This is a genomic window from Nocardia sp. NPDC057272 (genome assembly GCF_042668615.1).
Classification (GTDB): Bacteria; Actinomycetota; Actinomycetes; order Mycobacteriales; family Mycobacteriaceae; genus Nocardia.
This window is the reverse complement of sequence record NZ_JBHUYK010000008.1, coordinates 115,344-173,014: the sequence shown is the minus strand read 5'-3', so window position 1 is coordinate 173,014 and position 57,671 is coordinate 115,344. Positions and strand designations below refer to the sequence as shown.

Annotated in this window: 47 protein-coding genes and 1 pseudogene (2 of these 48 cut by a window edge); 20 read left to right on the top strand and 28 right to left on the bottom strand. The window is 67.8% G+C overall.

The window, feature by feature from the left end:
• Together ACFULV_RS14600 and ACFULV_RS14595 are read right to left on the bottom strand one after the other, a co-directional pair.
• Positions 1 to 312, bottom strand: partial view of a hypothetical protein gene (locus ACFULV_RS14600; RefSeq protein WP_378656639.1) — the 5' portion only. It extends 144 nt beyond the left edge of the window; only the first 312 of its 456 coding nucleotides appear in the window; the start codon lies at positions 310 to 312; its stop codon lies beyond the left edge, outside the window.
• Positions 313 to 523: 211 nt separating this feature from the next.
• A complete protein-coding gene (locus ACFULV_RS14595) occupies positions 524 to 949 on the bottom strand; it encodes a hypothetical protein (RefSeq protein ID WP_378656730.1) in 426 nt (141 codons plus the stop codon).
• Here ACFULV_RS14595 and ACFULV_RS14590 point away from each other — a divergent pair.
• The 5 genes and pseudogenes from ACFULV_RS14590 to ACFULV_RS14570 all read left to right on the top strand — a co-directional run.
• Positions 836 to 1,387, top strand: a pseudogene (locus ACFULV_RS14590) (toxin glutamine deamidase domain-containing protein); the annotation flags it as partial. The gene ACFULV_RS14595 and the pseudogene ACFULV_RS14590 overlap by 114 nt on opposite strands.
• Positions 1,388 to 1,487: 100 nt before the next feature.
• The gene (locus ACFULV_RS14585; RefSeq protein WP_378656727.1) at positions 1,488 to 2,015 is read left to right on the top strand and encodes a hypothetical protein; all 528 of its coding nucleotides are present in this window, start codon (positions 1,488 to 1,490) and stop codon (positions 2,013 to 2,015) included.
• Positions 2,016 to 2,383: 368 nt separating this feature from the next.
• Positions 2,384 to 4,651: a toxin glutamine deamidase domain-containing protein gene (locus ACFULV_RS14580; protein WP_378656721.1), complete on the top strand. Its 2,268-nt coding sequence runs from the start codon at positions 2,384 to 2,386 to the stop codon at positions 4,649 to 4,651.
• Positions 4,652 to 4,671: 20 nt separating this feature from the next.
• Entirely contained in the window at positions 4,672 to 5,160 is a 489-nt protein-coding gene (locus tag ACFULV_RS14575) for an SMI1/KNR4 family protein (protein WP_378656637.1), read from the top strand.
• A gap of 152 nt (positions 5,161 to 5,312) precedes the next feature.
• Positions 5,313 to 5,693, top strand: coding sequence for a VOC family protein (locus ACFULV_RS14570; protein WP_378656634.1), 381 nt, complete (start codon positions 5,313 to 5,315; stop codon positions 5,691 to 5,693).
• 49 nt (positions 5,694 to 5,742) lie between these two features.
• Here ACFULV_RS14570 and ACFULV_RS14565 read toward each other — a convergent pair whose 3' ends face one another.
• Positions 5,743 to 6,144, bottom strand: coding sequence for a MerR family transcriptional regulator (locus tag ACFULV_RS14565; RefSeq protein ID WP_378656631.1), 402 nt, complete (start codon positions 6,142 to 6,144; stop codon positions 5,743 to 5,745).
• Positions 6,145 to 6,217: 73 nt separating this feature from the next.
• Here ACFULV_RS14565 and ACFULV_RS14560 point away from each other — a divergent pair, with 73 nt between their 5' ends.
• The gene (locus tag ACFULV_RS14560; RefSeq protein WP_378656628.1) at positions 6,218 to 7,072 is read left to right on the top strand and encodes an NAD(P)-dependent oxidoreductase; all 855 of its coding nucleotides are present in this window, start codon (positions 6,218 to 6,220) and stop codon (positions 7,070 to 7,072) included.
• 95 nt (positions 7,073 to 7,167) lie between these two features.
• Here ACFULV_RS14560 and ACFULV_RS14555 read toward each other — a convergent pair whose 3' ends face one another.
• From ACFULV_RS14555 to ACFULV_RS14535, 5 genes are read right to left on the bottom strand one after another with little or no spacing between them, the layout of a single operon-like run.
• Positions 7,168 to 11,784: an amino acid adenylation domain-containing protein gene (locus ACFULV_RS14555; protein WP_378656625.1), complete on the bottom strand. Its 4,617-nt coding sequence runs from the start codon at positions 11,782 to 11,784 to the stop codon at positions 7,168 to 7,170.
• A 43-nt stretch (positions 11,785 to 11,827) separates the two neighbouring features.
• On the bottom strand, positions 11,828 to 16,966 hold the full coding sequence (locus ACFULV_RS14550; protein WP_378656623.1) for an amino acid adenylation domain-containing protein: 5,139 nt from the start codon (positions 16,964 to 16,966) through the stop codon (positions 11,828 to 11,830).
• 13 nt (positions 16,967 to 16,979) lie between these two features.
• On the bottom strand, positions 16,980 to 20,120 hold the full coding sequence (gene nbtC / locus ACFULV_RS14545) for a nocobactin polyketide synthase NbtC (protein ID WP_378656620.1): 3,141 nt from the start codon (positions 20,118 to 20,120) through the stop codon (positions 16,980 to 16,982).
• A complete protein-coding gene (locus ACFULV_RS14540; RefSeq protein ID WP_378656617.1) occupies positions 20,113 to 21,426 on the bottom strand; it encodes a polyketide synthase in 1,314 nt (437 codons plus the stop codon). The genes nbtC and ACFULV_RS14540 overlap by 8 nt, the downstream gene beginning before the upstream one ends.
• On the bottom strand, positions 21,423 to 22,175 hold the full coding sequence (locus ACFULV_RS14535; RefSeq protein WP_378656614.1) for a thioesterase II family protein: 753 nt from the start codon (positions 22,173 to 22,175) through the stop codon (positions 21,423 to 21,425). The genes ACFULV_RS14540 and ACFULV_RS14535 overlap by 4 nt, the downstream gene beginning before the upstream one ends.
• 256 nt (positions 22,176 to 22,431) lie before the next feature.
• On the opposite strand from ACFULV_RS14535, the gene ACFULV_RS14530 reads away from it, so the two are divergent.
• Positions 22,432 to 23,094, top strand: a complete 663-nt coding sequence (locus tag ACFULV_RS14530) for a GNAT family N-acetyltransferase (RefSeq protein WP_378656612.1) — start codon at positions 22,432 to 22,434, stop codon at positions 23,092 to 23,094.
• Between the two features lie 75 nt (positions 23,095 to 23,169).
• Here ACFULV_RS14530 and ACFULV_RS14525 read toward each other — a convergent pair whose 3' ends face one another.
• Complete coding sequence (locus ACFULV_RS14525; RefSeq protein ID WP_378632462.1) at positions 23,170 to 24,441, bottom strand: SidA/IucD/PvdA family monooxygenase; 1,272 nt, start codon at positions 24,439 to 24,441, stop codon at positions 23,170 to 23,172.
• Positions 24,442 to 24,546: 105 nt separating this feature from the next.
• Here ACFULV_RS14525 and ACFULV_RS14520 point away from each other — a divergent pair, with 105 nt between their 5' ends.
• The 3 genes from ACFULV_RS14520 to ACFULV_RS14510 all read left to right on the top strand — a co-directional run bounded on the left by ACFULV_RS14520 (position 24,547) and on the right by ACFULV_RS14510 (position 27,051).
• A complete protein-coding gene (locus ACFULV_RS14520) occupies positions 24,547 to 25,254 on the top strand; it encodes a siderophore-interacting protein (protein ID WP_378656609.1) in 708 nt (235 codons plus the stop codon).
• A gap of 91 nt (positions 25,255 to 25,345) precedes the next feature.
• Positions 25,346 to 25,765 (top strand): TIGR03667 family PPOX class F420-dependent oxidoreductase, encoded by a 420-nt coding sequence (locus ACFULV_RS14515; RefSeq protein WP_378656606.1) that lies wholly within the window; start codon positions 25,346 to 25,348, stop codon positions 25,763 to 25,765.
• Between the two features lie 74 nt (positions 25,766 to 25,839).
• A complete protein-coding gene (locus tag ACFULV_RS14510) occupies positions 25,840 to 27,051 on the top strand; it encodes a pyridoxal phosphate-dependent aminotransferase (RefSeq protein WP_378656604.1) in 1,212 nt (403 codons plus the stop codon).
• Between the two features lie 43 nt (positions 27,052 to 27,094).
• Here the strand turns inward: ACFULV_RS14510 and ACFULV_RS14505 are convergent, their stop codons facing one another.
• Both ACFULV_RS14505 and ACFULV_RS14500 read right to left on the bottom strand, forming a co-directional pair.
• Complete coding sequence (locus ACFULV_RS14505) at positions 27,095 to 28,831, bottom strand: ABC transporter ATP-binding protein (RefSeq protein ID WP_378656601.1); 1,737 nt, start codon at positions 28,829 to 28,831, stop codon at positions 27,095 to 27,097.
• On the bottom strand, positions 28,828 to 30,660 hold the full coding sequence (locus tag ACFULV_RS14500; protein WP_378632182.1) for an ABC transporter ATP-binding protein: 1,833 nt from the start codon (positions 30,658 to 30,660) through the stop codon (positions 28,828 to 28,830). Before ACFULV_RS14500 ends, ACFULV_RS14505 begins: the two co-directional genes overlap by 4 nt.
• A gap of 407 nt (positions 30,661 to 31,067) precedes the next feature.
• Here ACFULV_RS14500 and ACFULV_RS14495 point away from each other — a divergent pair, with 407 nt between their 5' ends.
• The 5 genes from ACFULV_RS14495 (at position 31,068) to ACFULV_RS14475 (ending at position 36,672) form a co-directional block, all read left to right on the top strand.
• A complete protein-coding gene (locus ACFULV_RS14495) occupies positions 31,068 to 31,643 on the top strand; it encodes a putative glycolipid-binding domain-containing protein (protein WP_378656598.1) in 576 nt (191 codons plus the stop codon).
• Positions 31,644 to 31,713: 70 nt separating this feature from the next.
• Positions 31,714 to 32,655: an RluA family pseudouridine synthase gene (locus ACFULV_RS14490; protein ID WP_378656596.1), complete on the top strand. Its 942-nt coding sequence runs from the start codon at positions 31,714 to 31,716 to the stop codon at positions 32,653 to 32,655.
• Between the two features lie 126 nt (positions 32,656 to 32,781).
• Positions 32,782 to 33,516, top strand: a complete 735-nt coding sequence (locus ACFULV_RS14485; RefSeq protein WP_378656593.1) for a CPBP family intramembrane glutamic endopeptidase — start codon at positions 32,782 to 32,784, stop codon at positions 33,514 to 33,516.
• A 192-nt stretch (positions 33,517 to 33,708) separates the two neighbouring features.
• A complete protein-coding gene (locus ACFULV_RS14480) occupies positions 33,709 to 34,545 on the top strand; it encodes an SDR family oxidoreductase (RefSeq protein ID WP_378656590.1) in 837 nt (278 codons plus the stop codon).
• Between the two features lie 135 nt (positions 34,546 to 34,680).
• Entirely contained in the window at positions 34,681 to 36,672 is a 1,992-nt protein-coding gene (locus tag ACFULV_RS14475; RefSeq protein ID WP_378656587.1) for a hypothetical protein, read from the top strand.
• A gap of 146 nt (positions 36,673 to 36,818) precedes the next feature.
• Here the strand turns inward: ACFULV_RS14475 and rpsQ are convergent, their stop codons facing one another.
• From rpsQ to rpsJ, 11 genes are read right to left on the bottom strand one after another with little or no spacing between them, the layout of a single operon-like run.
• Positions 36,819 to 37,088, bottom strand: a complete 270-nt coding sequence (gene rpsQ, locus ACFULV_RS14470) for a 30S ribosomal protein S17 (protein WP_101464453.1) — start codon at positions 37,086 to 37,088, stop codon at positions 36,819 to 36,821.
• Complete coding sequence (gene rpmC, locus ACFULV_RS14465; RefSeq protein WP_056818473.1) at positions 37,085 to 37,324, bottom strand: 50S ribosomal protein L29; 240 nt, start codon at positions 37,322 to 37,324, stop codon at positions 37,085 to 37,087. Before rpmC ends, rpsQ begins: the two co-directional genes overlap by 4 nt.
• On the bottom strand, positions 37,324 to 37,740 hold the full coding sequence (gene rplP, locus ACFULV_RS14460; protein WP_056818475.1) for a 50S ribosomal protein L16: 417 nt from the start codon (positions 37,738 to 37,740) through the stop codon (positions 37,324 to 37,326). The genes rpmC and rplP overlap by 1 nt, the downstream gene beginning before the upstream one ends.
• A 3-nt stretch (positions 37,741 to 37,743) precedes the next feature.
• Positions 37,744 to 38,538, bottom strand: a complete 795-nt coding sequence (rpsC, locus tag ACFULV_RS14455; RefSeq protein ID WP_378656583.1) for a 30S ribosomal protein S3 — start codon at positions 38,536 to 38,538, stop codon at positions 37,744 to 37,746.
• A complete protein-coding gene (gene rplV, locus ACFULV_RS14450; protein ID WP_067448312.1) occupies positions 38,539 to 38,940 on the bottom strand; it encodes a 50S ribosomal protein L22 in 402 nt (133 codons plus the stop codon).
• On the bottom strand, positions 38,937 to 39,218 hold the full coding sequence (gene rpsS, locus ACFULV_RS14445) for a 30S ribosomal protein S19 (RefSeq protein ID WP_056818481.1): 282 nt from the start codon (positions 39,216 to 39,218) through the stop codon (positions 38,937 to 38,939). Before rpsS ends, rplV begins: the two co-directional genes overlap by 4 nt.
• Before the next feature lie 14 nt (positions 39,219 to 39,232).
• Positions 39,233 to 40,069, bottom strand: coding sequence for a 50S ribosomal protein L2 (rplB, locus tag ACFULV_RS14440; RefSeq protein WP_056818484.1), 837 nt, complete (start codon positions 40,067 to 40,069; stop codon positions 39,233 to 39,235).
• A 32-nt stretch (positions 40,070 to 40,101) separates the two neighbouring features.
• Positions 40,102 to 40,407: a 50S ribosomal protein L23 gene (gene rplW, locus ACFULV_RS14435; protein ID WP_056818486.1), complete on the bottom strand. Its 306-nt coding sequence runs from the start codon at positions 40,405 to 40,407 to the stop codon at positions 40,102 to 40,104.
• Positions 40,404 to 41,078 (bottom strand): 50S ribosomal protein L4, encoded by a 675-nt coding sequence (gene rplD, locus ACFULV_RS14430; RefSeq protein ID WP_101464455.1) that lies wholly within the window; start codon positions 41,076 to 41,078, stop codon positions 40,404 to 40,406. Before rplD ends, rplW begins: the two co-directional genes overlap by 4 nt.
• Positions 41,075 to 41,740, bottom strand: a complete 666-nt coding sequence (rplC, locus tag ACFULV_RS14425; RefSeq protein WP_071926407.1) for a 50S ribosomal protein L3 — start codon at positions 41,738 to 41,740, stop codon at positions 41,075 to 41,077. Before rplC ends, rplD begins: the two co-directional genes overlap by 4 nt.
• 14 nt (positions 41,741 to 41,754) lie before the next feature.
• Positions 41,755 to 42,060, bottom strand: coding sequence for a 30S ribosomal protein S10 (gene rpsJ, locus ACFULV_RS14420; RefSeq protein ID WP_040804197.1), 306 nt, complete (start codon positions 42,058 to 42,060; stop codon positions 41,755 to 41,757).
• A gap of 558 nt (positions 42,061 to 42,618) precedes the next feature.
• Between rpsJ and ACFULV_RS14415 the strand changes: the two genes are divergently transcribed.
• From ACFULV_RS14415 to ACFULV_RS14400, 4 genes are all read left to right on the top strand, one after another.
• A complete protein-coding gene (locus tag ACFULV_RS14415; protein WP_378656580.1) occupies positions 42,619 to 43,095 on the top strand; it encodes a hotdog fold domain-containing protein in 477 nt (158 codons plus the stop codon).
• Between the two features lie 65 nt (positions 43,096 to 43,160).
• Positions 43,161 to 44,042, top strand: a complete 882-nt coding sequence (locus tag ACFULV_RS14410) for an ABC transporter ATP-binding protein (RefSeq protein WP_378656577.1) — start codon at positions 43,161 to 43,163, stop codon at positions 44,040 to 44,042.
• 70 nt (positions 44,043 to 44,112) lie between these two features.
• Positions 44,113 to 45,282 (top strand): ABC transporter permease, encoded by a 1,170-nt coding sequence (locus ACFULV_RS14405; protein ID WP_378656574.1) that lies wholly within the window; start codon positions 44,113 to 44,115, stop codon positions 45,280 to 45,282.
• 79 nt (positions 45,283 to 45,361) lie between these two features.
• On the top strand, positions 45,362 to 46,546 hold the full coding sequence (locus ACFULV_RS14400; protein ID WP_378656572.1) for a lycopene cyclase family protein: 1,185 nt from the start codon (positions 45,362 to 45,364) through the stop codon (positions 46,544 to 46,546).
• A 58-nt stretch (positions 46,547 to 46,604) separates the two neighbouring features.
• On the opposite strand, the gene ACFULV_RS14395 is transcribed toward ACFULV_RS14400, so the two are convergent.
• From ACFULV_RS14395 to ACFULV_RS14385, 3 genes are read right to left on the bottom strand one after another with little or no spacing between them, the layout of a single operon-like run.
• Positions 46,605 to 47,450, bottom strand: coding sequence for an ABC transporter permease (locus ACFULV_RS14395; protein ID WP_378632149.1), 846 nt, complete (start codon positions 47,448 to 47,450; stop codon positions 46,605 to 46,607).
• Complete coding sequence (locus ACFULV_RS14390; RefSeq protein WP_378656569.1) at positions 47,447 to 48,250, bottom strand: ABC transporter permease; 804 nt, start codon at positions 48,248 to 48,250, stop codon at positions 47,447 to 47,449. Before ACFULV_RS14390 ends, ACFULV_RS14395 begins: the two co-directional genes overlap by 4 nt.
• A gap of 5 nt (positions 48,251 to 48,255) precedes the next feature.
• Positions 48,256 to 49,257, bottom strand: a complete 1,002-nt coding sequence (locus ACFULV_RS14385) for an ATP-binding cassette domain-containing protein (RefSeq protein ID WP_378656566.1) — start codon at positions 49,255 to 49,257, stop codon at positions 48,256 to 48,258.
• 311 nt (positions 49,258 to 49,568) lie between these two features.
• Here ACFULV_RS14385 and ACFULV_RS14380 point away from each other — a divergent pair, with 311 nt between their 5' ends.
• A complete protein-coding gene (locus ACFULV_RS14380) occupies positions 49,569 to 51,080 on the top strand; it encodes an aldehyde dehydrogenase family protein (protein WP_378656563.1) in 1,512 nt (503 codons plus the stop codon).
• 4 nt (positions 51,081 to 51,084) lie between these two features.
• On the opposite strand, the gene ACFULV_RS14375 is transcribed toward ACFULV_RS14380, so the two are convergent.
• From ACFULV_RS14375 to ACFULV_RS14365, 3 genes are all read right to left on the bottom strand, one after another.
• Positions 51,085 to 52,323, bottom strand: a complete 1,239-nt coding sequence (locus ACFULV_RS14375; protein ID WP_378632139.1) for a TetR/AcrR family transcriptional regulator — start codon at positions 52,321 to 52,323, stop codon at positions 51,085 to 51,087.
• Between the two features lie 145 nt (positions 52,324 to 52,468).
• The gene (locus ACFULV_RS14370; protein WP_378632461.1) at positions 52,469 to 53,491 is read right to left on the bottom strand and encodes an alpha/beta hydrolase; all 1,023 of its coding nucleotides are present in this window, start codon (positions 53,489 to 53,491) and stop codon (positions 52,469 to 52,471) included.
• Positions 53,492 to 53,759: 268 nt separating this feature from the next.
• Positions 53,760 to 57,671, bottom strand: partial view of an amino acid adenylation domain-containing protein gene (locus ACFULV_RS14365; RefSeq protein WP_378656560.1) — the end only. Its footprint extends 13,080 nt past the window's final position; 3,912 of the gene's 16,992 nt are visible here — the last part of the coding sequence; its start codon lies off the right edge, out of view; the stop codon is at positions 53,760 to 53,762.

Here is a 57,671-nt window from a genome sequence, read left to right as displayed (position 1 = left end):
CCCGCCACCCACTGCCACACCGACGTCCACGTCGACGCCCCCGATCAGCCAAATCCCACCGTCAGCACCGTCATCGCCCCAATCGACCACAACACCCCCGGCAACCACCGGAACCCCGCGACCCACGCCCCCACCGACTACAACGCCGTCGAACACCCCGAACGCCGCCAGCGCGCCGCTCCCACACCAGCCGTCTTCGCCGACCCAGCAGCAACTCGGCACCAACCCCACCCCGCCGACCGCACCGAACACCCACCACCCGTTCGGGCACAACTCGACACCGACGAGCAACCCGAGCACACCGAACAACACGAGCCGGCCACCTACGAGTCAGGCTCGCGAACTCCGTGAGTCGCTGCGCGGCGTGCCATCTCAGGATGGACGTACCACCGCGGTCGACGCGAATCGGAGCCCGTTCGTCCAGCATCCACCGGCCTACCGAATCCGCCGCTTCCACCTGGGCGGCAACCGGTGGGTAGCCGTCGCCACAATCCGCGCCCACATCCCCAACGCCCACTTGATGTCACCCAACGACCTGAGCCTGGCGATGGAGGCAATCCAGGCGACCGTTGACGCGACCTTCAACAACGGCAGTCCCTTGCTCAGCGGTGACCGATTCCTGGTCGATGTGGAGTTCACGACCGACGCCGCGGCCGCCGATACGGCCCTGGATCCCAGTCGGCCTGCCGGCATCGCCAACACGCTCCGTGACCACATGGGGCTGTTCCCAGCGCCGACCGGACAGCCCCTCAGCCCGAACGATCTTCGCGAAATCAGCAACGACATCGCCCGCGCGAATACACCGTCGCGAATCGCTGATCCCGCCGATTCCCGGGTGATCGATCATCGCGAACTCGCCGACGTCGAGGATCCCCTGCACCAGACTCGGATCGAAGACTCGCTTCGCGCGGGCAACGGCTTCATCCAAGGCGCGGACCCACGCACCCATCCGTACGGACAGTTGACCAACGATGGCGGGCGTACTGTCCCGGGCCGCGGCAACAACTGCCTCGACTGCTCGCTCTCCGCCTTGTCGTCGTTCTTCGGCCTCCCTCGCGTGTCCGCGCCCCGGTGGCCCGACCAATTGCCGAATGGGCAGCTGGACAACGTGTCAGGAGAATGGAACGGTCGCAGTCGTGCCGCAGCCTGCCTGGGCGCGAACTGGGCGTCATATTCTGGAATGCCGATTCCGGACCAGTACCAGGCGTTGCACAACTACATCGCCGGACTCGGTCCTGGTTCCGCGGCCATGGTCGGGACCAGGTGGCATGCGCGCGATCAGAACGGCAACAAGCTCTACAACAACGACGGCTCACCGGTGTTCCGCGGCGGTCATGCGACAGTGATCGTCTTCCCGCCGGGAGCGACAGGACCGGTGTGGTGGGATCCGCAGTCCGGGCAAACGTTCGATGCTCCACCGGCATACCTGACCAACGACTCAGCGGCGTTGGAGTGCATACCCATCGACGCAAACGGAGGATCGCCCCATGGCGGAACCAGTACCCACCCGGGAACAGGCCAGACATTTGCTGGCCCAAGTGTTCGGTCCGAGCCAGGAGTACAGCATCCTGGAGAGCAAGCACGGCTGGGTATGCCAGCCGATGCTGTCGCCGGAGGAGGACGCCCAGAGGGGAACGGGCTTGGGGAACTACGTGATCAACAAACATACGGGGGTGATCACGGCGCACTCGAGCATGGCGATGCCGGTGATCGCGGAGGAATTCGACGCGACGACGGAAGCGGGCCTGCCACCCCAGGGCTACCAGATCCATCCGAAACAGCGCCGAATTCACCTGACTCGTCGGTTCGAGGACCAGAACACGATCGTGTACCGAGTACACCTGACCTTCTTGGAGAGCCCGGACGATCCAGGGATGACTCAGGAAGTCGAGATCACCAAGAATCCGATACGCCATCGGCCCACGGACCGAGTCTCGGCAGTAGCGACGTCATGGGCGTACGAGCAGAGCCGGAACACGGGGACGTGGCCCGCGGAGGGAACGATCGAGCAGTAGGCGATCCACCGAGCGATTCCACCCCTGCGGCGACCGAACCCCCGGCCTCACCCAGCGATGGAGCGCCAACTACTCGAGGAACCGCACCCCAAGCGACAGACGGCACCACGGCGCCGACGTCACAGTCATCGGTCAATCAGACTCCGGGACCCCAGCCCGCCGGCCAGACCCCGACTTCGCTGCCTCCGTCGACCACCACACCACCCACGACTCCGGGTACCTCACCAGCACCTGTCAACAGCACAACGCCCGCTGCTCACCAGTCGTCTACGCCGGCGCAATCAACCCCGACACCACAGCAAGTAGACAACGCCAATCAGTCACGCGCAGCGCGCGAGAACCTGCGTTCCCAGCATCCTGACGGAGGAGTGCGCCAGGTCGCCAACCCACAGGGTGGACGCAGCTTCACCTGGGGCAGATTCACCACCGCTTTCGCGGCGCCGGTGTCGGTGCTCCGAGTCGGCGTCCGTGTAACCGGCAACCTCGATCCGGCGGTCGTCCAAGCGCTCCTGGAGCAGGCCCAACTCGCCGTCGACCTGCACTTCAACCGAGGCGAGCAACTCCTGTCCGGCGACTGGATGATGGTCGACCTGGTCCCGGTCAGCGACCCTGCAGCGGCTGACATGACCATCGATCTCGATCCGTCCAACCCCCACAGCACGCCTGTCGACGCCGACCTCGACACCCTCACCGAGCTGCTGCGAGAACAGCTCGGACTGCCTCCCGGCGGCACCGACCTGGATGTGGACGACATCCGCGAATTGAGCAACAGCATCGCTCGCGCCAATACACCGGCAGCTCTCGACGGTCTCCCGGATACCCGTGTCGAGGGACCCGAGCGGCTCGACAGCCTCGAACACGCCGAGTACCAGCACGACGTGGAAGATGCTCTGCGAGATGGCAACCGGTTCTTGGTCGGCGCCGACCCGCGGACCAACGACTACGGGCGCCTGATCAACGATGGCGGGCCGAGCGTTCAGGGCAGGAGCAACAACTGCCTCGACGGATCTCTGGCCGCATTGTCATCGTTCAACGGCAGGCCCGAAGTCGGTTCACCGCGCTGGCCCGACCTCGACGCCAACGGGAACCTCGACACCCGGTCAGGCGAGCAAAGCGGGATCGATCGAGCAACCGCCTGGTTGGGCGGTTCGTGGCAGCTCGGTGACAGCAACCTTGCGGTCTCGGCTCAGTTCCAGGCGCTGCACGACCAGATTCGCAGCATGGGTCCAGGAGCGTCAGCGCTGGTCGTCAACACCTGGCACGCGCGAGACGAAAAGACTGGTGAACTGCTGTACGAGTCGGACGGTTCGCCCACGATCGACGGTTCCCACGCGACCGTCATCGTCTATCCGCACGGCGCTGCGGGTCCGGTGTGGTGGGATCCGCAGACATCCGAATACTCGGACACGCCACCGCACAACCTGACCAGCGGGTCGGTCGAACTCTGGTCGATGCCCGTCGATACCCAAGGAGTAGCCAATGCCGGTTCCACCGCTGGTCACCAAGGAACAAGTGCGGGAATTCCTAGCGGAAGCGTTTCCAACCCAGACCTTCTCGGTGATCGAGTTCAACCACGGGTGGGTGTGCCGACCGGAGCTGAGCCCGGAACAGAAAGCAGCGGGCCAGGGACTCGGCCAGACGAGCTACGTCCTGGACAAACAGACCGGGGTAGTGACAGTGCACCCCAGCCTGCACCCGTGGACGATCGGCGAGACGTACGACCAGGCGATCGAGACCGGTCAGCCGGTGAACGGGCGTCAGATCTATCCCAAACGCCGACGGGCGGCGTTCCATCGACTGACGGAGAACAGCGAAACGATCACCTACCAAGTGACCGTGACGTCGTTGATCAATCCGCCGGAACAAACCGAGACGTACCAGCTGACGTTCAACAAACAAACCCTGAAAAGGGATCGACGCGGACCCATGGACTCACTGGTGATCTCGAAAGCCCAGTGGCTCAACCGCAGGCAACAGAGTTGGCCGACGGACGGGACGATCGAGGACTAGTCAGTCCGACCGCATCGGATCAGCGAGGGCTCGACGATACCCCTACCGGTGTTCTTCGACCGGATGCGGGAGACCCCGACACGGGTCGTTCAGACGATGACCTCGAACGCGAGCCCAGGTTCAGCATGGTGGATGCCGCGGCAGCCGAGGTGTCCGATCTGGTCGAGCTCCAAAGGCTGGCCAGGCGCGCCGCGAACGTCGGATGGAAGACGATGGGCGGTGCGCTGGATTTCACGGTCGGAGAGCAGACCGGAACATTCGCCGGATTCAGCGGCACTGCCGACGTGTCCAGGAACGCAGCGGCCGGCACGCAACTTCCACCGATAGCTCCCCCCTCGCAGAACAATTCGATCGTTCCCGATATCAGCGAGGACGAGATTCGAAGGAATGATGCGGAAAACAACCTGCTCGAGCATCTCCATTCACAGCTCAGCGAGCAGTACCCGCTGGATGAGAACAATCAAAATCAGGTATCGGGCCGCGTCCGACTTTTCTCCGAACAAGAGCCCTGCCAATCATGCAATCCGACAATTCGCGCATTTCAGAGGATGTATCCGAACATCGAAGTAGAAGTGTACTATGTCCTCCCGTACCCCCCGCTGCGTCGCGATAGACCGACACTGTAACTCGCGCGAAGGAATACACTATGACGTACATACAAGATATTGCCCGACCGCTGACGGAATCCGGTCTCGTCGCCCCCGAAGCCATCAAAGGATGCACCCCGCAAGAGGTTGATTCCCTGATGGAGGCTCAACACGTATCGCACATACCCGAATCCTATAGGGAATTCTTGTTATTCGGCGGCCGCGATCCGTACTGGCTCAACCGTGGTGGCGAGTGGGACTTCGACTGGCTGCTCGAAGGAAAGGAAATTGCCCGCGAAATTGTCGAGGACGACTACCACGAAGATTTCACACCGTTTGCCGAGTCGTTCATTTTCCAAACCCACCAGGGCTACATGTTCAACTTTTTTCGCCAGGAGGACCTGGAAGATCCTGACCCATATTTCTGGATCTATACCGGCGACAGACCTCTCCGAAAAAGCACTGCCCGTTTCACCGCTTGGATCAACATTCTCGCCGAGGAGCTCCCCCGGGCAATCGAGCTGAGAAATCGGATGCATGGTAACTGAGATGAACCGGATCGATGCCGAACTCCAGGCGTCGATTTCCGCGGGTGCGGGTGGCTGGGATGGCGATACGGGGGCATCGGGCCGATGGGGTCTGGCCCAAGGCTGGTGTTCACCAGGCGTGAGGGGTCGGGTGCGGGCGTAGGGTCGCGTTCATGGCTTGCAAGATCACCGAACTCGTCATCGATTGCGCCGACCCGGAACTGCTGGCGGGCTTCTGGTGCGAAGTGCTCGGCTATGTCGTGCTCGACCGGGACGAGGGTGACGTCCAGATCGGCGCGCCGGGAACCGAATTCGGCGGACCGCAGCCCACTCTGCTGTTCAGCCTGAGCACCGACCCCAGGCGGGGGAAATTGCCGATGCACCTCGATGTGAACGCGACCGACCGCGATCAGGACGAAGAACTTCAACGTCTGCTCGCCGCGGGCGCCCGCAAGGTCGACATCGGACAGACCGGCGCCGAAACCTGGCATGTGCTGGCCGACCCCGAGGGTAACGAATTCTGCCTGTTGCGGCGGCGAGTGGGGACAGCCTGAGCCACCCGGCGTTCGGGTCTACCGACCGGCTCCGGCCGACGGCCATCGCTCAGGCGGGGATCGGGTCGGATCCGTCGAAGGGTGGGTAGGTGTCGCCGGTGGTGCGTTCGGCGGCGGCGATGTAGACGGCCAGGGCTTCGCGGGATTGTGTGAGGCGGTCGATTTGGTCGTCGAGGCGGTGGAGGCGGGTTCGCATGGCGGACAGCAGGTCTGGGCAGGCGGGGAGAGTGGGGGTTTCGCCTTCCGCGCAGGGTAGGAGGTAGGCGATGTCTTCGGAGGACAGGCCGGCGCCGAGCAGGTGGCGGATCTGTTTCACGCGTAGCGGGGCGGTGTCGTCGTATTCGCGGTAGCCGTTCGGACTGCGTTCGGCGACCATCAGGCCCTGGGCTTCGTAGTAGCGCAGTTGGTGGGCATTGACGCCCGTGCGGGTACTCAGTTCGCCGATTCGCATCGCAACCTCACTTGACCTTCATACCGGTATCAACGTTGATGATGCTGCCATGCACAACGCAACCGAAACACCTGTGACTGTCATCGGACTCGGCCTCATGGGTCGATCGCTCGCCGGCGCGCTCCTCGCGGCCGGGCATCCCACCACCGTCTGGAATCGGACGCCCGCCAAGGCCGACCGGCTGGTGGCCGAGGGTGCGCGACTCGCGCCGACCATCGGTGCCGCCCTGCGGGCGAGCACGATCACGATCGTCTGCGTCACCGACTACCCGGCCGTGCGCGATCTGTTCGCCGCGAGCGATGTCGACGGCACGACCCTGCTCAACCTCACCTCGGGCGACTCCGCCCAGGCCCGCGAAACGGCCCGCTGGTTCGAACAGCGCGGCGCCCGCTACCTCGACGGCGCGATCATGGCCATCCCGCAGGCGATCGGAACTCCCGACGCGGTAGTTCTGCACAGCGGTCCACAGGCCGACTTCGACGCACACCGGAAAACCCTCGAGGCACTCGGCACCGTCACCTATCTGGGCGCCGACCACGGCCTGGCCGCCCTGTACGACGTGGCGGGTCTGACCATGATGTGGAGCGTCCTCAACGCGTGGCTCCAGGGCACCGCCCTGCTCCGAACCGCCGGTGTCGACGCCGCGACGTTCGCCCCGTTCGCGCAGATGATGGCGGCCGGGGTGGCCACCTGGCTGCCCGGCTACGCCGAGCAGATCGACAGCGGTTCCTATCCCGCCACGGTGGCGGCCCTGGAGACCGACGCGCGAACGATGGCGCACCTGATCGAGGAGTGCGAGGCGCTCGGCGTCAACGCCGAGCTCCCGAAGCTGTTCAAGACCATGGCAGACCGCTCTATCGCCGCAGGTCACGGCGGTGAACAGTATCCCGTGCTGATCGAAGAGTTCGCCAAGCCGCGCACCGACTGACGCGCACCGCGTGCGCGAGAGGTAGCCCGGCTGACTCCGCGTGCCGGAAACGACGATGCGGCCACGCAGCACCGGCATCGCCCAGCCTCGGTGTCCTACCCGTTCACCACGTCGGCGAGCGTGATGATGGCCTGCTCCCAGAGTTCAGCGAAGCGCGCGGCCTGGTCTTCGGTGAACAGGGACGCGCTCCAGCGGAAGTTGGTTGTCAGGGCCGGACCTTCGGGGGTGGTGCCGATGCCCGCGATGACGTCGACCGCGTAGCGCAGGGGTAGGTCTGGTTCCGGGTCCAGCGGAAGCGCTGTGTCGTGTTCGCCGACGAGCAGCGACCAGGGGTCGGATTCGTTGCCGCTGAGGTCGATTCGGCCGAGGTAGTTGAATTCGACCTGGGGTTCGGCGGCGGACCGGAGTTCCGCCGCGCGGTTGACGTAGCGCAGCAGACCGTAATCCAATCCCTGGTTGGGGATTTCGCGCAGGTGTGTCGAGACGGAGCCGAGCAGACTACGGGCGGCAGCCGGGTCCGCTTGCGCGCGTGCGATATCCACCGCGTTGTCACCGACGCCGAGGCGGACGGGGAAGACGTTGGTGAACCAGCCGAGGGTGTTGGCCGTGTCGGTGCCGAGGGTGGTATCGGCGCGGCCGTGACCCTCCATGGCGATCAAGGCGCCTGCGGCCGGGTCGTTTCCGTTGTCGGCGTGCAGCGAGGCCATGGTCATGGTGAGGGCGGTGAGCAGGAACTCGCGGACACCCTCGTCCTTGCCGACACGGTCGAGGAGACGGTCGGTGACCGCGACCGGCGTCGCGACCGTGCTGACGCGCAGGCTGGACCAGGTGTCGGTGGCCGGTGCGGGATGCCGGGAGCCGAGGGCAGCGTCGGGCTCCCTGACCTGCGTGGCCCAGTAGTCGCGCTGGGCAAGGACTTTCGGTGCGGAAGCGCGCTGCCACATGGCCTCGGACCACTGCCGGTAGGAGGTGAACTCGGGCAGCATCTTCGGCGTCACGCCCGCTTGGATCTGCTGCCAGGCGGCGGCGAGGGCATCGAGCATGATGTGCCACGACACGACATCGACCGCGAGGTGGTGCACCGCGAGCAGCAGGATGTCGTCATCGGCGCCGGAGCCCGGCACGCCGGCCGGATCAGCCGCGCCTGCGACTTCGGCAGCATCACCCGGGAACCACACTGCGCGAACCATTTCCCCGGCCCGTGGGTCGATCGCGTCGTTGGCGATCCGCGCGTATTTCGTGATGGCCGTGGCGAGTTCGGTGCCGCTGAGCCCTCGCGGTGCTTCGATGACGAGGTCGCCGGCGTTCACCACGCCGGGCGCGCGCGTGACCATGCGCGGGCCGTCCGGTGTATCGGTGAGCACCGCGCGCAGGGTGTCGTGCGCGTCGAGCAGCGCCTGGAGAGTGGATTCCAGTGCCGCACGGTCGATTCCGGCAGGCAGACGCAGGAGCGCGGCCTGGGTGAAGCGGCGGTAGTTGCCGTATTCATACATCCAGGAGACCACCGGCAGCGGCGGGACCACACCGTAGGCGTCGGCGCCGGACTGCGCGGCGGCGGCCGGTGCGTCATCGACGGCGGCGGCGAGTTCGCGGATGGTCGGGCAGGCCAGCACCATGCGCGGATTGAGGGCGAGGCCGCGGCGGCGGGCCTTGTTGACCAGCGAGATCGCGACGATGCTGTCGACGCCGAGTTCGTAGAAGTCGGCGTCGATGCCGGGCGCACGGCCGTCGAAGAGTTCGGCGAACAGCTCGCTGAGCGCGATCTCGGTGGGCGTCTCGGCGGCCGCGTCGCTGTCGGCGGCCGACAGCGACTGCTCGGCGAGCTCGTTCAGCGCCGGGCCGTCGAGCTTGCCGTTGACGTTCACCGGCAGCTGGTCCATCACGACGATCCGCGCGGGAATCATGTACGCGGGCAGGCGTTGCGCGAGATCGGCACGCACCCGGCTCACGATCACGGCCCGTCCGGCCTTGCCGACGACGAAGCCGACCAGCGAGGCGCCACCGGCACGGCGCACCACGGTCACCGCGGCGGTGTCGATATCGGCCGAACGCCGCAGCGCGGTCTCGATCTCACCGACCTCGATCCGATAGCCGCGCACCTTCACCTGGGCGTCGGCGCGGCCGAGGTAACCGAAGCGGCCACCCGGGAGCCGGCGCACGAGGTCGCCGGTGCGGTACATGCGCGCACCGGGGCGCGTCGGGTCGGCGACGAAACGGTCTGCGGTGATGGCGGGCTTGCCGAGGTAGCCGCGGGCCAGCTGCACGCCCGACAGGTAGAGCTCGCCGACGATGCCCTGCGGGACCGGTCGCAGCCGGGAGTCGAGCACGTAGCCGACCATGCCACCGTTGGCGGTGCCGATCGTGGGGATTTCCGAGGTGGCGACGGGCGCGACCACCGCTTCGACCGTCGTCTCGGTGGGCCCGTAGCAGTTGTACACAGCCGTTGCGGGGAGCGCGCGCAACCGCGCCCACAGGGCGGTGTCGATCGCCTCGCCGCCGAGAGCCAGCACCGGCAGTTCGCGATCGAGCAGGCCCGCCGCCGCCAGCTGGGCGAGCATCGACGGGGTCGTGTCGATCATGTCGATGTCGAATTCGGCCATGCCGGAGACGATTCGGTGCGCGTCACGCATCTCCTCGGCGTCGAACAGGTGCAGCGCCTGCCCGGCGAAGAACCCGACCATCGGCTGCCAGGAGGCATCGAAGCCGAGCGACCAGGCGTGCGCGATCCGCAGGGGGCGGCCGAGCTTGGTCATCGCCGGGCGGTAGAAGCGCTCGAGGTGGTCGGCGAAGTAGCCCGCCAGGGCGGCGTTCGTGCCGACGACGCCCTTGGGTTCGCCGGTGGAGCCGGAGGTGAAGATGATGTAGGCGCTGTGGTCGAGTTCGCGATTCACCGCGGGGGCCTGTGCGGGCCGGGCCGCGACCCGCGCGATGACGGCAGGCTCGTCGAGCGCCAATACCGGCACCGATCGGTCGGCCGTGGTGTCGGCCGCCGGCTCGGTGACGCCGTCGAGCAGCGTCCGATCTCGGTCGAGGACGACGGCGAGGACCGGGTTCGACTGGCGCAGAATCGAGGCGATCCGGGCAGCCGGGAGCGTGATGTCGACCGGGACGTACGCCGCGCCCGCGGCGAACGTCGCCAGGATGGTGATGATCGAGCGCGGGCTGCGCGGGAGCATCAGGGCGACAACAGTTTCCGGGCCGACACCGTGCGCGGCGAACTCCCCGGCCAACCGGCAGGCTTCCTCGTGCAGCGCACGGTAGGTGAATACCTCACCCGAGGCGGTGGTGAGGGCGATCGCGTCCGGGGTGGCGGTGGTCTGCCGCTCGAACAGTTCCCACGGGGTGGCGGTCGGCGGCGCAGTGGTATCCGTTGCGGCGCTGCGGAGTTCGGCGTGCTCGGCCTCGGTGAGCAGGTCGATCGCATCGGTGGTCGCGGCGGCGTCGAGGGTCGGCAGGGTGCGCAGGACGGTCAGCATCCGGGCGCCGAGGTCGGCGGGGTCGAGGTGTCCGAGGAGCGCGGGAATCGCTTCGACGAGGACGAGCAGTTCGCCGTCGCTCAGGTGGGAGACGACCGTGAGCGGGTAGTGCGCGAGGCTTTCCATCTCGATCGGCCGGAACCGGGCGCCGTCGGGGGCGGTGACCGTCTGGATGGCGTCGTCGATGGGGGCGTTCTCGAAGACGAACAGGGTGTCGAACAGGGCGCCGTGACCGGCCGCGCGTTGCAGAGTCGACAGGCTGAGATACCCGATGTCGCGCATGGTGGCCGAATCGCGTTGCAGGCGTGCGCATTGCGCGACGACCGGCTCGGCGGAGTCGAGGCGGTGCACGACCGGGACGGTGTTGATGAACAGCCCGACCATGCCCTCGACGCCCGCGAGCTTCTCGGGGCGGCCGGAGATGGTGGTGCCGTAGACCACGTCTCGACGGTCGGTGATGCGGCCGAGTAGCAGCGTCCAGGCGAACTGGACGGCGGTGTTCAGCGTCATCCCGTTGGTGCGCGCCCACTGTTGCAGCCGGTCGGTTTCGGTGGCGGACAGCCGCAGTCGCGTGGTCTGCGGAACGGCGGAGCCGCGATCGCCGGTGCCGTCGGCCAACACCAGCGGCGCGCTGACCTGCTGTAGGTACTCTGCCCAGCGGCGGGCGGCGGCGTCGTGGTCCTGCGCGCCGAGCCAGCCGATGTAGTCACGGTAGGGACGGGGCGCGGGCAGACCGTCGAGGATGCCGCCCGCTCGGTAGACGGCGAGCAGTTCGGTGAAGAACACCGCGACCGCCCAGCCGTCCATCAGAATGTGGTGCGCGGTGAGGATCATCCGCTTGCGCGGCTCGGGCGCGTCGGTGACGTCGAGCAGCAGCACACGCAGGGCGGGACCACGGCTGAGCGCGAACGGGACGCGTCGCTCGGATTCGGCGATGGCCTCGAATTCCGTGGTGAGCGCGTCTCGTTCGGCCCACGGCAACTCCGCGCGCGAGGGGATGATCTGCACCGGCTTGGGCACGTCGGTGTCCCAGAACGCGGCACGCAGGTTCGGATGACGGTCCAGCATGGCCTGTGCGCTGCGCCGCAGCAGGCCGGTGTCGAGCGGGCCGTCGATATCGACCACGAACTGCATCGTGTACAGGTCGATCTCGGTGCCCGTGAGCCGGGAGAGCGAGAACAGCCCCTCCTGCAGCGGACTCAGCGCGAGTACGTCTTCGATCTGCGGCGCACTCATGCTGCGTCCCTTCCTAACTGCTCGTTCATCCCGACGTTCGTGCTCATCCCTGCGCGGACCAGGCGGCCGTCAGCGCGGACAGGGCGTCGGATTCCAGGCCCGACGCGCTCATCGGCGCGTGCGAAACCTGTTCGGGCTCATCGGCTTGCGTCGCGTCGCCGGCGGCGGTGTCGACAGCAGCGGCCAGTTCGGTGATCGTGGCGCATTCGAACACCAGCTGCGGTGACAGCGGCAGGCCGAGAGCATCGGCGCGGGCCGACCACTGGATGGAGATGACGCTGTCGCCGCCGAGGGCGAAGAAGTTGTCCTCGCCGACGACGTCGTCGATCTCGAGCAGTTCCTCGATCAGCGCGATCAGGGTGCGCTCGGTGTCGGAGTCGGTCGCCGCACCGGTGGCGACGGCGCTCGCGGCCACCGGGGCGGGGGTGGCCAGCAGACGCTCGAGATCCGCGGCGGGCAGCACACGCAGGTCGGCGACCGGCAGGTCCGGCGTTTCGGCGAAGGCGCGCAGCGTGGCGGCGAGCGCGTCGGCGATCAGCGCGGCCGTGGCCGGGTCGTACAGATCGGCGTTGACGACGACGCGGACGTCCATGCCGCCGTCGGCGGTCACGTTCAGGCTCAGGTTCAGATCCAGGAACGAGACGTCGAAATCGGCGGGCAGCACGGTGACGGTGCTCTCCCCCGAGGTAGCGAACGGGAGCGTGGTGGGTGCCCAGTCGGCGCCGCGGAAGTGGATCATGCTCTGGAACAACGGGTTCCGCGAGCGCGACCGACGCGGGTTGAGCGCTTCGACCAGGCGCTCGATCGGCAGCTCCTGGTGGGCGTTGGCGTCGAGCACCACATTGCGGGCCCGCACCACGGTGTCGCGCAACGTCGGCGCGTTCGACAGGTCGTTGCGCAGCACGACCATGTTGGCGAACAACCCGATCAGCGCCGTCGTCGCCGGATCGGTGCGCGCCGCGACGGGAGTGCCGAGGGTGATGTCGGTGCCACCACCGAGGGTGTGCAGCAGGGTGGCGACCGCGGCCTGGCACACCATGAACTCGGTGGCGCCGCTGCGGACCGCGAGCGATTCGAGCCCGGAGCGCACGGCGGCGGGCAGCGAGAAGGTGACCACCTCGCCGCGCTTGCCGAGCACCGGCGGACGCTGCCGATCGTGGGCGACCGCGATCTCCTCGGGAACGTTCGCGAGCGTGGCCCGCCAGTACTCGATCTGGTCGGTGGCGAACGCGCTCGGCGCGGCCTGGTCGAACAGTTCACGCTGCCACAGCGCGTAGTCGGCGAACTGGACCGGCAGCGGCGCCCAGTCCGGGGCGCCGCCCTGTTCGCTGCGAGCCCGGTAGGCGGCGGTGAGGTCGTCGAGCAGCACGCCGAAGGAGGCGTGGTCGGCGACGATGTGGTGCACCAGCAGCGAGAGCACGTGGGCGCCCGCGTCGAGTACGAGCAGTTCGGCGCGGATCAGCGGCTCACCGTCGAGGGTGAAGTGGTAGTCGGCGATCTCGGCGAGTGCCTCGGTGAGCTGGTCGGCGGCGATCTCGCGCACCGGCAGCGGGACCGGAGCGGCGGGGTGCACCACCTGGTAGGGCACGCCGTCGTGTTCGGGGAAGGTGGTGCGCAGCGACTCGTGCCGGGCGACCACGTCATCGAGCGCGGCACGCAGGGCCGCGATGTCGAGTGCGCCGTCGAAGCGCAGGGCCAGCGGCAGGTTGCCGACCGAGCCCGCACCCTCCATCCGGTACTGGAACCACATCGCCAGCTGCGAGTACGACAGCGGAACGCGCTCGCCGCGCGGGCGCCCACCGATCGCGGGGCGAGTGGACCGCACCGGTCCGGCGGTCGCGGTATCCGCCGTCGCGGTTTCCGCGGGCGCGCTCTCGGCGGGGGCGTCCTCGACATCGTTGTCGACGGCGTCGAGGTCGATATCGAACTCCGCCAGGAAGCGAGCGACCAGGTTTGCGGCCAGGGCGGCGGGGGTCGGGCTGTCGAACACGACGCGCACGTCGAGTTCGATGCCGAACTCCGCGCGGACCTGGGCCACCAGGCGGGCCGCGAGCAGGGAGTGCCCGCCGAGTTCGAAGAAGGAGTCCTCCGCACTGACCTCGTCGAGGTTGAACAGCGCGCCGAACAGGGCGCACACCTTGCGTTCGGTGGCCGTGGCCGGGGCGCGGTGGGTGCGCACCACGGCGGGGGTCGCCGCGGGCAGAGCGCGCTTGTCGAGCTTGCCGTTGACGGTGAGCGGGATCTCGGGGATCACCGCGAACGCGCTGGGCACCATGTATTCCGGCAGTCCGCCTGCCGCGAACGCGTGGACCTGTTCGAGGTCGACGGTGCCCTCGGCGGGCACCACATAGGCGGCGAGCATCGCGCCGATGGCGGGGTCTTCGGTCACCACGACCACGCAGTGGGCGACGGCGGGATGCGCGGCGATCGCCGCCTCGACCTCGCCGAGCTCGATGCGGAAACCACGCACCTTCACCTGTTCGTCGGCGCGGCCGACGAACTCGAGCTCGCCGAAGGTGTTGCGGCGCACCAGGTCACCGGAGCGGTACATGCGGGCGCCCATCGCGGGGCCGCCCTCGGCCGCGGCGAACGGGTCGGCGACGAAACGCTGCGCGCTCAGCGCGGGACGGTCCAGGTAGCCGCGGGCGAGCTGGTCGCCACCGAGGTAGAGCTCACCGACGACGCCGTCGGGCACCAGCTGCAATGCCTCGTCGAGGACGTAGGTGTAGACGTTGCGGTTGGGGATGCCGATCGGCACCACGCCGGTGCCCTGCGGCCCCGCGACCGGCATATGGGTCGAGCAGACGACGGCCTCGGTCGGTCCGTAGTGATTGCGGAGTTCGGCCTCCAGCGTGTTGAAGAACCGGTCCGCGACCTCGCCGGGCAGCGCCTCGCCGCCGACGGGGATCTGGCGCAGCGACTGCCATTCGCTGATCTCGGGCAGCAGCAGGAACGTGCTCAGCATCGACGGCACCATGTGCAGCACCGTCACCTGGCGGCGGGTGATGAGGTCGGCGACGTAGCGGATATCGCGGAAAGCGTTGGGCTTGGGCACGATCAGCTGCGCACCGACCGTGAGGGTGATCGCGATGTCGACCAGCGAGGCGTCGAAACTCACCGACGACGACTGCATCAGGCGGTCGGCGGCGGTCATGTTCCAGTCGGCGGTGAAGCAGACGATGTGTTCGGCGATCGCGTTGTGCGGCACCGGAACACCCTTGGGCTTGCCGGTGGAGCCGGAGGTGTAGATGACGTAGGCCAGGTTCGCCGGGAGCAGCGGACGCAGGCGCTCGGCATCGGTGGGCGCGGTCGCGGGGAGCCCCGCCGCCATCTCCTCGGCAGCGGCCAATTCGACTGCGCCGAGCAATAATCGAGGGTTCGCGTCCTCGACCAGGTACTCGATGCGATCCTGCGGGTAGGCCGGATCGATCGGGAGATAGGCGCCACCGGCCTTCAGGACGGCGAGCACGGCGACGATGAACTCCACCGAGGTGCCGAAGCGAAGGCCGACGAGGTCCTCGGTACCGATGCCCTGCCCGATCAGCCAGTGGGCCAGGCGATTCGCGCGCGCGTGCAGCGCGGCGTAGGTGAGCTCGGTGTCGTCGGAGAGCAGTGCGAGCGCGTCGGGCGCGGCCGCCGCGGCCGATTCCAGCAGCGCGACCAAGGTGGTCGCCGGTTCGTCGACGAGGGCGCCGTGCGAGCGATCCAGCAGGGCCGCGCGGTCGGTGGCACCGAGCATGTCGAGGTTGGCGAGCCTGCGTCGCGGCTCGCGCAACGCACTGTCGAGGAGCTGACCGAAGTGCGCGAGCAACTGGTCGACGAGGGCCTCGGCCAGCACATCGGTCTGGTACTCGGCCTCCACCACCGCGGTGCCGTCGGCCTCGAGCACGATGGCCAGCGCCAACGGCACCTGCGCGCTCGCCGCGCCGAGTTCGAGCTGGGTGGAGCTCACGCCGTCGAGGGCGAAACCGTCGGCGCTCTTGCGCACCGAGAAACCGAGGCGGACCAGCTGATCCAAGCCGTCGCGGCCTGCTACCCGATCCGGGTTCGCCTCGCGGACGACACGATCGATGCCGACGCCACGGTGCGCGAAGGCGCCGGTGCAGGTGTCGCGGACCGCGGCGACGAGCTGGGCGAAGTCGGCATGGGCGCCCATGGTGGCGCGCAGCAGCAGAGTATTGCCGAAATAGCCGATGAGCTGTTCGGTGCCCGCGGGGCGATCGGTCACCGGGATGGAGACGAGGAAGTCGTCGGCGGCGGTGTAGCGGTGGATCAGCGCGTCGAAACCGGCGAGCAGCACCATGAACGGGGTCGCGGCCTGTTCGCGGGCGAACTGTTCGGTGCGGGTGACGAGCTCGGCCGGCAGACGGTGGGTGCGGCGCTGGGCGTTGCGGCCGGGGGTGGCCGAGGCGGAGCCCGGCAGTTCGAGGGGTTCGGGCAGCGGACGCAGGGCCTCGCGCCAGAACGCCACATCGGCCTCGGCGGGTTCCTCGGTCGACGCGATCGCGGCGAACTGCACCGTGTCACGGCCGCCACCGTCGGCCGCGTTCGTTTCGTCGGGCGAGGCGCTGGGCTGCCCGGCCCGGTACGCGGCGTTCAGTTCGACGAAGAACACCGCCCAGGAATCGTCGTCCCAGGCGATGTGGTGGATGGTGAGGAGCACGACGTGCTCGTCGGTCCCGGTGCGGATCAGCGTGGCGCGCAGCGGGAGTTCGGTGCCGAGCGCGAACGGACGGCCGAACTCACGCTGGGCAAGCACCTCCACCCGCAGGTCACGACCCGACTCCGCGAGCTCGGTGAGGTCGTGGGTCGACCATTCGGCCTGTACGTCGGTGGCGAACACCTGGTACGGCGTGCCGTCGACGTCCGCGCCGTAGGTGGTGCGGAGGATGTCGTGGCGAGCCACCACCTGGTCGAACGCCGCGTGCAGACGGTCGGCGTCGAGCGAGCCGGTGAGGCGGTAGGCGACGCAGATGTTGAGGGCGGTGTCGTCGGCGTCGCGGGTCTGCAGGAACCACATGCGGCGCTGGCCGGGGGTGAGCGGGCGCCGCTCCCCCACCGGAATACGCGCTACGGCGACGGGTTCGGCGTTCACCACGGCCATGCCGCGTTCGCGCAGCTTCTGCTGGAGCAGCAGTTTGCGGCGCTCGGCGACGGACAGGGTGGCTTCGGTGTCAGACATGTTCTTCGGCCCCTCAGCCCTGGTTGGTGTTCTGTGCCATGAGCAGCACGACATCGTCGAGCGATGCGCCGCCGAGAATCGCCGCGACCGGCAGATCGCGATCCAGTTCCGCTTTCACGCGCTTGCGGAAGTCCAAGGCCTGCAACGAATCGAGACCGAGCGCGACCAAGGGCATGGTGGCGTCGATGGATTCGGCGCTGTCACCGCCGATCACCTTGAGCAGTTCGGTGCGCATACGCAGGTCGAGCGGGAAACTGTCGGTGGGCGCAGCGGGCGCCGCAGCGGCCACGGCCGCCGGAACCGCACTCACCGTCTCTGCGGGCGCCGGTGCCACCTGCGGTGCGGGCGTGGCGGATTCGAGCCCGGTGAGCACGCTGGCCTGGCCGAACGCGCCGAGCACCTCGCGCAGGAAGTCCCAGTCGGCGGCGATGATCATGCCGTCGCGCACCGGCGCGGCGAGCCCGGCCTCGATCGCATCCGCGGGCACCATCGGGAACACGCCTGCCTCCTCGACCCGGGCGAACCCGGCATCGTCGAGCGGGCCGGCCACGCTCCACAGCCCCCATTGCAGGCTCGCGGCGGCGATGCCACGGGCGCGCAGCCTGCGGGCCGCCACGTCGAGCATGCGGTTGGTCACCGCGTACAGGACCTGCCCACGTCCGCCCAGCGTCGCCGCCATCGACGAGCACAGCAGGACCCGGCAGTCCACGGTCAGCGCGACCGCGTCGATCAGGTTGTCCAGGCCGCGCAGCTTCGCGGCGGCGGCGGTGCGCACGGCGTCGTCGGTGATCTGGTCGAGTTCGGCGTCCACATAGTTGACGGCGGCGTGAATCACCAGGTCGACCGGGCGATCGGCGATCTCGGCACCGAACACCTTCGCGGCGTCGACCTCGCTGACATCGCACGACCGCACCACGATCTCGGTCGCGCCGATACCGCGCAGCCGAGCCAGTTCCGGTGCCAGCGCCTCGGTTTCACCGCTGCGGCTCAGCAGCGTGACACGGCCCGCTCCGGTACGCGCCAGCTGATCGGCGAACCGCAGACCCAGCTGACCGGTACCACCGACGATCACCACGTGATCGAGATCTGTTCCGAGCGAACCGGTTTCATCGGTGGTATCGACGACCAGGCGCTTGACGAACAGCTTGCCGGCGCGCAGCGCCAGCTCGGCTTCCCCGCTGGAGTGCACCGCACCGACGATCTTGGCGGCCTGGGCGGGAGCGGATTCGTTCGCGGCGAGATCGAGGTGCCGGAAGAGGATTCCCGGGTTCTCGATACCCACACTGCGGAATCCGGCGCTCACGCCCGACTGGAACAGCCCGGGAATCGGATCACCGTCGTGGACGGTCTCGCCGCCGACGGTCAGCAGCCAGCACTCGCCACCGGGACGCAGCGCGGACAACGCCGGGGCCCAGGCGCGTTCGGCGTAAAACCGCGCCAGCGCGTCGATCGCACCGGCGCTGTCGTCGTCGCCGGAAGCGGGCAGCAACACGACCACGGAGTCAGCGGTCCCCACAGCTCGGTCCCGGCTGTCCTGGCCCGAAGGCGTGCCGGCTCCGATGACGCGCGCGTCGGCGCCGTGGCGGTCCGCGGCGGCGACCAGGGCGGCGGCCAGCTCGGCGCATTCACCCGTGTGGTCGACGACGAGGAGACTGCGCGGCGCGGTCAGCGCGCGACGCTGTACCGGAATCCACTGTTCCACCAGCCGTTGCGGTTTCGGGGTGGAGACCACGAGTTCGGCGGGGGTCTCGTGGGCGCCGAGGGGAGCCCACAGTCGCTTGGCGTTGGTCACGGTGTGCGGGAAGTCTCGCAGCGGGAGGGTGACGGTGTCGTCGACTCGCAGTGCGTCCCAGCGGTAGTCGATGTCGAGGACGGCGACCTGGGCGAGATTGCGGGTGAACTCCGAGAGCCCCTCCGCGGTGCGCAGCGACGTGCCGAGGACACGGAAATCACGGGCGGGCACACCGGGACGGTTCGGGACCAGGCTGAGGTTTTCCTGGATGGCCAGCTGCAGCACGGGGTGCTCGGCGACCTCGATCATCAGGTCGACGCCATCGCTACCCGCGCTGACCACGGCCCGGTCGAACCGAACGCGATTGCGCAGATTCCAGAACCAGTACTCCTCCTGCTTGAGGTCAGGAGTGATCGGCTCGCCGAGAGTCGCGCCGTAGCAAGCGATCTCGGACGCGGTGAAGTTCGGCGTGCTCATCTCGTCACCGAGGAAGCCTTCGAAATCAGCCCGCACTTCGGCGACAATGGAGGTGTGTGCCGGGAAGGCGACCCGGATCTCCCTCGCGAACTGGCCACGCGCGGTAGCGGCGGCCACCAGATCGACGACGGCGCCGCGTTCACCGGAGATGGCGATGATGTGCGGCGAGTTGACGACCGCGAGCTCGGCCCACCCCGAGTGCCGCGCCATCAGCGCTTCCACGCTCTCGCGGTCCATCCCGAAGACCGCCATCGAATAGCCGCGCGGGGACAGCCGGTCCGCGAGCAGGGCGCGATGGGTCACCGCGAGCACCGAGTCACGCAGCGTCATCACGCCGGAGACCGCGCCCGCGGCGAGCTCGCCCTGGCTGTGGCCGATGGTCGCGTGCGGATCCACCCCCGCCGCCCGCCACACCGCGGCCAGGCCCGTCATGTGGAACATCAACGCGGGCTGCACTTCCCACACCGTGTCCTCGTACTGCCCCTCGTCGCCGAGCAGATAGTGCAGCGGCTGGGAATGCCCGAAGCGTTCGGCGTGGATGGCGGCGCATTCGTCGACCACCGCGCGGTAGTCGGCCGACAGCTCGTAGAACGTGGCGCCCATGCCGGGCCGCTGACTGCCCTGGCCGGGGAAGACGAACCCGATCCGGCGCGCGCTCGCCGGCACGTCGCCGTGCACGACGAGTGCGTGCTCGGAGCCGGTCGCGATCGCGTCGAGTGCGGACACCAGCTCGTCGGTCGGCCCCGTCGGCGACGCCAGGATCAGCGCCCGGCGACGACGGGGCACGCGGGTGCGGAACAGCATGTCCGACAATCGTTGCGCGCTCGCCTCGGGATGCGCGGCAACATATTCACGCAGGGCGGCCGCCTCGGCGCGCAGTCCGTCGACACTGTCGGAGGACAGCAGGACGGGAACGCTGCCGTCCGGCAAGCGGTACTCAGCCATGGTTGGTCTCCTCCAGCACCGGCAGGCCGACGATGGCGTGCGCGTTGGTTCCCGCGACACCGAACGAGGACACCGCGGCATAGCGCAGGCCGTCCGCGCGCGGCGCCCAGTCGGTGAGTTCGGCGGCCAGACGCAAACTGGTCGCGTCCCAGTCGATCTCGGTGGTCGGCGCGTCTGCCCACAGGCTCGGCGCGATCGCGCCGTGCGCACCGCACAGCAGCACCTTGATCAGCCCGAGCATCCCCGAGGCCGCCTGGGCGTGGCCGGTGTTGGACTTCACCGAGCCGAGCAGGGGTCCGTCGGTGCGGTCCGGGTTGCCGTAAGTCGCTGCCAGCGCGGTCAATTCGAGCGGGTCGCCGACGGCGGTGCCGGTGCCGTGCCCTTCGATCAGGCCGATGTCGTCGGCGCTGATCCCGGCCGCGGCGACCGTGTCCTCGATCAGCCGCTGCTGAGCGCCCGCGCTCGGCACCGCGATCGGGGCGCCGGAACCGTTGTGGTTGACCCGCGAGCCGAGCAGCTGCCCGTAGATCCGGTGACCCAGCGCCTTCGCCCGCGATTCCCGTTCCAGCACGACGACTCCCGCACCCTCTGCCCAGAGGGTGCCGGTGGGGTCGGCGGCGTAGGAACGGCAGTGGCCGTCGGTGGCGAGGGCGTTGTTCTTGGAGAACTCGTAGAACGCGCCGGGCGAACCCATCACGCACACTCCGCCGGCCAGCGCCCACTCGCACTCGCCCGCGCGGATCGCCGAGGCCGCCTGGTGCACGGCGGTCAGCGACGACGCGCACGCGGTATCCACGCTGATCGAGGGACCGATCAGGCCGAGGCCGTGGGAGATGCGCCCGGCCACCGCGCCGAGCGCGGTCCCTGTCGCGCGATAGCCGCTGTACTCGTTCACCGAGCCCACCCGTGGCCCGTATTCGACGGTCGAGACGCCCATCCACACACCGGCCGAATCACCGTCCAGCGCACCGGGATTGATGCCCGCGTGTTCGAGCGCACGCCACGCGACCCGCATGGCCACTCGCTGCTGCGGATCCATCGCCACCGCTTCGCGCGGGGTGATGCCGAAGAACTGTGCGTCGAAGTCGGTCGCGCCGTCGAGGAACCCGCCCGCGTCACGAACCGGCGCCCAGCCGTCGAGCCTGCCGAGGGCGAACAGCTCGTCGAGCGGCCAGTCACGATCGCGCGGGAACGGGCCGATCAGCTCACGCCCGGAAGCGAGGGCGGACCAGAAGTCGGGCAGGGTCTCGACGCCGCCGGGGGCCTCGACACCCATCCCGACGATCACGATGGGATCGAAGTTCATCGCGCGAGCGCCTTGCCGACGAGCGCCTCGGCGATGCCGTCGATGTTCTCGTCGAGGTAGAAGTGGCCGCCCTCGAACAGGTTGACCTCGATCTCGGCGGTGGTGCTCTGGTCCCAGCCGTAGAGGTCGCGCGGCCCGACGAACGGATCGTCATCGCCACCGAGCACCAGCACGGGCGTCGCGACAGCCACGTCGGGACCACAGGAGTAGGCGTCGAAGGCGCGGTAATCGGCCTTCAGGACCGGCAGCGCCATCCGCATCACCTCACGGCTGGCCATCACGTCGGCGCCGGTGCCGTTGAGCGTGGCCATGTGGTCGAGCAATTCGTCGTCCTCGGTGGGATGCGCGGGGAGCTCGGCGATTCGGTGCGGTGCGGCGGCCGCGGAGACCACCAGCAAACGCACGGACAACCCCGCGGCCTCGGCCAGCCGGACGAATTCGAACGCGACGATGGAGCCCATGCTGTGGCCGAAGACGGTGAGCGGTGCGCCGGTGTTGTGGGCGGAGTCGCGGAACGCCTCGAAGGCGCCGGCGGCCAGCTCGGGCAGGGTCTGCGCGGCGGCTTCCCGCGCGCGGTCCTGACGGCCGGGGTACTGGACGATCGCGGTGTCGAAGTCGGCGGCCATACGCTTGGCGAACACCCGATAAGCCGAGGCGCCCGCGCCCGCGTGCGGGAAGACGATCAGCGGCGGTAGGGAATCGGTCCTGGGGGCCTGAAATTGCCTGATCCAGCCGAGTTCTCTTGCCATGTCGCTCTCCCTCACCGGCCGCGCAAAGCCGCGCGGCCGTTTCGCACTATCCAAACGCCGCGCTCACGCACGGGCCCGCCCGGCGCTGTCGTCCGGGATCGGGGCGAATCCTGTTGCATCCGAATCCGACCCGAATCGGGAACGGCCCGGCTATCACCGGGCGATCGGTCGGGCAACAGTAACACCCAGCCATTAGTATAGGCTAGCCTTACCAATCGAGGTGACCAAGGTTACGATTGAACGGAGCACCGAGTAGATGAACCCCGTCGGGACCCCCACCCCGCTGCCCCGCGAGCAGACCGATCTGCCCGCCGAGGTGGCTGCCACGCCCGCGCCGGTGCTGCCCGTCTTCGCGGCGCCGTTCAGCCTGCGCCTGGCCGATCCCGACGGCACCGACCCCGAGCTGCTCGCCGAATGGATGGCCCGCCCGCACCTGCTCGAATCGTGGGAACAGGATTGGGACGCCGATCGCCGCCGCGAGAACTTCCGCGCCCAGCTGGCCGGAACCTATTCCCGCCCGTGCATTCTCAGCCTGGACTTCGCCGTCCTGGGTGAGCCCGAACTCGGGGTGCGCGATATCGCCTACCTGGAGTTCTACCGCGCCGCCAAGGACGAGATCGGCCGCTTCTACGACAGCGATCCCCATGACATCGGCTTCCACATCGCCACCGCCGACACCGCGGTGATCGGCAAGGGCATCATGTCGGCCTGGATCTCCACCATGACCACCGCCGTTTTCGCGGCCGATCCCGCGTGCCGCCGCGTCCTGGGCGATCCCGACCACCGCAACGTGGCGATCGCTCGCAGCCTGGCCAAGGCCGGGTTCCAGTCGATCGGCGAGATCGACGTCCGACCCGACCGGCGGATCGCGTTGCAGTACGTGCCGCGCACGCCGGAAGACGTAGTCGCACCACGCTGAGCGCAAGAACGCTGAGCACAAAGAAAGAGCCCCTCTCGTCGAGTTATCGATCGGGAGGGGCTCTTTCGTGCGCACTCAGCGAGCGCCGGCGGTAGCGCGCGCCCGAGCGGGCACCGTTTGCAGCACCCGGTCCGAAAGTTCGCCGAGGCAACTGAGGTTCGGGAACCCCGGCCCCTGCGCCATCGCAGCCATATTGGGGAGGTAGAGCTTGCCGCCGAGCCCGGTGACCGCCAGGTCGTAGCCGATCGACGACTCGATCCGCGACTGCGTCAGGGCACCGCCGACGGCGAGCTCGAGCAGATCCGCGGTCCGCTGATCGAACATCTCGAGGAACCACAGCGGCTGACCACCGGTGGCATCCACCACCAGGTCGAAGTTGTGGACCTGGTCGGCGCGCAGCTCGTTGCTCAGCGTCAAGGCCAGCGATTCGCCCTGCGGCGCGATCTTGGTGACCCGCCCCTGCAGGTGATGAACGCGGTTGTCGCCCAACAGGCTTTCCTGCACACGCACCGAGAACACCCCGCGGTCGGTGCGCCGGATCACGTCGCGGCGTTCCTGGATGCTCAGCGCCGCCCATTTCACGGGATCGCTGAACAGCGAGTTCTCGAAGAAGCTCTCGCCACGGGTGTAGAGGGTGGCCAGCGGGGAGATCACCGAGATGGTGAGCATCTCGTGCCGCACCAGCTCGTCCAGCGCCGAGCCGCCGGTCTCGCCGCCACCGATCACCGCGGCGCGCGAGGCGGCGGGCAGCGTGCGTTTGCCTGCCCGGTCCCAGAATTCGGCGATGCTGAGCACACGGGGATGGTCGAGGAGGGCGCGGCTGCTGCGGCCGGGGCCGGTGATCATCAGGCCGTCGGCGGTGAGCCGGCTCTGCGCGCCGTCGGCATCGACCACGTCGACCTGCCACTGCTCACCATCGCCGTGACCGATCCTCTCCACACGACCGAGCACCAGCTCGAGGTCGATGGACTTCGCGACCCACTGCAGGTACTTGGCCCACACGTGGTGTTGCGGACTCGGCCTGCCGCGGTCGATCCACTCGGCGTAGGTGCCGTGTTCGATCAGGAACGTGGTCCAGCTGAAGGCGGCCATCGCGTGATCGATATCGCGGTTGCGCCCGCGCGCCCACGTGGAGTGGTACGGGAAGCCGATGTCCTTTTCGGGACTGGTGCCCAGACGGTGCTGTCCGTCGGTCCAGCCGCCGGTGGGCAGCCAGTTGCCGCCGACGGCATGCGCCTCGACCACGACCACGCGTGGAGCGGGCATTCCGAGCGAGCGCAGAACGTGCGATTTAGTCGCCACCGCAAGGGCTTTCGGCCCAGCGCCGACTACCAGGAGGGTTTCCACCGGTTCGTTCTCCACTCTCTCACGCACCAGCCCATATTTGCATAGGCTTACCTTATTTAACCACCGAAGCAGACAAACAAGTGTCGTTAGGCTAACCTAACGACCATGGGTAAGGGATTGAACGGTCTGATAACCAAGGCCTGGGGCGGCGCCGACTACCGGCTGACAGTGACCTCCAACGAGGAGATCACCGACAAGTTCATCCGCATCGGCTTCACCGCCGGCGGCCTGCTCGCCGACCACCCGGTGCACCCCACCCAGTGGATCCGCCTGTGGATCCCCGACGCGACCAGCGACAAGCTGCACCACCGCGGCTACACCCTGGTCGACCAGAACCCCGACGAAGACACCATGAGCATCGACTTCGCTCTGCACAACGGTCCGGCGGCCGACTGGGCCCGCCGCGCGAAGCCGGGCGACCTGCTCGACGCCACCGTGCTCGGCTCGGACTTCCAGCTCCCGGAGCAGACCCCGAGCGAGTACGTCATCTTCGGCGACACCGCCTCCCTGCCCGCCATCAACTCGCTGCTCGACGCCATCGGCGACACCCCCGCGCGAGTCTGGCTGGAATGGCAGTACGAATCCGACAAGACCATCCCGGTGAACAACAAGCCCCACCACACCCTCACCTGGCTCCAGCGCGTCGACGACGGCCGCCTGCTGCGCGAGGCCGCCCAGGAAATCACCTGCGTCCCCGGCACTTACGGCTGGGTCACCTGCGACGGTCACACCACCCGCTCGATCGTGAAGACCCTCAAGACCCAGCACGCCCTGCCCAAGACCTCGATCAAGTCGCAGGCCTACTGGAAGTAGTCGGACCGGTTCCGCGAGGCGGGTGGCGGGCCGACCGGATTTCCGCGAGGGTAAGGGATGGAAGTTGTCCCCTGCCTGCGAGGAGAGCACCGTGTCCATTCTCGATGCCGCTACCCCCTTCGGCGAAGAGGTCGGCAAGCGGCTGGCCAAGGAACACGTGATCTGGTTGACCACCATCGGCGCGGACACCACCCCGCAGCCGAACCCGGTGTGGTTCCACTGGGAGAACGACGAGTTCCTCATCTTCACCATGCCCGAGGCCAAGAAGCTGCGGCACCTCGCGCGCAATCCGCGGGTCGCGCTCAACTTCAACGCCACCGAGAGCGGTGGCGAGGTCGCCGTCTTCACCGGCACGGCACGCATGAACGAGGCGCCCACCGAGGACGAGATCGCCCACTACGCAAGGAAATACACCAGGGGCTTCGTCGACATCAAGATGACCGAATCGGAATTCTTCGAGGCCTACTCGGTGCCGATCCGCGTCGCCCCGGACCGCCTGCGCGGCTTCTGAACTGCCGCGGTGCGTGCGCGTGAACCCGGCGAGTACTGTGGCGAGCTCCGTCCGTATCACGGTGGGGAGCCGACATGCAGTTCAAACAGTCGAGCAAGCTCGCGAATGTTTCCTATGAGATCCGCGGCCCGATAGCCGAGCACGCCGCTCGGCTCGAGGTCGAGGGACACCGGGTGATCAAGCTCAATACCGGTAACCCGATGCAGTTCGGCTTCGACGCACCATCGGAGCTGCTGCGCGACATCATCGCCAACCTGCCGTCGTCGGCGGGCTACGCGACCTCCAAGGGGTTGCTGCCCGCCCGGCGCGCGGTGGTGCAGTACTACGAGGGCCGCGGCGTCGACGACCTCGATATCGAGAACGTCTTCCTCGGCAACGGCGCGTCCGAGCTCATCATGATGGCGATGACCGCGCTCATCGAGAACGGCGACGAAGTCCTCGTCCCCGCACCGGATTTCCCGCTGTGGACCGCCGCCGTGCACCTCAACGGCGGCAAGGCGGTGCACTACCTGTGCGACGAGAGCGCCGACTGGTATCCCGACATCGCCGACATCGCCGCCAAGATCACCGACCGCACGCGCGCCATCGTGATCATCAACCCGAACAATCCGACGGGCGCGGTGTATCCGACCGAGGTGCTCGAGCAGATGCTCGAACTCGCCCGCCAGCACAATCTGATCGTCTGCTCCGACGAGATCTACGACAAGATCCTCTACGACGACGTCGCCCACACCGTCACCGCCTCGCTCGCGCCCGACCTGCTGTGCCTGACGTTCAACGGCTTGTCCAAGGCCTACCGGCTCGCCGGTTTCCGCTCCGGCTGGCTCACCGTCTCCGGACCGACCCGCCATGCCGAGAGCTACCTCGAGGGCCTGACGATGCTGTCGGGATTGCGCCTGTGCGCGAATGTTCCCGCGCAGCAGGCTGTGCAGGCGGCGCTGGGCGGGCACCAGAGCATCCACGAACTCACCCTGCCCGGTGGTCGACTACTCGAACAGCGTGATCGCGCGTGGACCGCCCTCAACGCGATTCCGGGCGTGTCCTGTGTGAAGCCGAAGGGCGCGCTGTACGCCTTCCCCAAGCTCGACCGCGCTACCTACCGGATCGACAACGACGAGAAGTTCGTGCTCGACCTGTTGCTGGCCACCAAGATTCACGTCGTGCAGGGCACCGGCTTCAACTGGCCCTCCCCTGACCACTTCCGCATCGTCACCCTGCCGCAAGCCGATGAGCTCGACCAGATCATCGGCAAGATCGGCGATTTCCTCTCCACCTACCACCAGTGAACTCGACCTCGGCGGTGTCGCGACACCGCCGAGGCCCTGGCGTCTACGCGGAGACCGGCTCCAGGCGCCAGCCAGTTGCCCGCTCGCGCTCGTTCCAGAACGCGGCGTAGCGACCGTTCAGCGCGAGCAGTTCCGCATGCGTACCGCGTTCGGCGATCCGGCCCTTGTCCAGGAAGAGGATCTGGTCGGCATGGGCGATCGTCGAGAGACGGTGCGCCACGACGAGAACCGTTTTGTCCCTGGTGAGTTCGTGGATGCCACGGACCACGACGGCCTCGCTGTGCGGGTCCAGCGCACTGGTCGCCTCGTCGAGCAGGACGATCGGGGCGTCCTTGAGCAGGGCCCGAGCGATCGAAACGCGTTGACGCTCACCGCCCGACAGCGAGGTGCCGCCTTCGCCGACGGTGGTGTCGAATCCGTCCGGGAGGCGATCGACGATCTCGTCGACCCTGGCCGCCACCGCCGCGCGGTGCAGCTCGTCGTCGGTGGCGTCGGGCTTGCCGATGCGGATGTTATCGGCGACCGAGCGGTTGAACAGGTAGACGTTCTGGAAGACCAGCGAGAGCTGGTCGAGCAGGGTGTCCGAAGGCTGCCTGCGCACATCGTGTTCGCCCACCGAGACCGCGCCGGAGTCGACATCGTAGAAGCGGGCGGCCAAGCGCAGCAGGGTGGTCTTGCCCGAACCACTGGGTCCGACGATGGCGGTGGTGGTGCCCGCCGGGACGGTGAAGGTCAGGTCCGACAGGACCGGTTCGCCGTGGCGGTAACCGAAGCTCACCTCGTCGAAGACCACCGCGGGCGCACCGGGGGTGACCGGTTCGGTCGCGGCGGGCAGCGGCGATTCGGCGAGCAGGTCGGTGATGCGGTCGGCGGCCGCGGCGGCCGAGCGCAGGGCCGTACCCAGCTGGGCGGCCTGGTTCACCGGTTCGATGAAACGCGCGCTCACCGCGATCAGCGCGATCGCCGCGGCGGCCGAGATCGCGCCATCGGTCACCTGGACGACCGCGATGTACGCCAGCACCAGGAACACCGCCTGCACGAACAGCGCGAACACGGTCAGCCCCGGCACCGTCGCGACCATCATCTTCAGCACCGCCGAACGTTGCCGCACCAGCGCCGAATCCAGCTTCTTGTTCCCCGCGCCGACCGCACCGAACGCACGCAGCACCGGCTGGGCCTGCGCGAACTCCACCACCCGCGAATCGGCCTCGGCCGCGGCGGCGTGCAGCCGGGCGTCGGCGCCGGTGTAGGCGCGATTGGCGAGATTGTTCACCAGGTAGAGCACCGGTGCGGCGAGCAACATCGCCACGCCGACGCGCCAGTCGATGAACAGCATCCCGATCGCGACGACCAGCGGCACGATGATGCCGGTGAGCACCTTGGTGAGCAGATAGGCGATCAGGCCCTGCATCTCGCGCACCTGCTCGACCATCACCCGCGAGAGCGGGCCCGCGTCACGATCTTCGAACCAGCCCAGCGGCAACGCGTTGAGCTGATCGCCGAGCCGGGTCTGCAGACCGCGCTGCATGCCCAGACCGATCCGCAGACCGATCACGGCCTGCAGGTAACCGAAGACGACCACACCGGCCACGGCGACGGCCATGCCGAGCGCCCACAGCCACGCGCCGCTCAGATCGTCACCGAACAGCGCTTCCAGCACGGGAACCAGCAGCAGATACGCGATGGCCTGGCACAGCGCCTGCACCACGATCACGCCGAGCAGCCGCGAGATCAGGGGGGCGAACTCGTCGGGGACGAGCCGGAAAACCTTGCGAATCATCGTGTTTCCTCCACCAGGGCGAGCGCGCCGAGGGCAGCTTCGTTGATCTCCCACAGCCGCTGGTACAGGCCACCGGCAGCTCGCAGTTCGGCATGCGTGCCCTGTTCGACCAGAGTTCCGTTGTCCAGCACCAGGATTCGATCGACTCCGGTGATGGTGTGCAGGCGGTGCGCGATGACCAGCACCGTGCGCCCGGCGACCAGGGCCGCCAGTGCGTCCTGGACGGCGGCCTCGGATTCGGGATCGGCGAAGGCGGTCGCCTCGTCGAGGACGAGGACCGGGGTGTCGGCCAGCAGTGCGCGCGCGATCGACAGCCGCTGCGCCTCGCCGCCGGACAGCGTGGCGTCGACGCCGATCTCGGAGTCGTAGCCGCGGGGCAGCGCCAGGATCCGGTCGTGGATCTGGGCGGCCCTGGTGGCGCGTTCGATGGCCTCGGTGTCCGCGTCGGGGCGGGCCAGCAGGAGGTTCTCGCGAATCGTGCCGCGGATCAGGCGCACGTCCTGGAACACGAATCCGACCGTGCGATAGAGCTCTTCGCTGGTGAATTCGCGAATGTCGCGGCCGTCGATGGTGATTCGCCCCGCACCCACGTCGTAGAAACGCGGCAGCAGCTTCGCCAGGGTCGATTTGCCGGAACCGCTCGGACCGACCAGGGCGGTGATGGTGCCGGGGGTCAGTTCGAGGTCGATGCCGCGCAGCACGTCATGGCCGGTGCGGTAGGCGAACTCGACACCGTCGAAACGCACGATGCCGGTCTGCGCGCCCGCGGGCGTTTCGGCGATCTCCAGTTCCGGGGTCTGCAGGAGTTCGTGCAGGCGCAGGGCCGCGGCGCCACCGGCGCGCAGGGCCTGCGAACCGTAGCCGAGGCCGAGCAGCGAACTACCGATACCCAGACCCACCAGCAGGAACGGCAGCAGATCGAGCGGGTCCACCCAGCCGAGGCCCACACCGGCAAGGCCACCGAGGACCACGACGAGCATGACGAACACGGGCATCACCACGATGTCGGAGGCCGCCTGCACGCGAATGATCGGCGTCTTCATCCGATGCGCCGCCTGGACCTGACCTTCGACGGCGTCCTGGAACTCCCTGTGCGCCTTGCCCGCCTGACCGAATGCCCGCACCACCTGGATACCGTCGACGAACTCGACCGTGGCGGCGGACAGACGACGCTCCCACCGGGTGTACACCGCGAGGCGATCGCGGCCGTCGCGGTCCATGATCTTGCTGAACAGGATCATGTAGGCGATCAGCGGAATCATCAGTACCAGCGTGAGTCGCCAGTCGACGGTGAACAGGTAGCCGAGGGTGACCAGCGGGACCACCAGCGCGCCGATGAAATCGAGGCGGGCGTGCGCGACCAGGAAGTGCAGGGCGTCGACATCGTCGCGCAGATAGCCTTTGACCTCACCGGAGCTGCGCTCGCCGAACCAGCCCAGCGGCACCCGGGTGAGTTTGGCCGCGAGCAGCCTGCGCAGCGTGAGCTGGTAGCCGGCGTCGACCGCGTGCGACCAGCTGAGCGCCACGACCTGGAGCAACGCCCGCACGACGAGCACTATCACGGCCGCGCCGAACAGCCACCACACCCGGTCGGTGTCGACCGGGGAGTTCAGCAGTTCGCGGCAGGCCGCCACGATCAGCAGGAACGGGACCACCGAGCACACCGAGGCGAGCGCGACGATCAGGCTCGCCACCGTGAGCATCCCCGATACCGGTGCCAGAATCTCCTTGCGCGCCAGCGCTTCCCGCTGCTTCTGCGCTTTCGCTGCCGCCTTGGGCAGCCGGTTCCCCGACTCCGCCCCCGGCGGCGGCGCTACCTGCACCGTCATATCGTTCTCGCCTCTCGACCTGTCCGCGGCAACTCCGCCAAGGTAGGTTAGCCTAAGTTGAGTGCTTGTGGACGATCGGGGAAGGTTGTGTGAACTGCCCGTCAACCCGTCGGCAATCCACTCTTTCGGGCGTAATTTCCTCCCTACCTCTTGATCTCGTGTAGCGGTGGGAGAACGAAAATGTTTGTCACGTCAATCATTTCAGCAATCGCCGATTGCCATTCCGACCCCGGAAAGCTGTCGCCCGAACAGGCGCATCGGGCGATGCAGATACATCTCGAATGCAGCGTCGACCTGTGCCGGGTGCGACGGCGCGCGCGTCAAGTCCTTGTCGAAGCGAAACTGATGGTGCTCGATCAGCGGGCGGGTTAGCGATTGAGCGACGGAATTGCGGGAATGCGTTTCCCATGTTCACTCCGCTGCCCTCCTCTGCCGCCTGGTTACACCGGGAGGCGCGTACCGGATTCGAGGTCACGTATTTCCGTGATGATGCGCGCGGAGTTCTCGTCGAAGGGTGCGCGACGGCGGTCGAGGACGGGATCACCTGGGTGATCGACTATCGGCTGCGGCTCGACGGGAGCTGGCACACCCGGTCGGCGCAGATCGTCGGGCGATATCCCGAGGGCAGGCGGTCGGTGACCGTGCAGTCCGATGGGCTGGGGCGCTGGCAGGTCGACGGCACGGTCGCGCCCGAGCTCGACGGGTGTCTCGATATCGATCTCGAGGCGTCGGCGTTCACCAACGCCTTGCCGGTACATCGCCTCGGGCTCGCGGTCGGCGACAGTGCCGACGCGACCGCCGCCTATGTCCGCGCCGCCGACCTCACCGCGGCCCGATTACCGCAGCACTATCGCCGGATCGCCGACGGGGTAGGTCAGCGCTACGACTACCGCGCGCCCGAATTCGACTTCCACGCCACCCTGGATTACGACGAGTCGGGTCTGATCATCGACTACCCCGGGCTGGCTACACGCACCGCGTGATCCACGACGTCGAGCAGGTTCCGAGGGGCCGACAGCACCCGGCGCCACCGGCTCGACAACACTTCTTCCTATGCGACGTAGGCAGCAGCCGCCGCTGCCGAAACGGCACGGCCTCGATCCCGCCCGACTCCGGCTCCCGGAGGACGGGCAGTGGACGACCGTGCGCGATCACCTCGTCGAGCGGTTGCCGCGGGTGGATCCGGCCAGGATCGACGCGATGCTGGTGGCGGGCGAGATCGTGGATCTGGAAGGTCCGCTGACACCGGACGCGCCGTTCGTGCCGGGCGGCGCGGTGTGGTTCCACCGCGATCTGCCCGTCGAGACCGAGGTGCCGTTCGAGATCGGGATCGTGCACCGCGACGGCGACATCCTCGTGATCGACAAGCCACATTTTCTGGCGACGATCCCGCGCGGTCAGCACATTCTCCAAACGGCGCTGGTGCGGTTGCGCAACGAGCTCGAACTGCCCGACCTGATCCCGGCGCACCGACTGGACCGGGTCACCGCCGGCCTGCTGCTGTTCGTGGTGAATCCGGCCCGGCGCGGCGCCTATCAGACGATGTTCCACCGCAAGACCGTGCGCAAGGAATACGAGGCCATCGCGCCCTACGATCCCGCGCTCGAGCTGCCGCGGACCGTGCGCAGCCGGATCATCAAGGAGAAGCAGGTGCTCGCCGCTTTCGAGGTGGACGGCGAGCCCAACGCCGAGACCGAGGTCGAGCTGGTCGAACATCGCGACGGGCTCGGGCGCTACCGCCTTCGCCCGCACACCGGGCGAACCCATCAGCTGCGCCTGCATATGAACGGGCTCGGCGTGCCGATTCTCGGCGACGATTTCTACCCCGTGATCACCGATAAATCGGTCGACGATTACACGCGGCCGTTGCAATTGCTGGCGGCCTCGCTCGAATTCACGGATCCGATCAGCGGGGTCCCGCGACGGTTCGAGACGCGGCGCGAGTTGCAGGCCTGGACCGATATGGCCGGATGGTCCGGGTCGGCTGTCGAGTAGCTCACAGCACCACGCCGGCAGTCGATCTTGGTGGGCTCGTTCCGGGCCGCTCAACGCGGGGGTAGCGGGTTTTCGCGCATTCACCGGACCGTTTTCGTTTCGTGATATTTCCGTACACTCGGTCGGGTGCCCGTACCCGCCGTCGCCGATTCCCGGCCGAAGCTCCATGCCTACATCGATATCGCGGTGGTCGTCGTCGTGCTGGCGGGCACCAATCTGATCGCTCACTTCACGACCGCGTGGGCCAATATCGTCACCGTTCCCGTCGCGGCGTTCGCGCTCTTGGCGCTGATGCGCCAGCGCGGGCTGGGCTGGGCGGAACTCGGGCTGTCACCCAGGCACTGGAAACGCGGGACGGTGTACGCGCTCGGTGCCGTCGGGATCGTGCTCACCGCGGTCGCGATCGGCGCTCTCTTGCCGCTCACCAGGCCATTCTTCCTCGCCGATCGCTATGCCACGATCTCCGGCGCACTGATCGCGTCGATGATCGTGATCCCGTTGCAGACGGTGATCCCCGAAGAACTCGCCTTCCGCGGGGTACTGCACGGCACCCTCGACCGGGTCCTCGGTGTCCGCGGGCTCTTCGCCGCCGGATCGCTGATGTTCGGTCTCTGGCACATCGCGTCCTCGTTCGGCCTCACCTCGGGCAACAAGGGACTGTCCAGCATCGTCGGCGGCGGCGTGCTCGGCCAAATGGCCGGGATAGCACTCGCCGTCGCGGCCACCGCCGCCGCGGGCGTGGTGTTCACCTGGCTGCGTCGCCGCAGCGGTAGCCTCCTCGCACCCATCGCCCTGCACTGGTCGCTCAACGGCGCGGGCGCACTCGCCGCCGCCGTCGTCTGGCACACCGCCCTGCGCTGAAGCCGACCCGAGCCGGGCGGTCGAACTCCGGGGGTTGTGCACAAGTCGAACGCCGCCGGCGCCTGATGATCGAGTGTCCAGAAGTCGCCGCCGAGGCTATCGCCGCGTTGTGATGGCGTGGAATACTGGCGACAATTTCTGGCATGAGGACATGCCAGATGTAGCGGTATCCACCGAGAGGGCATGTCCGCCATGAAACGTACGCACACCGGCAGGGTCGTCGCGGTGACCGGCGGTGCCGCTGGGATCGGGCTGGAGATCGCGCGGCAGTTCGCGGTCGCGGGGGCTCGGGTGTGTCTCGGTGATCTGTCGGGCAGCGCGGCGCGCGAAGCCGCGGCCGGGCTGCCGGGAACCGTGCACGGGTGCGAACTCGATGTGACCGATGAGCGGTCGTTTCATGACTTCCTCGCCGTCACCGAGGCGATCCTCGGCCCGATCGACGTGCTCGTCAACAATGCCGGGGTGATGTGGGTCGGGTCGTTCGACGCCGAGCCCGACAACGCGACCGCGCGCATGCTCGCGGTGAATCTGCACGGAGTGATCCGTGGGGTGCGGCTGGCGGCGCCGGCGATGCGGACACGCGGGCGCGGGCATATCGTCACCATCGCGTCGATCGCGTCCAAGGTCTCCCCCGCCGGTGAAGCGACATATGCCGCGACCAAACACGGAGTGCTCGGCTATCTCAGCGCGGTTCGGGAGGAATTGCGCGGGACCGGCGTGCGGTTGACCGCGGTCATGCCCGGGGTGGTCGATACGGAATTGGCGGCCGGAACCGATACGGGCGCAGCACAATTGCTCCAGCCCAGCGATGTCGCCACGGCAGTGCTCGACGTTGTCGCACGGCCGCGATTCGAGGTGACATTGCCCGCGCATCTCGGGCCGCTACTCAGTCTGTCCGGCGCGCTGCCACAGTGGTTGCGCGACTTCGTCTTGCGGCGGACAGTACCGAATCAGGTTGCGGCGATAGCCGGATCGTCGCGCCGCGCGTCGTATGAGAAACGGCTGCTCCACGGCAAATCCGATTCCTGAATTCCGGCGTGTCGCCGCCGGGGATTCGGCGGAATCGACTCGTTGTCGTTGACCGGGGCACGGTCGGCGTTTACGCTCTCTGGCAATCACACATATGTTCGATAGTCCATATGTTCGAGTGGCGGAAGGCGCGACATGTCCGACGATCGGTTGAGCGAGAATGCCGCGATCGCGCCGAACACCGAGATCACGGCGCTCGCCCAGCAGGTCGCCACGGCCCGCGACAAGCTCCCCCTCCAACACGACACGGCCCTCTACGACGCGCTCTCCGACGACGAGATCCGCGCCGAACGGGAACTGGCCGAATGGATTCGCACGCAGCGGCGCAAACAGCGGCGGCGCGCCGTGGGCGACGAGCTCGCCGCCGAACAACGCGACCGCCGCACCAGCGCCCTCATCCGCCGCACCGACGAAGCCGACGCGCGCTGGCATCGCAAGGCGCTGGCCGCACGACGACGGGTGTCGAGCGCCGACGCGCGCCTGGCCCAGTTGTACCGGCGGTCGGAATGGTCATCGCGCGCGTTGATCGGGGTCGTCGTTCTCGGCATGGTGTGGGCCGGGGTCAACGTGCAACGCAATCTCGTGCCCAGCGGCGACATGAGCGACCCGCTGTACTGGCTCAGCTACGGCATCGAGGCGATGATCTCGATCCCGATCATCGTCATCATGGTCACCGCGACCACCGCGGCCCGCTGGGGACGTGAGCTGGAGCGCGGCAAGGTGATCGTGTTCGAACTCGCCCTGCTCGGCACCACCATCGCCTTGAACGCGGGCCCCCACGTGGCCGCCGGATCCTTCGGTCGCGCAGCCGAATTCGCCATCGCCCCGGTGATGGTGGGTGTGGTGATCTGGTTGCACGCGTGGGTCTCGGCCCGGTACGCGACGTTGATCGAGAGCGCGTCGGTCGAATTGCCCGGCGATACCGCCTATTCCACCGCCGAACGGATCACCGCACTGCCGCTGAAGCAGGCCGACTCGCTCGGTGACGACAGGCAGGCCCTCGGCCACAGAGTGATGAACGGCGTTGCGCCCGAACTCCGATCGCCGCTCAACCATCTGGCTGTAGTCGGCTCGACCGCTGTCAATGCCGCCGAGGCGCAGGACACTCAGACCTCCGCGAAGCCCGAGCCCGTCGCGGCTGCCGGAACCAACGGTCCTGACGTGGCAGCACGCCTCGCCACGACAGCGGATTCGGTCTCCGCCGACGAGGCTGTCGATTCACCTGCCCAGTCGTCTGTCCCGGAGCCGGTGGTCCGCGATACCCCGGCACCGAGCGCTGAACCTGCCGTCGCCGAGGCCGCAACCACCGCGGCCGAACGTACCTACCCGCACGGCCTGCGCCGCCCCTCCACCGACAAGCCGAGCGCCCCCGGCACTCTCGAACTCATCCACAAGGCGGCAGCCGATCATCGCCGCAACGGCACCGAGCACGCCACCCGGATCAACGGCGCCGCCTCGACCTTGCGTCGAATACCGGTCACCACCGCCGCGCACTCCCCTGCGGGCGAAGCAACCGGTACCGACCCGGTTCCCGAGGCGACGATGCACGCCGGCACCGTCGCCCGTGACCCTGATGGCGACACTCCACCGATCACCGATCCGGTAGCGGTGCACAACGATCCACAGCCTCCCGCCGCGGAACCGGAACAACTGACCCTCACCGCCGAACCCGCAGAGCAACTGGCCTTGCAGCCGGAGCCGGCACCACACACCGAGCCCACCCCCGAGCGGACAGACACGACCGCACCGGCCTCAGCGCCGGAGCCGACGGCAGCCATCGCGCACCCGACGAAAACCTCCGACCCTCTCCCCGCTGCCGCTCTCGACAATCCCACAGCACCGGACCAGGTCGACCTGGACGTTCCCGACGAAGACGACGACGATCTCCCGGCCCCCGACGACTTCGACTTCGACGAAGACACCGAGGTCCGCGCCCTGGCCCGCCGTATCGCCCACCGCAGTCCCCTGCGCCTGACCCTCGACCAGATCGAAGAGATCCTCGAGCTCACCGACCAGTCCTGGTCGGCCCGCAGCATCGGCAGCGAAGTCGGCGTGCCCAGCAGCACGGTCACCAACATCGTCGAATTCGCCCACAAGATCCGCCAGCCCTACGCCTTCACCGGCTGACCCGGCCCACCCCGCAAAGGCCCGCCCCCACACCGGGAGCGGGCCTTTGTCATGTGACGGCATCGGGTCGTCGAACGACGAAGGCCCGCTTCCCAAAGGGGAAACGGGCCTTCGTACAAACGATCTCGATGGATCGAGGAGGGACCTTACTTGGCCTTCTCCAGGACCTCGACCAGACGCCAGCGCTTGGTGGCCGACAGCGGACGGGTCTCCATCAGCTGAACGTGGTCGCCGACGTGGGCGATCTCGTTCTCGTCATGCGCCTTCACCTTGGAGGTGGTGCGAATGATCTTGCCGTAGAGCTTGTGCCGGTGACGGTCTTCCAGCTCGACGACGATCGTCTTGTTCATCTTGTCCGAGACAACGTAGCCGCTGCGAACCTTGCGGCTGTTGCGCTCTGTGGTGTTCTCGCTCATGCCGCATCTCCCTTGCCAGCGGGCGCCGTGGCCAGGCCGAGCTCGCGCTCACGCATGACCGTGTAAATGCGCGCGATCTCGTGGCGGACGACGCGCAGTCGACGGTTGTTGTCGAGCTGACCCGTCGCCATCTGGAAGCGCAGGTTGAACAGCTCTTCCTTCGACTCGCGCAGGCGTGCCACGAGCTCTTCTTCGTTGAGCTCACGGAGCTCTGCGGCCGGTGTTTCGGTAGCCATCAGAACTGCTCCTCCCTGGTCACGATCCTGCATTTCATCGGGAGCTTGTGCATCGCGCGGCGCAGGGCCTCACGAGCGGTCTCCTCGTTGGGGTAAGACATCTCGAACATGACCCGACCGGGCTTCACGTTCGCGACCCACCACTCCGGCGAACCCTTACCGGAACCCATGCGGGTTTCGGCCGGCTTCTTCGTGAGCGGACGATCGGGGTAGATGTTGATCCAGATCTTGCCGCCACGCTTGATGTGGCGGGTCATTGCGATACGCGCCGACTCGATCTGACGGTTGGTGACGTAGGCGGGCTCGAGAGCCTGGATGCCGTACTCACCGAAGGCCACCGCGGTGCCGCCCTTGGCCATGCCGGAGCGACCGGGGTGGTGCTGCTTGCGGTGCTTGACCCTACGGGGCATCAGCATGCGTCAGCCCTCCTTGTTCTCTGCCGGAGCCTCCGCCACTGCAGTGGCGGCGCGCCCGACCTCGGTGCTGGTCGCGGTGGTGCCAGTGGCACCGGACCGACGAGGACGGCTCGGACGCTCGCGACGCTGGCGATCCGGAGCAGCGGCGGCGGCGGTCACTTCACGACGACCACCGACGATGTCGCCCTTGTAGATCCAGACCTTGACGCCGATGCGACCGAAGGTGGTCTTGGCCTCGTAGAGGCCGTAGTCGATGTCCGCACGCAGCGTGTGCAGCGGAACGCGACCTTCACGGTAGAACTCCGAGCGCGACATTTCGGCGCCACCGAGGCGGCCCGAGCACTGCACACGGATGCCCTTGACGTTCGGCGAACGCATGGCCGACTGAATGGCCTTACGCATCGCACGACGGAACGCCACACGGTTGGACAGCTGCTCGGCAACACCCTGAGCAACCAGCTGCGCATCCGACTCGGGGTTCTTGACCTCGAGGATGTTCAGCTGAACCTGCTTCTTGGTGAGCTTCTCCAGCTCGGCGCGGATGCGATCGGCTTCCGCGCCACGGCGACCGATCACGATGCCGGGACGCGCGGTGTGGATATCCACACGGACGCGATCACGGGTGCGCTCGATCTCGACCTTCGAGATGCCGGCCCGCTCCATGCCAGTGGCGAGGAGCTTACGGATCTGAACGTCTTCCTTCACGTATTCCGCGTACTGCTTGTCCGCGTACCAACGCGACTTCCAGTCGGTGGTGATACCGAGGCGGAAGCCATGGGGGTTAATTTTCTGTCCCATTTACTTTGCCCCTCCCTTCCGGCGGCTACGAGTGGCAGCGCCGGTGGTGGGCACGCTCTCGACCTCGATGGTGATGTGGCTGGTGCGCTTACGAATCCGGAACGCACGGCCCTGGGCCCGCGGCTGGAAACGCTTCATGGTGGCGCCCTCGTCGACAAAAGCAGTCGAGATGACCAGGGTGGCCGGGTTGAGGCCGAGGTTGTTCTCGGCGTTCGCCGCGGCCGAAGCCACGACCTTGGCCACGGGCTCGCTGGCAGCCTGCGGTGCGAACCGCAGGATCGCCAGCGCGTCCTCGACGCTCTTGCCGCGGACCAGGTCCACGACTCGACGGGCCTTCATCGGGGTGACCCGAACGTGCTTGGCGGTTGCGCGTGCAGTCGGGTTCTGAATGGTTTCAGTCATCGCCGCTTGCTCTTCCGGTCGTCCTTGACGTGGCTCTTGAACGTCCTGGTCGGCGCGAACTCACCGAGCTTGTGGCCGACCATGTTGTCCGAGATGAACACCGGGACATGCTTGCGACCGTCGTGGACGGCGAAAGTGTGCCCGATGAAATCGGGGATGATGGTCGAGCGACGCGACCAGGTCTTGATGACCTGCTTCGTGCCCTTTTCGTTCTGCACGTCCACCTTCGCGAGGAGGTGGTCGTCGACGAACGGGCCCTTCTTGAGGCTGCGTGGCATTTCTTACCTCCTCCTTAGCGCTTCTTGCCGGTCTTACGACGGCGAACGATGAGCTTGTCACTCGGGCGGTTGGGCTTGCGGGTGCGGCCCTCAGGCTGACCCCACGGGGAGACCGGGTGGCGACCACCGGAGGTCTTACCCTCACCACCACCGTGCGGGTGGTCGACCGGGTTCATGACGACACCACGGACGGTAGGGCGACGGCCCTTCCAGCGCATACGGCCGGCCTTGCCCCAGTTGATGTTCGACTGCTCGGCGTTGCCGACCTCGCCGACGGTGGCGCGGCAGCGCACGTCGACACGGCGGATTTCACCCGAAGGCATACGAAGGGTCGCGTACGGCCCTTCCTTGCCCAGCAGCTGAATGCTCATTCCAGCGGAACGAGCCATCTTGGCGCCACCGCCCGGACGCAGCTCCACGTTGTGAATCGTGGTACCGGTCGGGATGTTGCGCAGCGGCAGGTTGTTACCCGGCTTGATGTCGGCCGTGGGGCCGGACTCGATCGGGCTGCCCTGCTTGATGCCCTTCGGCGCGATGATGTAGCGCTTCTCGCCGTCGGCAAAGTGCAGCAGTGCGATGTTGGCGGTGCGGTTGGGGTCGTACTCGATGTGAGCGACCTTGGCCGGGATGCCGTCCTTGTCCAGCCGACGGAAGTCGATCAGACGGTAGGCACGCTTGTGACCGCCACCGCGGTGACGAGTGGTGATGCGACCGTGCGCGTTACGACCACCGGACTTGGTGAGCGGGCGCAGCAGCGACTTCTCCGGCGTCGACCGGGTGATCTCGGCGAAGTCCGAGACGCTGGAGCCACGACGGCCCGGCGTAGTCGGCTTGTATTTACGGATTGCCATGAGTTCTTCTCGCTTTCTGGAGTCCCAGGCGCTTACGCGACCGGTCCTCCGAAGATCTCGATGGGCTTGCTATCGGCCGAGAGGGTCACGAGTGCGCGCTTGGTGTCCTTGCGCTTTCCGTAACCGAATTTGGTCCGCTTGCGCTTGCCCTGACGGTTGGCGGTATTGACGCTGGTGACCGTGACGCCGAAAACCTTCTCGACGGCGATCTTGATCTGCGTCTTGTTCGAGTCCGGGTGCACCAGGAAGGTGTAGGTGCCTTCCTCGATCAGCCCGTAGGACTTCTCCGAGATGACCGGTGCGAGCAGGATGTCGCGGGGGTCGGCGATGGTGCTCACTTGCTCTCCTCCTGGGCCGCCTCGGCGGGACCGTGAACGAAAGCGTTCAGGGCCTCGACGCTGAACACCACGTCGTCGCTGTTGAGCACGTCGTAGGTGTTGAGCTGATCCGGGGCGATCGGCAGCACGTTCTGCAGGTTCGCCACGCTCTTCCACGCGGCGACGTCCTCGCGGCCGACGACGACCAGGAACTTCTTGCGGCCCGAGAGCTCGGCCAGGAAGTCCTTGGCAATCTTGGTCGACGGGTTCTGACCCGAGACCAGTTCGGTGATCACGTGGATGCGCTCGTTGCGGGCCCGGTCGGAGAGGGCACCGCGCAGGGCGGCGGCCTTCATCTTCTTGGGGGTCCGCTGGCTGTAGTCACGCGGCTGCGGGCCGTGGACGGTGCCACCGCCGGCGAACTGCGGCGCACGGGTCGAGCCCTGACGGGCGCGGCCGGTGCCCTTCTGGCGGTACGGCTTCTTGCCACCACCGGAGACCTCGCCACGAGTCTTCGTGGAGTGGGTGCCCTGGCGAGCGGCGGCCAGCTGAGCGATGACGACCTGGTGCATCAGCGCGACGTTGGCGGTCACGTCGAAGATCTCCGAGGGGAGTTCGACGGTGCCTTCGGTCTTGCCGCCTGCGGCCTTAACGGTCAGCGTCAGGTTGGCCTTCTTGTCGAGGCTGGTCATGCGTGCGCACCACCCTTCACGGCGCTCTTGACGATCACGACGTTGCCCTTGCGGCCAGGGATAGCACCCTTGACCAGGAGCAGGCCGTTCTCGGCGTCGACCTTGTGAACCGAGAGGTTCTGCGTGGTGACGCGGTCGTTACCCATACGACCCGACATGCGCATGCCCTTGAACACGCGGCCGGGAGTGGCACAGCCACCGATGGAACCCGGGCGACGGTGCACAGCCTGCGCACCGTGCGAGGCGCCCTGGCCCTTGAAGCCGTGACGCTTCATGGTGCCGGCGAAGCCCTTGCCCTTGCTGATTCCGGTCACGTCGACGTAGGTGCCCTCTTCGAAGACATCAGCCGAGAGTTCCTGGCCGATCTCGAAGGTGGAGGCATCCGCGACGCGGATCTCGGTGACGTGGCGGCGCGGGGTGACACCGGCCTTGGCGAACTGGCCGGAAGTCGGCTTGTTCACCTTGCGCGGGTCGATGGCGCCGAAAGCGATCTGCACGGCCGAATAGCCGTCGCGCTCCACGGTACGAATCTGGGTGACCACGTTCGGGCCCGCCTTGATGACGGTGACCGGGACTACGCGGTTCTTCTCGTCGAAGACCTGGGTCATGCCGAGCTTGGTGCCCAGGATGCCGGCTGCGGGCCGGTTCTTGTTGTCAGTCATGTCTCGAGTCCCCGTCACTGAATGTTGACGTCGACGCTGGCCGGGAGGTCGATGCGCATGAGCGCGTCAACCGTCTTCGGCGTCGGGTCGAGGATGTCGATGAGGCGTTTGTGCGTGCGCATCTCGAAGTGTTCGCGCGAGTCCTTGTACTTGTGCGGCGAACGGATGACGCAGTAGATGTTCTTCTCGGTCGGCAACGGCACAGGCCCGACCACACGGGCGCCGGTGCGGGTCACCGTTTCCACGATCTTGCGCGCTGACGCGTCGATCGCCTCGTGGTCATAGGCCTTGAGCCTGATGCGGATCTTTTGTCCCGCCACGCTAAGTGTCCTTTTCTCCGCTTTCCTTCGTGGTCACAGGAGCTAGCTCCCGCACCACCCTCAATTTGCACAGCCCGAACCACAAAGAAGACGCCTCAGCGTGGTTTCCCACTGAAAGACCCGCAACCAGGGCGCCACAAAGGCACTACCTAGTCCTCGCCGCTGTTCATCTGTCATGGTTCTCCGGTCCACGCGGTCGGGCGTGTCGCCCTAACTCTTAATCTCCGACCCCGGTCGATTGCTCACCATGGGCCGGAAGTGCGTGGTTCCGAACGTATCCACACCGGCGAACCGGCGAGATACAAACTACTGCTCCCCTTGTTCAGGTATCCGCTCCGGAGAGTCGAACAATCCTGCGCAAGGCAACCCGAACAGTATGCACCATGCCGACGACGTCCTTCAAATCGGGGGTCATGAGGTATCGATCACGCCCCCACAGGGGCTTCCACCTCGACCGCACCGCCGGCTGGGCTGTACCGATGAATGGTAGCTGGCTCGTCGCCCCGCCCGGCCACCGGAGGGTTACGACATAACTTACTTTTGAGTAAGATAGTGCCCATGACACAGGAAACCGCGACCTACCGCGGCTGGAAGAAGCTGCCCGACAATCGCATCGGGCACGCGCTGTTCTCACTCGGCATGGTCGCCCGGGTCCCCTACTTCGGCACCGTGCTCCCCCAGGTGGTCCGTCTCGAGCCCGGTGTCTGCGAGGTGACCTCCCCGAAGTGGTTCGGCATCCACAACCACCTCGGCACCTTCCACGCGATCGCGGCCTGCAATCTGGCCGAAGTGGCGATGGGCATGCTGAGCGAGGCCACCGTCCCCACCACCCACCGCTGGATCCCCAAGTCGATGAACGTCCAGTACCTGGCCAAGGCGGAATCCGGCCTGCGCGCGGTGGCGAAGCTCGACGAGATCCCCGACTTCGCCGCGATCACCAAGGGCCAGGAACTGACGGTTCCCGTCTCGATCTACGACAAGGACGGCATCGAGGTCGTGCACGCCGACATCACCACCTGGGTGTCGCCACTCTGATCGCGGCCGCGTGAACCGCGGCACCGGTACGGTTGTGGGCCAGGCAACAAAGGACGGGGAGTTCGATGTTGGAAGTCGCCCATGTGACGCGGCGGTTCGGGGAGAACGTGGCGGTCGACGACGTGTCGTTCGCCGTCCTGCCCGGTGCGCTGACCGGGTTCGTCGGGGGTAACGGGGCGGGCAAGACCACCACGATGCGAATGATCATGGGCGTCTTGGCCGTTCAGTCCGGCGAGATGCGGTGGGACGGACGGCCGGTGACCGAGCTGGACCGGCGTTCGTTCGGCTATATGCCCGAGGAGCGGGGGCTCTATCCCAAGCAGCCGGTGCTCGACCAGCTCGTGTACCTGGCGCGCTTGCGTGGACTGCCCGCCGACAAGGCCAAGGCGCGTACCGAAAGCCTGCTGGAGCGGTTCGATCTGGGCGCGCGCGGCAAGGACAAGCTCGAATCGTTGTCGCTGGGCAATCAGCAGCGCGTCCAGATCGCGGCGGCGGTGATCGCACAGCCGACGGCGCTGATCCTGGACGAACCGTTCTCCGGCCTCGACCCCCTCGCCGTGGATTCGATGGTGGAGTTGCTGCGCGAGTACGCCGATCAGGGCGTGCCGGTGCTGTTCTCCTCGCATCAGCTGGATCTGGTGGAGCGGCTGTGCGATCAGCTGGTCGTGCTCGCATCGGGCCGGGTGGTCGGGCAGGGCTCGGTCGACGAGTTGCGGTCCAGCGGCAACGGCTCACGGTATCGGCTGGTGGTCGACGGTGACGCGGGATGGCTGCGGGAGTATCCAGGGGTTCGCGTGGTCGAGAGTGCCGGGCCGGGCGTGTTGTTCGAGGTCGCCGACGGCGGCACCGATGGGGTGCTGAAGGAGGCGTTGTCGCGAGGGTCGGTGCGGGAGTTCACCGCGGTCCGGCCGACGGTCGCCGAAATCTACCGGGAGGTGACGGCATGAGAGGTCAGCGCCTGGAGGCGGTAGCTCGCGTGGCCACGGAAGGCGCCCGCTCATGCCGAGAAGATGCAGCATGAGCGGCGTGTGGCGGATCGTTGCCGCGAGGGAGATCGCGGTGAAGCTGCGTGACCGCAACTTCGTCATCTCGACGGTGGTGACGCTCGTGGTGATCGTCGCGTCGCTGGTTCTCACCGGGTTCCTCAGCAGCAGGCCCGACAAGATCGACGTGGCGATCGCCGGTTCGGACACCACGGTCGTGCTCGACACGGCGAACACCCTGGCCTCGAACGCGGGAACCGACACCAGCTTCATCGCGCGACCCGTCGCCGACCGGGCCGCGGTCGAGCAGTCGGTCCGCGAGGACGAGGTCGACGTGGGCCTGGTTCCCGCCGAACCCAGCGGATGGCAGCTGATCGGCAAGACCGCCGAGGACGACAACGCCACCACCTACATCACCGCCGCCGCACAGCAGATCGCGTTGCAGCGCAATGCCGCCGCCGCCGGCGTCTCACTCGACGAGCTGGCCCGCGGTGCGACCGTGAGCTACGACCTGCTCGAGAAGGGCTCGATCGACCCGGGCCTGGCCAAGATCGTCTCGTTCGTCTTCGCGTTCCTCTTCTATCTGGCGTCGGTGCTGTTCGGCATGTCCATCGCACAGAGTGTGGTCGAGGAGAAGCAGAACCGCATCGTGGAGATCCTGGCCAGTGCGATGCCGTTGCGGCAGTTGCTGATCGGCAAGGTCGTGGGCAACGCGGCACTGGCGTTCGCGCAGTTGGCACTGTTCGTCGGGGCGGGGTTGGTCGGGTTGGCGGCGACCGGCAAGGGTGCTCAGCTGGGCCAGATCGCCGGGGCCGCGGGCTGGTTCATCGTCTTCTTCCTCGTCGGCTTCCTCGCCTTGGCGAGCCTGTGGGCCGTCGCGGGCGCGCTCGCCACTCGCAGCGAAGACCTCCAGTCCACCTCGACTCCGCTCGGGTTGCTCATCATGATCGTGCTGTTCGCGGGCATCTTCCTCACCGGCACCGCCCGTGTCATCGGCTCCTATATCCCGATCATGTCCATCGTCGCCATGCCCGCCCGCCTGGCCGACGGCACCGCCGCCTGGTGGGAACCCTTCATCGCCCTCGCCCTGATGGCGATCGCCACCTACGGGATCGTCGTCGTCGCCGAGAAGATCTACCGCCGCTCGCTGATGCAGACCCAAGCTCGCCTGACCATGCGCCAGGCCCTGGCCTTGGAGGACTAGGAATCGCGGCGTCGAGGCGGTGTGACGACCGGGTCACTGATGCTTGCGTGGCGATGGGTGGGGCCGATTGAATGCGGACGTGAGTGTTGTGCGGGAATTCGATATCTGTGTGGTCGGGCTGGGGCCGGCCGGGCGGGGGCTGGCGCATCGGGCCGCGGTGGCGGAGTTGCGGGTGGCCGCGGTGGATCCGCGGCCGGAGCGGCTGTTCCCGCCGACCTTCTCCTGCTGGATCGACGAGCTGCCGCAGTGGCTGCCCGCGAGTGCGATCGCGCAGCGCATCGCGGCGCCGACAGTGTGGACCAAGGGCAAGCATCGGATCGAGCGGCCGTATTGCGTGCTCTCCAAGGCTGGGCTGCACGCCGCGTTGGCCTTGGACGACGCGACCGTCTTCGCGGATCGGGCGCGGCGCGTGGACGCGCACGAGGTGGAACTCGCGGACGGGACGGTGATCTCGGCGGGGGCGGTGTTCGATACCCGGGGGCTGCCGACGTTGGGCAAGCGCAGGGCCGCCTCGGCGCACGGGATCTTCGTGGACGCGGAGACCGCGGCACCGATGGTCGCCGAAGGTGAGGGGCTGCTGCTGGATTGGCGGCCGGAGAACGGGGCGGGCCCGGACGAGCCGCCGTCGTTCCTCTACGCGGTACCGCTCGGGGACGGGACGGTGATCTTCGAGGAGACGAGCCTCGGGTTACGTGGCGGGATGCCGCAGCACGAGTTACGCAAGCGCACGCTGAGCAGACTCGCGGCACACGGTATCCAGCTCACCGGCGACGAACCGCACGAAGCTGCCCACTATCCCCTGGATCAGCGGCCCCCGAAGAAGGGCACGGCGATCGCGGTGCCGTTCGGCTCGCGCGGCGGGATGATGCACCCGTGCACCGGCTACAGCGTGGCCGACTCTCTCGCGCTGGCCGACACCGCCGTCGCCGCGGTGCAGCGAGGTGAGGACCCGATCGGAGCCCTCTGGCCGTGGCAGGCCAGGGCCGTCTACTGGATGCGCATGCGTGGTCTGTGGGGTCTGGGCCGGCTCACCACCGATCAGTCGATCGCCATGTTCGACGCCTTCTTCACCGAATCCGAACGCGGTCAGCGGGCCCTGCTCTCGGCCCACGACGACTACACCGCCCTCGGCGCCGTGCTGTTCAACACCGTGGCCCACACCTGGCCGTTCCGCTGGCGCTACGACCTCGTCGGCTGGACCAACCGCGACCGCTGGCTCGACTACCCCTTCACTCCCGCCGACGCCGACTCCCCCAGCCGGTAACGCACTGATCGCCGCCACGACGTTCGTGGCGGCGATCAGAAGCGAGGTGGTCCGGGTCTCAGGACGACTCGGCGGCCTTCTTGTAGCCGACGATCGCCGGGTAGGCGAAGACCGCGACCATGCCGACCGTCCAGGCGACGGTCTTCAGCAGCGGTTCAGCGACCGGCCCACCGTAGGACAGGCCCTTCATCGCATCGATGGCGCAGCTCATCGGCTGATTGGCGACCACGTCCTGCAACCAGGTCGGGTAGGCGAAGACCGGGACGAAGCCGGTGTTGAAGAACATCAGCAGCGTGTTGAGGATGCCGATGAGGCTGATCAGCATCACGCCCTCGGTGATCGTGGCCAGCGCGGTCACCATCACCGCGAACCCGATGCCGAAGAGCACCGGAACCAGGACCAGCGCGATATTGGCGAACGGGTCCTCCATGAACAGGAACCCGAGCGGCACCGCGACGAGCAGCACGATCAGCGTGGTGAGCAGGATGCGCAGCATCTCGGCCAGCAGCCGGCCGGTCAGCAGCGAGGCCTTGTTGAGCGGCATCGTGTAGAACCGGCTGAGCAGCCCCGAAGCCTTCTCGCGCTTGAACCCGAGGGCACTCACCACCGCGCCGGTCATGGCCGCGACCAGGGTGAGCAGTGCGGCTTGGCCGTAGATGCTGGGGGCGCCGGTGGCCGCGGTGATCGAGTCACCGAGCACGATCCGGAACATCAGCAGGGTCACCGCCGGGTAGGCGATGGTCTGGATGGTCGTCGACGGGTCGCGCAACCACACCATCAGCAGACGCTTGGTCTGGATCAGGCTGTGGGTGAACCACACCGACACCGAACCCTCCGGCTTGGTGTGCACCACCGGGAGGTCGGCCGCGGCCTCCTCGACAGACGCCTTCTCGATTGTCGTCATGATCGCCTCACACTCGCCCACACAGCCAGTGGGAGGAAGAAAACAGCCAGTCCGCCGAGCCACGCCAGCGAGACCCACGTGCCTGCCCAGCTCAGATGACCCGCGGCCATATCGCTGAGCGTCTGGGCGAACTGCGAGATCGGCTGGTTGCGCGCGAACGGCCGCACCCACGACGGGAAGCTGGCCTCGGGCACGAACCCGGTCGACATCATGCCGAAGATCAGAATCGGCAGCGTGAGGGCCTGGCTGAGCGCCTCCGGGTTCTTGGTGAGGCTGCCGAGCGCGTCGGCGCCGAGCGTGAGTACCACGCCGACGGTCAGCGCGAATCCGCAGAACGCGAGCGCCTGCAACCAGCCGCCGGTGAACCGGAACCCGATCACATAGCCGTACCCGACGGTCGCGATCAGGGAGACGACCGATCGCACCAGACCCGCGCAGATACGCGACATCAGCGGAACCAGCGAACCGATCGGCATGGTTTGCAGACGGGTACTCAATCCGGTGAGTGCTTCGAACGCCGCGAGCTGGGCGTTCGACATCATCGTCATGGCCATCGTCTGCAGCACGACGATCGGCATCACGTACTGGGCGTAATCGATGCCCTGGACCTTCATCACGTACCGCAACGGCAGGTAGAAGGCCACGGTCACCACCAGCGGGGTGAGCACCGCGACGATCAGCTCGCCCTTGGTGGCCATGGTGTGCACGATGCGCCCGGTCAGCGCGCGCCACTGCGCGAAACTGCTCGGGCGCACAGCGGGAAGCTCGGCGAACAAGCTGTTCGCCGCGGGGGTGGACACGCTCACTAGTGGCCGCCCGAGTGGCCGGTGATCGATAGGAACACGTCGTCGAGCGAGGGCCTGCGCAGCGCGATGTCGGCCAGGTCGATGCCCGCGGCGTCGAGCCTGCGCAGTGCCTCGGCGAGGGTGGCGGCGCCGTCGGGGGCCGGGATGGACACCTTGTCGGCACCGTCGGTCTCGGCGGCGACAGCGGCCGGTACCAGGTCACCGAGGGCCTTGACGGTCTGCGGGACGCGGCTCGGGTCGAGCGGCACGATCTCGCAGAAGCTGCCGCCGGTCTTGGCTTTGAGTTCGTCGGCGGTGCCCTCGGCGATGACGGTGCCCTTGTCGATGACGATGATGTTGTCGCTGAGCACGTCGGCCTCTTCGAGGTACTGCGTGGTCAGCAGCACCGTGATGCCCTGGTTCTTGAGCGCGGTCACCAGATCCCACACGCCCTGGCGGCTGCGCGGGTCGAGGCCGGTGGTCGGCTCGTCGAGGAACACCACCTCGGGCCGCACCACCAGCCCGCAGGCGATGTCGACGCGACGGCGCATGCCGCCGGAGTAGTTGCGCACGGCCCGCTTGCCCGCGCTCACCAAGTCGAATTCCTCGAGCAGCACTTCGGCGCGCTTGCGGGCGGCCGACTTGGTCAGGCCCATCAGGCGACCGAACAGCTCGAGGTTCTCCCGGCCGGTCAGGTTCTCGTCGAGCGCGGCGTACTGGCCGGTCATCATGATCGAGCGGCGCACGCCCGCGGCATCGGTTAGCACGTCGTGCCCCGCGACGACGGCGGTGCCGGAGTCGGGACGGAGCAGGGTCGACAGAACCTTGACCATGGTGGTCTTGCCCGCGCCGTTGGGTCCGAGAATGCCCAGCACACTGGCCTTGCCGGCCTGGAAACTGATGCCCTGCAAAGCGTGCACATCGCCGAACGACTTGCGCACGTCGGACACCAGCACCGCGGGTTCACTGTCGCTCGACGCGACGCCACCTGCGGGCGAATCCCCTGAGATCGAACTCGGCATCAACTCTCCACCATCGGCCGGTGCGCACGGCCCTGGAAGAGACGAGCGCACGCGGAATAAATTCTTCCCGGTAAGTGATCCATACCGTTCGGCGCGATGTTACCGGTCCGGCGGTTTTCCGGGCCCCGTCTGCGTTGATGCGCCCGGTTTGCCGGGCGCTGCCTGCGGCGCGCTGTGGTGTTGCTCACCTGGGCAGTGCAAGGGCAGTGCGGGAACCTTGTCGGCCGGGCCGCGCGCCCATACGCTGACAGCGGGGAAACACTCGTCTCACCGGCCCGCGTGCGGGCGTGTTCGATCTTGGGGAGGTGACCATGGTCGAGTCGGCTTCTACCGCCGCCGCGCCCGCCGGTCGATCCGATGTGCTCACGGCATTCGATCCGCGCACCGGTGAACAGCTCGCGCAGTATCCCGTGCAGGGCACGGCCGAGGTCACCCGTGTCGTGCGCACCGCACGCGCCACCCAGAACTGGTGGGGGGAACTGGAGTTCAGTGAGCGCAAGCACCTGCTCCTCGACTGGCGTCGCGAGATCGCCAGGAACGCAGGCGAGTTGGTGGAACTCCTGCGCAGCGAGACCGGCAAACCGGAGGCCGACGCCACTCTCGAAGTGATGCTGGCGGTGGAGAATCTGGACTGGGCCGCCCGCAACGCCGAGCGCACACTGGGCCGAAAGCGCCTGTCCACCGGCTGGTTCACCCGCAATCAGCACGCCTCCGTCGGCTACCTGCCGCTGGGGGTGATCGGCGTGCTCGGCGCGTGGAACAACCCGGTGTTCACGCCGATGGGTTCGATCGCCTACGCCATGGCCGCGGGCAACACGGTGGTGTTCAACCCGCACGAACTCAGTACCGGTGTCGGCACCTGGCTGGCCGACAGCTGGGCCGCGATCTCGCCCGAACAACCCGTACTGCAAGCGGTTACCGGAAATTCGCGGACCGCTACCGCCCTGTGCAAGGCCGAGGTGGACAAGATCGCCTACGCCGGGCCCGAAGCGCGCGGACGCGAGGTGATCGCGCTGTGCGCCCAGACGCTGACGCCGGTGGTGGTGGAGAACAGCGGCAAGGGCAGCATGATCGTGCACGTCGACGCGGTGCTCGACGCGGCCGCGGAGGCCGCGGTGTTCGGGGCGATGGCCAATGCCGGGCAGAACTCCTCGGGCATCCAGCGCTGTTATGTCGCCGATTCGGTGTTCGACGACTTCCTGGCCAGGGTGGCCGAGCGAGCGGCGAAGCTGCGTCCCGGCGCCGACAACCGCGCCTCCTACGGGCCGATGATCAACGCCACCCAGGTCGACGTGGTGCGCAGACAGGTCCGTGACGCGCTCGCCCACGGCGGGCACGCGGTGCTCGGCGGGCTCGATTCGTTCCGCGACCCGTACGTGGAGCCGATCGTGCTGGCCGAGGTTCCCGAGGAGAGCATCGCGATCACCGGCGAGGGAATCGGCCCGGTGCTCGTGGTGAACCGGGTCGCCGACCTGGCCGACGCGGTCACCCGGGTGAACGCGGCGGGCAACGGCATCGCCGTCACCATCTTCACCCTCGACATCCCCAGCGCGGAGCTCATCGCCGAACAGCTGAAAGTGGGTGTGGTGACGGTGAATTCGTCGACCGCGTTCACCGGCATCCCGGCCCTGCCGTTCGGCGGTGTCGGCGAATACGGCCAGGGACACAGCCACGGTCAGCACGGGCTGTACGAATACAGCCGCACGATGTCGATCGCGCGCAGGCGCTATCGGGCCCCGGTCCGGCTGTCGACCTTCGACCGCAGGCCAGGGCACTTGCAGACGGCGAAAGCCCTGTTCCGTTTACGCCACGGCCGCGGCTGAGCGGCTAGTTCCCGTCCGCCGAGCCGCTGCCGAGCAGCACCGCGCCGGTCAGCGCGGCGAGGCGGGCGAGCTGTTCTGGCCGCGAGTCGAAGCGCAGCAGCCGGCCGACATCGATGATCTGGCCGACGGCGGCGTGCACCCGGAAGCGGGCTTCGATCGGGTCGCCGTCGAGCAGGTTGGCCCACTCGAGGATGTTCTGCCGCTGGATGGCGCGCAGACGGTGCTGTTCGGCCTGCGGGAGGTTGCTGAACTCCGCGTAGTAGACGGGCGCGATCTCGGGCGTCGCGAAGGTGAGGCGCGCGTGCTGGTCGGCGATGCGGCGGGCGGCGTCGGCCCGGTTCTCGCTCTCGGCCAGCGCCTCGCCGATCGCGACCGCGAGCCGGTCGGCGGTGCGATGAAAAGCGGCCGCGAGCAGGTCGGCCTTGCTGTCGAAGTGGCGGTACACGCTGGAGGCGTTGATGCCGACGGCGGCGCCGATCTCCTCGATGCCGGATTCGTGATACCCGTTGCGGCCGAAGATCCGGATCGCTTCGGTGAGCAGCTGTTCACGTTTCGAGGTGACCGGCAGGCCACGGGGCTGCTTGTCGGGCTCGGCCGCGGCGGGGGTCGGCGGCAGCTCCGCGCGCACGATCGCCCAGGCCATCTCGAGCTGCACCGCGAGCATGCGGCTGTGCGAGAGGGTGGTGCGGTGCGCGGCGATGCTGGCCAGCGAACTCAGCGCGCCGACGGCGAGCAGGATGCGGTCGTCGGCGCTCGCCTCCGGCCGGACGTCGGCGATCCGCGCGGCGACGTTCGCCTCGAGTTCGCGATAGAACGCGCGGATGCGCACCCGGTCGTCGGGTTCGAGGTAGCGGCGTTCCCAGCGGTAGAGGCCGGCCTCGCGCCGGATGTCGATATTGCGTTCGGCGACGGCGGTGAGCACCGCGTCGAGCCTGGCTTCCGGGCTCAGCGACGGGTCGTCTGCCGCTGCCGCGACATCGCGCAAACCCCGAGCACCCTCCTCGGCGGCGGCGACGAGCAGCGCGTACTTGTTGGCGAAGTGGCGGTACAGCGCGGGTCCGGAGATGCCGACCTCGGCGGCGATCTCGTCCACGCCGACCGGGTAGTAGCCGCGCGCGCTGAACGCACGGGCGGCGGCCCGCATGATCTGCATCTTGCGGTCCTTCGGCCTGCGGCGCACGACACGGGCAGGTGCGGTCGTCGGCTCGCGGGCCTGTTCGGCCTCACTGCGATCGGCGACCATGCACTCACTTTCCGTTGCGCGGACCGGGTTGGTCCAGTCAACCTAAGTTAACCACAATTCGCAAACGTCGAGGGCAGGTCGAGGAAATGGGACCGCCCCGGCAGCGACGCGCTCGCTATCGGGGCGGTTCGGGAGATACCGGTGTCTACAGGCCGAGCCCGCGGGCCAGGGTCGGCCACGACAGCTTCAGCTCGTCCTTCCAGTAGCCCCACGAGTGGGTGCCGTTGGGGCGGAAGTTGAAGGTCGCCGGGATACCCAGCTCGTTGAGCCGGTTGGCCAGGTTGTGCGTGCAGTAGTTGGTGCCCGCCTCGATCACGCCACCGATGACGATCTGGTTGGCCAGACCGTAGGCGCCGGGCAGCGCGTACGGACCGTCGAGGGTGTCGTACGGGCCGGGCAGGCCGTTGCCGGTGGAGATGTAGAGATCGACGCCGCGCAACCCTTCGGCATTCACGTACGGGTCGTTCTTGACCCATTCCTCCGAGCCCTGCGGACCCCACATGTTCATGGTGTCACCGCCGCCCCAGGTCTCGACCGTGACCTTCACGAATTCCGAACCGACCGGATCGGAGGTCTGCGCGCAACCGCTGTACGCCGCGGCCGCCTTGTACAGGCCGGGCTTGGCGATCGGCAGCGCGAGCACGGTGGTGCCGGAGGTGGACAGACCCGCGATGGCGTTCACACCGTTGGTGCCCAGCGCGCCGTCGACCAGCGGGGGCAGTTCCTCGGTGAAGAAGGTCTTCCACTTGTTGCGGCCCACGACCGGGTCGTCGTGGATCCAGTCGGTGTAGTAGCTCCAGGCGCCACCGATCGGCTGGATGACGTTGACGTTCTTGTCGCTGAGGAATTCGAGCGCGTCGGTCTTGGCCACCCACGACGCCGAATCCTCGCCGCCGCCCGCACCGTTGAGCAGGTACAGGGTGGGGCGCGGGACCGAGGCGTCGGCGGGGCGCTGCACGTCGACGATGATGTTCTGGTCCATGGCCGCGGAGTACACGTGCAGTCGCAGACTGCGCGAGTCCTTCACCTCGGCCTTGACGATCTTGGAGCCGTCCTCGGAGACCGGGTTGGCGAGCAGGCTCTTGGAATCGATGATCGGGTCAGCTGATGCCGGGCTCGTACCGATGCCGGACATCAGTCCCGCCGCCACTGCCGTTGCCGCGATCATCGCCGCGGCCCGGGAGCCACGACGCCGGGTGTGCCGACGCATCAATTTCGCACCTTCGCTTCGTCTCGAATTCCGATTCGGTCCGTGCTCCGACAGGGCACGAAGTTGCAACCAGCCAGACCCTACGGGTTATCCGGTGGTTACAACAGGGGTAATCGTTACAGCAGCGCGGTCACATCATGCCTCACCGGCACCGCTGATGTCATTGCGCCCCAGCGTTCATGTCGCCACGCACCAGCGTTTGTGTCACCACGCACCAGCGTTTGTGTCACCGCGCCCCGGCCGCGCGGTCGCCGGCGTCGAGCAGCTCCGCCAATCGCGGACCGATCTCCGCCAGTGCCTGCGGCGAGGTCATCTGATCATGCACCACCGCGACCGGCCGATCGCGCACCGCGCCGTCGACATACGGGGCCCAATTGGCCGCCGCCGCCTCGTGTCCGAGCGCGCTGAAGTACTCGAGCCTGCCGCGGAACACCGCGGGCCGGTGTTCGGCGATGAGCTCGGCCGAGCGCACCGCGCTGCGATAGATCCGGCGCACCCGTTCGGGGGTGAGTACGGCCATGTTGGCGGGAATGATCGCGTGCAGCGCGGCCAGTGCGTCCTCGCTGAGTTCGCGCACCCCCGCGGCGGGCAGCGCCGCGCTGATGTCGACACCGAGTTCGGCGAGCGCGTCGCGGACCGCCGTGTGGAAATCGGGGACATCGATGTCGGGATGCGAATCCAGCATCGCCAGCAGCGACACCTGCTCCCCCGCCGCCTGGAGTTCGGTGGCGACAGCGTGGGCGAGCACACCACCCAGCGACCAGCCCATCAGCCGGTACGGGCCGTGCGGCTGCTGGGTCCTGATCTCGGCGGCGTAGCGGCGCGCCATCTCGGCGAGCGTGCCCGGCAGGTAGCCCGCCTCGCTCAGCGCGGGCGACTGGAGCCCGAAGATCGGCCGCCGCGCCGGAATGTACTGCGCCAGCCCGGCGTAGCACCAGGACAACCCGTACATCGGGTGGATGCAGAACAGCGCGCCGCCCGCCTCCGTGCCGTGCGGTACCCGGTTGCGGATGGCCAGCAGGACGCCGAGGGCGTCGTCGGATTCGAGGTCGGAGGTGAGGTCGCGATCGCCGCCGGCGGACTGGGTGGCGTCGATCCTTTCGGCCAGTGCGGCGACAGTGGCGTCGGTGAAGAACCACTGCACCCGCACCTCGGCGCCCACCCTGGTGCGCAGGCGGCTGATCGCCTTGGTGGCGATCAGGGAGTTGCCGCCGAGTTCGAAGAAGTCGTCGTCGAGACCGACCTTGCCCGCGCCGAGCACCTCCGCGTAGACCTCGGCGACAGCACGCTGCAACGGCGTGGTCGGCGGGCGGTAGGCGCGAGTGGTGAAGGCGGGGACGGGCAGGGCCTTGCGGTCGAGCTTGCCGCTGGCGTTGAGCGGCAGCGAACTCAGGATCACCACGGTCGCCGGAACCATGTACGACGGGAGCGCCGCCCTGGCATGGGTGAGCAAGGCGACCTGATCGAAACCGGCGGTAGTGGTGCCGCTTTCGATCGAATAGCCCTCCGGTCGAGCCGACGCGGGAGCTTCCTCGACCGGCGGTTCGACCGGCACCACGTAGCCGACCAGGCGATCTCCCGTCGGGCCGTGGACGAGCGCGACGGCGGCATGCCGGACACTGTGATGATCGCGCAGGACCGCCTCGACCTCACCGAGCTCGATGCGCTGCCCGCGCAGCTTCACCTGGAAGTCGCTGCGGCCCAGGTATTCCAGGCTCTCGTCGGTGGTCCAGCGCACGACGTCGCCGGTGCGGTAGAGCCTGCCGCCGCCGGGATGGGCGACGAAGCGTTCGGCCGTGAGGGTGGGCGCGCCGAGGTAGCCGCGGGCCAGCTGCACCCCTTCCAGGTACAGCTCCCCCGCGGTACCGAGCGGGACGGGTCGCAGTTGCCGATCGAGCACGTGGACGCGCGTGTTGGCGACCGGTATGCCGATCGAGATACCCACGGCGGGAACAGCTTCTACCTGCGCCGCGGTCACCACGGCGGCTTCGGCGGGGCCGTACCAGTTGACCAGTGTCGCCGCGGGCAGCACCTGGGCGCACCGGCGGGCGGTCGAGGACGTCAGCGCCTCGCCCGCCGCGAACACCCGTCGCAGCGAGGGGAATTCACCCGTGTCACGGTCGGCGAGGAAGGCATCCAGCATCGACGGCACGAAATGCACGGTGGTGACGGCGCGTTCGGTGATCACCTCGGCCAGGTAGGCCGGGTCGCGGTGACCGTCGGGGGCGGCGATCACCACCGTGGCGCCGGTCTGCAACGGCCACAGCAACTCCCAGGTGGAGATGTCGAAGGTGACCGGGGTCTTGTGCAGGACCACGTCGCCGGGGCCGTGCGGGTAGGTGCGCTGCGCCCAGCGGAACTGGTTGACCAGCTGCCGGTGCGTCAGCATGACGCCCTTGGGCATGCCGGTGGACCCGGAGGTGTGGATGACGTAGGCGAGATTGTCGGCCTTCGGCAGCTCGAGCTCCGCCGCTTCGCCGCTGACAGTGCCCAGCTCGATGACGGGAATGTCGGAGGCGGTGGTGAAACCGGCCGTGGCGAGCACGCAGATCGGCGCGGCCGAAGCCAGCACCCGTTCGGTCCGTTCAACCGGGTGGTCCGGGTCGACCGGCACGTACGCCGCACCGGTCCGCAGCACCGCGTAGATCGCGGTCACCAGGTCGATGCCGCGCCGCATCGCAACCGCGACGAGCGTCTCCGGCCGGGCGCCTTGCGCACGGAGGAAACCGGCGAGTTCGCGCACGCGTTCGTCGAATTCCGCGTAGGTACAGGTGGTTTCACCGTCGATCAGCGCGGTGGCCTGCGGCGTGCGCCTGACCTGCGCGTCGAACAGCGACAGCAGGGTCGCCTCGTCGAGCAGTTCGGGCGCGTCGGTGGCATTGACCGCCGCCAGGGTCGCGCGTTCCTCCGCGAGCAGCACATCGATCTCGGCGATCCTGGCCTGCGGGCTCGCGGCGAACCTCGCCAGCAGCATCGAAAAGCGTTGCGCCAGCGCGCTGGCGGTGTCCTCGCCGAACACATCGCGCAGATACTTCACCGAGACCCGGAGCTGCCCGTCGGCGACCACCTGCACGGTGAGCGGGTAGTGGGTGCCGTTGGCGGCGTCCATCCCGGTGACGGCGGCCGATCCGGACGCGGCCTGTGCCAGCCCTTCGCGGTCGACCGGGAACGACTCGAAGACGACGAGCGAGTCGAACAGCGCGTCGATGCCCGCGATCTCCTGGATCTCACCGAGTCCCAGATAGTGGTGATCGAGCAGCGCGGCTTGCTCGTCCTGCAGCGTGCGCAGCAGCTCGGCGACGGTATCGCCGGGACGCAACCGCACGCGAACGGGAATCGCGTTGAGGAACAGCCCGACCATCCGCTCCACGCCGTCGAGCTCGGCCGGCCTGCCCGAGACGGTGGCGCCGAACACCACGTCGTCGCGATCCACCAGCCGGGCGATGAGCAGGCCCCACGCCGCCTGGACCACGGTGTTCACCGTGACGCCCAGGCTCGCGGCCAGCTCGGTCAGCGCGGCGGTGTCCGCCGGGGAGAGCGCGAACCCGGTTTCCCCTGTGCCCGTGGCGATCTCGCGGCCCTGATCGACGGGTGCGAGCGGAGTGGGCTCGGCCAGGCCGGTGAGCGCGGTGCGCCATGCCGTCCTGGCGGCCTCGAGATCCTGGTCGACGAGCCAGGCCAGGTAGTCGCGGTAGGGCGCGACCTTGGGCAGGCGCCTGCTCCGACCGCCGACCACATACGCGGTGAGCAGTTCCTGTAGCAGCAGCGGGGTCGACCAGCCGTCGATCAGGATGTGGTGGCTGGTGACGAGCAGATGCGCGGTCTCGGCGGTGCGCACCAGCGTGAACCGCAGCAGCGGCGCGGTGGCCATGTCGAAGTGCGCGGCCAGATCGGCGGCGCGAATGCGCTGGTAGGCGGCGTCGTCCGCGCCCCGACCGGCGGGCCCGGAGGCGGCACCGGAGCGCGCAGGGCCCTCGGAAGTGGAGCCATCGAGCACTGTGTCGATGACCTGCCACGGCACGTCGATGTCGTCGAGCACCACCTGTAGCGGGGTGCCCGCGGCGTCGGTGGCGAACGCGACGCGCAGGTTGTCGTGCCGGTCGAGCACGGCCTGTGCCGCCTCGTGCAGTTTCTCGTC

Bases quoted from the DNA above. Each gene is read 5' to 3' on its own strand.
- ACFULV_RS14595 (WP_378656730.1), bottom strand. From the start codon at position 949: ATGGGTGCGTGGGTCCGCGCCTTGGATGAAGCCGTTGCCCGCGCGAAG.
- ACFULV_RS14585 (WP_378656727.1), top strand. From the start codon at position 1,488: ATGGCGGAACCAGTACCCACCCGGGAACAGGCCAGACATTTGCTGGCC.
- ACFULV_RS14575 (WP_378656637.1), top strand. From the start codon at position 4,672: ATGACGTACATACAAGATATTGCCCGACCGCTGACGGAATCCGGTCTC.
- ACFULV_RS14570 (WP_378656634.1), top strand. From the start codon at position 5,313: ATGGCTTGCAAGATCACCGAACTCGTCATCGATTGCGCCGACCCGGAA.
- ACFULV_RS14565 (WP_378656631.1), bottom strand. From the start codon at position 6,144: ATGCGAATCGGCGAACTGAGTACCCGCACGGGCGTCAATGCCCACCAA.
- ACFULV_RS14555 (WP_378656625.1), bottom strand. From the start codon at position 11,784: ATGAGTGCGCCGCAGATCGAAGACGTACTCGCGCTGAGTCCGCTGCAG.
- ACFULV_RS14550 (WP_378656623.1), bottom strand. From the start codon at position 16,966: ATGTCTGACACCGAAGCCACCCTGTCCGTCGCCGAGCGCCGCAAACTG.
- nbtC (WP_378656620.1), bottom strand. From the start codon at position 20,120: ATGGCTGAGTACCGCTTGCCGGACGGCAGCGTTCCCGTCCTGCTGTCC.
- ACFULV_RS14540 (WP_378656617.1), bottom strand. From the start codon at position 21,426: ATGAACTTCGATCCCATCGTGATCGTCGGGATGGGTGTCGAGGCCCCC.
- ACFULV_RS14535 (WP_378656614.1), bottom strand. From the start codon at position 22,175: ATGGCAAGAGAACTCGGCTGGATCAGGCAATTTCAGGCCCCCAGGACC.
- ACFULV_RS14530 (WP_378656612.1), top strand. From the start codon at position 22,432: ATGAACCCCGTCGGGACCCCCACCCCGCTGCCCCGCGAGCAGACCGAT.
- ACFULV_RS14520 (WP_378656609.1), top strand. From the start codon at position 24,547: ATGGGTAAGGGATTGAACGGTCTGATAACCAAGGCCTGGGGCGGCGCC.
- ACFULV_RS14510 (WP_378656604.1), top strand. From the start codon at position 25,840: ATGCAGTTCAAACAGTCGAGCAAGCTCGCGAATGTTTCCTATGAGATC.
- ACFULV_RS14505 (WP_378656601.1), bottom strand. From the start codon at position 28,831: ATGATTCGCAAGGTTTTCCGGCTCGTCCCCGACGAGTTCGCCCCCCTG.
- ACFULV_RS14500 (WP_378632182.1), bottom strand. From the start codon at position 30,660: ATGACGGTGCAGGTAGCGCCGCCGCCGGGGGCGGAGTCGGGGAACCGG.
- ACFULV_RS14495 (WP_378656598.1), top strand. From the start codon at position 31,068: ATGTTCACTCCGCTGCCCTCCTCTGCCGCCTGGTTACACCGGGAGGCG.
- ACFULV_RS14490 (WP_378656596.1), top strand. From the start codon at position 31,714: ATGCGACGTAGGCAGCAGCCGCCGCTGCCGAAACGGCACGGCCTCGAT.
- ACFULV_RS14480 (WP_378656590.1), top strand. From the start codon at position 33,709: ATGAAACGTACGCACACCGGCAGGGTCGTCGCGGTGACCGGCGGTGCC.
- ACFULV_RS14475 (WP_378656587.1), top strand. From the start codon at position 34,681: ATGTCCGACGATCGGTTGAGCGAGAATGCCGCGATCGCGCCGAACACC.
- rpsQ (WP_101464453.1), bottom strand. From the start codon at position 37,088: ATGAGCGAGAACACCACAGAGCGCAACAGCCGCAAGGTTCGCAGCGGC.
- rpmC (WP_056818473.1), bottom strand. From the start codon at position 37,324: ATGGCTACCGAAACACCGGCCGCAGAGCTCCGTGAGCTCAACGAAGAA.
- rplP (WP_056818475.1), bottom strand. From the start codon at position 37,740: ATGCTGATGCCCCGTAGGGTCAAGCACCGCAAGCAGCACCACCCCGGT.
- rpsC (WP_378656583.1), bottom strand. From the start codon at position 38,538: ATGGGACAGAAAATTAACCCCCATGGCTTCCGCCTCGGTATCACCACC.
- rplV (WP_067448312.1), bottom strand. From the start codon at position 38,940: ATGACTGAAACCATTCAGAACCCGACTGCACGCGCAACCGCCAAGCAC.
- rpsS (WP_056818481.1), bottom strand. From the start codon at position 39,218: ATGCCACGCAGCCTCAAGAAGGGCCCGTTCGTCGACGACCACCTCCTC.
- rplB (WP_056818484.1), bottom strand. From the start codon at position 40,069: ATGGCAATCCGTAAATACAAGCCGACTACGCCGGGCCGTCGTGGCTCC.
- rplD (WP_101464455.1), bottom strand. From the start codon at position 41,078: ATGACCAGCCTCGACAAGAAGGCCAACCTGACGCTGACCGTTAAGGCC.
- rplC (WP_071926407.1), bottom strand. From the start codon at position 41,740: ATGACTGACAACAAGAACCGGCCCGCAGCCGGCATCCTGGGCACCAAG.
- ACFULV_RS14415 (WP_378656580.1), top strand. From the start codon at position 42,619: ATGACACAGGAAACCGCGACCTACCGCGGCTGGAAGAAGCTGCCCGAC.
- ACFULV_RS14410 (WP_378656577.1), top strand. From the start codon at position 43,161: ATGTTGGAAGTCGCCCATGTGACGCGGCGGTTCGGGGAGAACGTGGCG.
- ACFULV_RS14405 (WP_378656574.1), top strand. From the start codon at position 44,113: ATGAGCGGCGTGTGGCGGATCGTTGCCGCGAGGGAGATCGCGGTGAAG.
- ACFULV_RS14395 (WP_378632149.1), bottom strand. From the start codon at position 47,450: ATGACGACAATCGAGAAGGCGTCTGTCGAGGAGGCCGCGGCCGACCTC.
- ACFULV_RS14385 (WP_378656566.1), bottom strand. From the start codon at position 49,257: ATGCCGAGTTCGATCTCAGGGGATTCGCCCGCAGGTGGCGTCGCGTCG.
- ACFULV_RS14380 (WP_378656563.1), top strand. From the start codon at position 49,569: ATGGTCGAGTCGGCTTCTACCGCCGCCGCGCCCGCCGGTCGATCCGAT.
- ACFULV_RS14375 (WP_378632139.1), bottom strand. From the start codon at position 52,323: ATGGTCGCCGATCGCAGTGAGGCCGAACAGGCCCGCGAGCCGACGACC.
- ACFULV_RS14370 (WP_378632461.1), bottom strand. From the start codon at position 53,491: ATGATCGCGGCAACGGCAGTGGCGGCGGGACTGATGTCCGGCATCGGT.